Annotated in this window: 53 protein-coding genes, 1 tRNA gene and 1 pseudogene (1 of these 55 running past the window's edge); 24 read left to right on the top strand and 31 right to left on the bottom strand. The window is 36.2% G+C overall.

Annotated features, from left to right (window positions below; genetic code table 11):
* From fic to rsmH, 19 genes are all read right to left on the bottom strand, one after another.
* Positions 1–454 carry the 5' portion of a protein adenylyltransferase Fic gene (gene fic / locus M0Q20_RS03700; protein ID WP_295058816.1) on the bottom strand. 113 nt of this gene lie to the left of the window's left edge, so 454 of the gene's 567 nt are visible here — the first part of the coding sequence; the start codon lies at positions 452–454; the stop codon falls past the left edge of the window.
* Entirely contained in the window at positions 426–680 is a 255-nt protein-coding gene (locus M0Q20_RS03695; RefSeq protein WP_295058815.1) for a hypothetical protein, read from the bottom strand. Before M0Q20_RS03695 ends, fic begins: the two co-directional genes overlap by 29 nt.
* A gap of 324 nt (positions 681–1004) precedes the next feature.
* On the bottom strand, positions 1005–1331 hold the full coding sequence (locus tag M0Q20_RS03690) for a SoxR reducing system RseC family protein (RefSeq protein WP_295058814.1): 327 nt from the start codon (positions 1329–1331) through the stop codon (positions 1005–1007).
* A 452-nt stretch (positions 1332–1783) separates the two neighbouring features.
* Positions 1784–3328, bottom strand: coding sequence for a type IV secretion system DNA-binding domain-containing protein (locus tag M0Q20_RS03685; protein WP_295058813.1), 1545 nt, complete (start codon positions 3326–3328; stop codon positions 1784–1786).
* A gap of 15 nt (positions 3329–3343) precedes the next feature.
* Entirely contained in the window at positions 3344–6511 is a 3168-nt protein-coding gene (mobF, locus tag M0Q20_RS03680; RefSeq protein WP_295058812.1) for a MobF family relaxase, read from the bottom strand.
* 241 nt (positions 6512–6752) lie between these two features.
* Positions 6753–7043 (bottom strand): hypothetical protein, encoded by a 291-nt coding sequence (locus M0Q20_RS03675; RefSeq protein WP_295058811.1) that lies wholly within the window; start codon positions 7041–7043, stop codon positions 6753–6755.
* A 10-nt stretch (positions 7044–7053) separates the two neighbouring features.
* Positions 7054–7827 (bottom strand): AAA family ATPase, encoded by a 774-nt coding sequence (locus M0Q20_RS03670; RefSeq protein WP_295058810.1) that lies wholly within the window; start codon positions 7825–7827, stop codon positions 7054–7056.
* Complete coding sequence (locus M0Q20_RS03665) at positions 7824–8378, bottom strand: hypothetical protein (RefSeq protein WP_295058809.1); 555 nt, start codon at positions 8376–8378, stop codon at positions 7824–7826. The genes M0Q20_RS03670 and M0Q20_RS03665 overlap by 4 nt, the downstream gene beginning before the upstream one ends.
* Complete coding sequence (locus tag M0Q20_RS03660; protein WP_295058808.1) at positions 8372–8626, bottom strand: helix-turn-helix domain-containing protein; 255 nt, start codon at positions 8624–8626, stop codon at positions 8372–8374. The genes M0Q20_RS03665 and M0Q20_RS03660 overlap by 7 nt, the downstream gene beginning before the upstream one ends.
* Positions 8620–8817, bottom strand: coding sequence for a hypothetical protein (locus tag M0Q20_RS03655; protein ID WP_295058807.1), 198 nt, complete (start codon positions 8815–8817; stop codon positions 8620–8622). Before M0Q20_RS03655 ends, M0Q20_RS03660 begins: the two co-directional genes overlap by 7 nt.
* A 13-nt stretch (positions 8818–8830) precedes the next feature.
* Positions 8831–11176 carry a hypothetical protein gene (locus tag M0Q20_RS03650; RefSeq protein WP_295058806.1) on the bottom strand — a complete coding sequence of 782 codons (2346 nt, stop codon included), beginning with the start codon at positions 11174–11176 and terminating at the stop codon, positions 8831–8833.
* Positions 11139–11828: a hypothetical protein gene (locus M0Q20_RS03645; protein WP_295058805.1), complete on the bottom strand. Its 690-nt coding sequence runs from the start codon at positions 11826–11828 to the stop codon at positions 11139–11141. The genes M0Q20_RS03650 and M0Q20_RS03645 overlap by 38 nt, the downstream gene beginning before the upstream one ends.
* On the bottom strand, positions 11821–12045 hold the full coding sequence (locus M0Q20_RS03640; protein ID WP_295058804.1) for a hypothetical protein: 225 nt from the start codon (positions 12043–12045) through the stop codon (positions 11821–11823). The genes M0Q20_RS03645 and M0Q20_RS03640 overlap by 8 nt, the downstream gene beginning before the upstream one ends.
* A 290-nt stretch (positions 12046–12335) precedes the next feature.
* Positions 12336–13166 carry a DUF4373 domain-containing protein gene (locus M0Q20_RS03635; protein ID WP_295058803.1) on the bottom strand — a complete coding sequence of 277 codons (831 nt, stop codon included), beginning with the start codon at positions 13164–13166 and terminating at the stop codon, positions 12336–12338.
* A 140-nt stretch (positions 13167–13306) separates the two neighbouring features.
* The gene (locus M0Q20_RS03630; protein WP_295058802.1) at positions 13307–13525 is read right to left on the bottom strand and encodes a hypothetical protein; all 219 of its coding nucleotides are present in this window, start codon (positions 13523–13525) and stop codon (positions 13307–13309) included.
* A gap of 623 nt (positions 13526–14148) precedes the next feature.
* Positions 14149–14225, bottom strand: a tRNA-Ile gene (locus M0Q20_RS03625).
* Positions 14226–14275: 50 nt separating this feature from the next.
* Entirely contained in the window at positions 14276–17389 is a 3114-nt protein-coding gene (locus M0Q20_RS03620) for an efflux RND transporter permease subunit (RefSeq protein ID WP_295058801.1), read from the bottom strand.
* Between the two features lie 9 nt (positions 17390–17398).
* On the bottom strand, positions 17399–17677 hold the full coding sequence (locus M0Q20_RS03615) for a hypothetical protein (RefSeq protein ID WP_295058800.1): 279 nt from the start codon (positions 17675–17677) through the stop codon (positions 17399–17401).
* The gene (gene rsmH / locus M0Q20_RS03610) at positions 17667–18602 is read right to left on the bottom strand and encodes a 16S rRNA (cytosine(1402)-N(4))-methyltransferase RsmH (RefSeq protein ID WP_295058799.1); all 936 of its coding nucleotides are present in this window, start codon (positions 18600–18602) and stop codon (positions 17667–17669) included. Before rsmH ends, M0Q20_RS03615 begins: the two co-directional genes overlap by 11 nt.
* A gap of 91 nt (positions 18603–18693) precedes the next feature.
* Here rsmH and M0Q20_RS03605 point away from each other — a divergent pair, with 91 nt between their 5' ends.
* The gene (locus M0Q20_RS03605; RefSeq protein WP_295058798.1) at positions 18694–19791 is read left to right on the top strand and encodes a hybrid sensor histidine kinase/response regulator; all 1098 of its coding nucleotides are present in this window, start codon (positions 18694–18696) and stop codon (positions 19789–19791) included.
* Here the strand turns inward: M0Q20_RS03605 and M0Q20_RS03600 are convergent.
* The 4 genes from M0Q20_RS03600 to M0Q20_RS03585 all read right to left on the bottom strand — a co-directional run bounded on the left by M0Q20_RS03600 (position 19780) and on the right by M0Q20_RS03585 (position 23043).
* Positions 19780–20079 (bottom strand): metal-sulfur cluster assembly factor, encoded by a 300-nt coding sequence (locus tag M0Q20_RS03600; protein ID WP_295058823.1) that lies wholly within the window; start codon positions 20077–20079, stop codon positions 19780–19782. The genes M0Q20_RS03605 and M0Q20_RS03600 overlap by 12 nt on opposite strands.
* Positions 20080–20128: 49 nt before the next feature.
* A complete protein-coding gene (locus M0Q20_RS03595) occupies positions 20129–21379 on the bottom strand; it encodes a hypothetical protein (protein ID WP_295058797.1) in 1251 nt (416 codons plus the stop codon).
* A gap of 7 nt (positions 21380–21386) precedes the next feature.
* A complete protein-coding gene (locus tag M0Q20_RS03590; protein ID WP_295058796.1) occupies positions 21387–21725 on the bottom strand; it encodes a hypothetical protein in 339 nt (112 codons plus the stop codon).
* 85 nt (positions 21726–21810) lie between these two features.
* Positions 21811–23043: a glutamate-5-semialdehyde dehydrogenase gene (locus tag M0Q20_RS03585; RefSeq protein WP_295058795.1), complete on the bottom strand. Its 1233-nt coding sequence runs from the start codon at positions 23041–23043 to the stop codon at positions 21811–21813.
* A gap of 69 nt (positions 23044–23112) precedes the next feature.
* Between M0Q20_RS03585 and M0Q20_RS03580 the strand changes: the two genes are divergently transcribed.
* A complete protein-coding gene (locus M0Q20_RS03580; RefSeq protein WP_295058794.1) occupies positions 23113–23877 on the top strand; it encodes a pyrroline-5-carboxylate reductase in 765 nt (254 codons plus the stop codon).
* A 65-nt stretch (positions 23878–23942) separates the two neighbouring features.
* On the opposite strand, the gene M0Q20_RS03575 is transcribed toward M0Q20_RS03580, so the two are convergent.
* Genes M0Q20_RS03575 through M0Q20_RS03565 form a run of 3 tightly spaced genes read right to left on the bottom strand, consistent with a single transcriptional unit; the run spans position 23943 to position 27320 of the window.
* Positions 23943–25271, bottom strand: coding sequence for a sodium ion-translocating decarboxylase subunit beta (locus tag M0Q20_RS03575; RefSeq protein ID WP_295058793.1), 1329 nt, complete (start codon positions 25269–25271; stop codon positions 23943–23945).
* A 4-nt stretch (positions 25272–25275) separates the two neighbouring features.
* On the bottom strand, positions 25276–27078 hold the full coding sequence (locus M0Q20_RS03570) for a biotin/lipoyl-containing protein (protein WP_295058792.1): 1803 nt from the start codon (positions 27076–27078) through the stop codon (positions 25276–25278).
* 8 nt (positions 27079–27086) lie between these two features.
* Entirely contained in the window at positions 27087–27320 is a 234-nt protein-coding gene (locus tag M0Q20_RS03565) for an OadG family transporter subunit (protein WP_295058791.1), read from the bottom strand.
* A gap of 146 nt (positions 27321–27466) precedes the next feature.
* Between M0Q20_RS03565 and M0Q20_RS03560 the strand changes: the two genes are divergently transcribed.
* From M0Q20_RS03560 to M0Q20_RS03550, 3 genes are read left to right on the top strand one after another with little or no spacing between them, the layout of a single operon-like run.
* A complete protein-coding gene (locus tag M0Q20_RS03560; RefSeq protein WP_295058790.1) occupies positions 27467–27757 on the top strand; it encodes a DUF3817 domain-containing protein in 291 nt (96 codons plus the stop codon).
* Positions 27758–27808: 51 nt separating this feature from the next.
* Positions 27809–28117, top strand: a complete 309-nt coding sequence (locus M0Q20_RS03555) for a hypothetical protein (RefSeq protein ID WP_295058789.1) — start codon at positions 27809–27811, stop codon at positions 28115–28117.
* An 8-nt stretch (positions 28118–28125) separates the two neighbouring features.
* Entirely contained in the window at positions 28126–28293 is a 168-nt protein-coding gene (locus M0Q20_RS03550; RefSeq protein ID WP_295058788.1) for a hypothetical protein, read from the top strand.
* Positions 28294–28296: 3 nt separating this feature from the next.
* Here the strand turns inward: M0Q20_RS03550 and M0Q20_RS03545 are convergent, their stop codons facing one another.
* Together M0Q20_RS03545 and htpG are read right to left on the bottom strand one after the other, a co-directional pair.
* A complete protein-coding gene (locus M0Q20_RS03545) occupies positions 28297–28803 on the bottom strand; it encodes a hypothetical protein (RefSeq protein WP_295058787.1) in 507 nt (168 codons plus the stop codon).
* 100 nt (positions 28804–28903) lie between these two features.
* A complete protein-coding gene (gene htpG / locus M0Q20_RS03540) occupies positions 28904–30796 on the bottom strand; it encodes a molecular chaperone HtpG (RefSeq protein WP_295058786.1) in 1893 nt (630 codons plus the stop codon).
* A gap of 248 nt (positions 30797–31044) precedes the next feature.
* On the opposite strand from htpG, the gene M0Q20_RS03535 reads away from it, so the two are divergent.
* Positions 31045–31872, top strand: coding sequence for a universal stress protein (locus M0Q20_RS03535; protein ID WP_295058785.1), 828 nt, complete (start codon positions 31045–31047; stop codon positions 31870–31872).
* A gap of 8 nt (positions 31873–31880) precedes the next feature.
* The gene (locus M0Q20_RS03530) at positions 31881–32189 is read left to right on the top strand and encodes a hypothetical protein (RefSeq protein ID WP_295058784.1); all 309 of its coding nucleotides are present in this window, start codon (positions 31881–31883) and stop codon (positions 32187–32189) included.
* 15 nt (positions 32190–32204) lie between these two features.
* Here M0Q20_RS03530 and M0Q20_RS03525 read toward each other — a convergent pair whose 3' ends face one another.
* A complete protein-coding gene (locus M0Q20_RS03525) occupies positions 32205–33602 on the bottom strand; it encodes an MBL fold metallo-hydrolase (protein WP_295058783.1) in 1398 nt (465 codons plus the stop codon).
* 149 nt (positions 33603–33751) lie between these two features.
* Here M0Q20_RS03525 and abc-f point away from each other — a divergent pair, with 149 nt between their 5' ends.
* On the top strand, positions 33752–35692 hold the full coding sequence (gene abc-f / locus M0Q20_RS03520; protein WP_295058782.1) for a ribosomal protection-like ABC-F family protein: 1941 nt from the start codon (positions 33752–33754) through the stop codon (positions 35690–35692).
* Positions 35693–35707: 15 nt separating this feature from the next.
* Here abc-f and M0Q20_RS03515 read toward each other — a convergent pair whose 3' ends face one another.
* A complete protein-coding gene (locus M0Q20_RS03515; RefSeq protein WP_366933651.1) occupies positions 35708–37060 on the bottom strand; it encodes a class II 3-deoxy-7-phosphoheptulonate synthase in 1353 nt (450 codons plus the stop codon).
* A gap of 162 nt (positions 37061–37222) precedes the next feature.
* Between M0Q20_RS03515 and M0Q20_RS03510 the strand changes: the two genes are divergently transcribed.
* The 9 genes from M0Q20_RS03510 (at position 37223) to M0Q20_RS03470 (ending at position 45684) form a co-directional block, all read left to right on the top strand.
* On the top strand, positions 37223–38137 hold the full coding sequence (locus M0Q20_RS03510) for a GGDEF domain-containing protein (protein WP_295058780.1): 915 nt from the start codon (positions 37223–37225) through the stop codon (positions 38135–38137).
* Positions 38137–38787: a CvpA family protein gene (locus tag M0Q20_RS03505; RefSeq protein ID WP_295058779.1), complete on the top strand. Its 651-nt coding sequence runs from the start codon at positions 38137–38139 to the stop codon at positions 38785–38787. The genes M0Q20_RS03510 and M0Q20_RS03505 overlap by 1 nt, the downstream gene beginning before the upstream one ends.
* 1 nt (position 38788) lies before the next feature.
* A complete protein-coding gene (locus M0Q20_RS03500) occupies positions 38789–39265 on the top strand; it encodes a Fur family transcriptional regulator (protein ID WP_295058778.1) in 477 nt (158 codons plus the stop codon).
* A 46-nt stretch (positions 39266–39311) separates the two neighbouring features.
* Entirely contained in the window at positions 39312–40835 is a 1524-nt protein-coding gene (gene lysS, locus M0Q20_RS03495; protein ID WP_295058777.1) for a lysine--tRNA ligase, read from the top strand.
* A gap of 79 nt (positions 40836–40914) precedes the next feature.
* Positions 40915–42162 carry a serine hydroxymethyltransferase gene (locus tag M0Q20_RS03490; RefSeq protein ID WP_295058776.1) on the top strand — a complete coding sequence of 416 codons (1248 nt, stop codon included), beginning with the start codon at positions 40915–40917 and terminating at the stop codon, positions 42160–42162.
* Positions 42163–42174: 12 nt separating this feature from the next.
* A complete protein-coding gene (locus tag M0Q20_RS03485) occupies positions 42175–42717 on the top strand; it encodes a DUF1882 domain-containing protein (RefSeq protein ID WP_295058775.1) in 543 nt (180 codons plus the stop codon).
* An 86-nt stretch (positions 42718–42803) separates the two neighbouring features.
* Entirely contained in the window at positions 42804–43463 is a 660-nt protein-coding gene (locus M0Q20_RS03480) for an SPOR domain-containing protein (RefSeq protein WP_295058774.1), read from the top strand.
* A 17-nt stretch (positions 43464–43480) separates the two neighbouring features.
* Positions 43481–44884, top strand: a complete 1404-nt coding sequence (locus tag M0Q20_RS03475) for a chorismate-binding protein (RefSeq protein ID WP_295058773.1) — start codon at positions 43481–43483, stop codon at positions 44882–44884.
* A 5-nt stretch (positions 44885–44889) separates the two neighbouring features.
* Positions 44890–45684 carry a shikimate dehydrogenase gene (locus M0Q20_RS03470; RefSeq protein WP_295058772.1) on the top strand — a complete coding sequence of 265 codons (795 nt, stop codon included), beginning with the start codon at positions 44890–44892 and terminating at the stop codon, positions 45682–45684.
* Positions 45685–45698: 14 nt separating this feature from the next.
* Here the strand turns inward: M0Q20_RS03470 and M0Q20_RS03465 are convergent, their stop codons facing one another.
* Positions 45699–47621 carry an alpha-amylase/4-alpha-glucanotransferase domain-containing protein gene (locus M0Q20_RS03465; protein WP_295058771.1) on the bottom strand — a complete coding sequence of 641 codons (1923 nt, stop codon included), beginning with the start codon at positions 47619–47621 and terminating at the stop codon, positions 45699–45701.
* A 156-nt stretch (positions 47622–47777) separates the two neighbouring features.
* Between M0Q20_RS03465 and M0Q20_RS03460 the strand changes: the two genes are divergently transcribed.
* The 7 genes and pseudogenes from M0Q20_RS03460 to M0Q20_RS03430 all read left to right on the top strand — a co-directional run.
* Entirely contained in the window at positions 47778–50270 is a 2493-nt protein-coding gene (locus tag M0Q20_RS03460; RefSeq protein ID WP_295058770.1) for a sugar phosphate nucleotidyltransferase, read from the top strand.
* On the top strand, positions 50271–52889 hold the full coding sequence (gene galT / locus M0Q20_RS03455) for a galactose-1-phosphate uridylyltransferase (RefSeq protein WP_295058769.1): 2619 nt from the start codon (positions 50271–50273) through the stop codon (positions 52887–52889).
* Between the two features lie 11 nt (positions 52890–52900).
* Positions 52901–54319, top strand: a complete 1419-nt coding sequence (locus tag M0Q20_RS03450; protein ID WP_295058768.1) for a glycogen synthase — start codon at positions 52901–52903, stop codon at positions 54317–54319.
* On the top strand, positions 54316–55092 hold the full coding sequence (locus tag M0Q20_RS03445; protein WP_295058767.1) for an ROK family protein: 777 nt from the start codon (positions 54316–54318) through the stop codon (positions 55090–55092). The genes M0Q20_RS03450 and M0Q20_RS03445 overlap by 4 nt, the downstream gene beginning before the upstream one ends.
* A 2-nt stretch (positions 55093–55094) precedes the next feature.
* Positions 55095–56759 carry an alpha-glucan family phosphorylase gene (glgP, locus tag M0Q20_RS03440; protein WP_295058766.1) on the top strand — a complete coding sequence of 555 codons (1665 nt, stop codon included), beginning with the start codon at positions 55095–55097 and terminating at the stop codon, positions 56757–56759.
* On the top strand, positions 56756–57214 hold the full coding sequence (locus tag M0Q20_RS03435) for a DUF4912 domain-containing protein (protein ID WP_295058765.1): 459 nt from the start codon (positions 56756–56758) through the stop codon (positions 57212–57214). The genes glgP and M0Q20_RS03435 overlap by 4 nt, the downstream gene beginning before the upstream one ends.
* Positions 57215–57671: pseudogene (locus M0Q20_RS03430) on the top strand (DUF1957 domain-containing protein); the annotation flags it as partial.

Raw genomic sequence — 57671 nt, 5'->3', positions numbered from 1 at the left:
TAAGAAGAGTTCTAAGCTCTAAATCATTAATTGGGCTTCTCTCCATAGCTTGTAGATAAGCTTCTTTGCTTACAAACTGCCAATTAACAACTTTTTGAAGTCTCTCTTTTAAAAGCATATCAAGCCATATCCTCATGCTTCTGCCATTACCCTCTAAAAAAGGATGAGCAATATTCATCTCTACATACTTGGCTATTATCTCTTCAAAGCTATTTTCACTCATTGATTCTATTTGGGGCAAAATATCTTTAAGATAAAGACTGTTTGCAAACCTAAAATTACCTTTGGAGATATTAACCTCTCTTATCTGCCCTGCAAAATCGTAGAGCTTATCAAAGATATAAAGGTGTATCTTTTGAAGTCCTTTGATAGTTCCTACCTCTATGCTCTCAATATCGCCACTCTCAAACAAGCGATAAGCATTTTCAAGGCTCTGTTCGTCCATGGTTTTCATTGGTTGTCTCCATTTCAGCTCTTGCCAATGCTCTGCTTCTTTTTGAGGAGGAGATAAACAACATGATTGCAATAAAAAGCATCACTGCTGTAATAATTACAGTAATAGTCGTGCCATAATCATCAGTAAGTGGTTTATAAAATATCCATGGAAATAAAGCCAAAATTACCGCCAAAGTAGCCTTTATCATTCCTAAAAACCCGTCCTTATGGTATTTGTTTGCCATAAGTTTAGCTATAAGTATAGGGAAGAATATCAATAAGATTATTGATGCTCCCGTTACTTCTCCAGTTTTTTTGATACCCATCTCAAACTCCAATTACTATCAAATTTTAAAAATTATAACAAAAACAAATTTTTATTTGTACTTTTTAGCTGAAAACTTAATGTGGGTATTAAGTATTATTGAGTAGATTTTGTCTAAATCCTTAATGTGGGTATTAAGGATTATTGTTATTTCAATGTTTAATTTCTTAATGTGGGTATTAAGGATTTTAAACAACCCGTCATTTCTCTACATTGGGAGTGTAAAAAAATGCGGGAAGCGATATCAGAAGTTACGGCGAGCGTATGGGTGTTTATTGAATTTTTTATCATACGCCCTCGCAATAATGAAATACCAAATTAAGCCTGTAATAAATAGCAAAATACTTATATTTTCCGCTGTATCTTCTTGCATATTAAAAGCTCTAGTCAAAACAAAATAAGTAATGAACGGAACGGTAAACATATATACTGCCGTCCAAAACGCATGCCTTTCATATATACTTCTGTCCTTTACTTTCCCACAATGAAAACAAGCGGGTGCATCATCGTGTACCATATTGCCGCACTCACACTTTTCTAAAAGTACTTTTTCTTCTTTCTCTTTTGACATTTTTTCTCCTTGATTTGTTTTTTAAAAGAGCTTTTCACTTAGATTTTCTTTTGAGCCTTTTTTCTTTTTGCTCTTTGAAAATTTAGGATTTTTCACTCTTTAGGCTTTTTGTTCTGCCTTTTCCCTTGAGTTTCACTTCGTCGCCCTTTTTGTAAGTGTCAAATAGAAAGTTTTACTTGGAACGCAGCTTAATATTCAAAAAGAGAGGGATAACGCAACGCAGTGAGTATATGCTCGCTTTTTAAGAATTTTCAGCGCAGTTTCATTTAATAATTTTCTACACTTACAATTTAAAAAAGGGGATGGAGTGAAATTGGAAAAACGGCGGGCAAATTTCCTATTGGAAAAATGCCGTTAATAATTTTTGAAGAGCAAAAAGTTATCCGTCTCTTGATTGGTTGTCAATGGTTGAAACGGTATAATTCGCTAGTCAAACGGTATAATTCGCTAATTTAAGAGCTATATTTTTGCATTAAGTACATATCATACCCCGCGTCTATAAATTCGGGATGCTTTACTTCAAGATGAATCTTGTCCGTATAACCTTTATAGAGTATGTTTCTGCTTGGGATGTAGGTTATATGAGTATAATCACTTCCTAAGCTCTTCAATATATCATCGGTCAACAGGTCGCTCGTTTGGGTTGATTTGTTGAAGCCGTCTTTAGTCTCTGATATTGTCTGGTGTTCTTGCTTTCCCAAACTCTCTTTAATGAACTTGATAGTGTCCGTATCTGCCGTTTGAAACACAAAGAGATGGTCAACACTGTTGACAAGCTTTTGCATAAGCTCTTTAGAGTGAGCGGGTACATACTGAACCGCAGGCAATAGACAACCTCCTTTAGACCTGATTAATGTATGAAGTGTCGTAAGCGTTGCTTCATCGAGCATCGGTAGGAATGTCAAATACTCATCAAGTAAAAAGAGCGTATATTCATCGGTATTGTCTTTTGTGACATCCATGAAGATATTTGTATATGCAGCGATAAATCCTCCAAAGTAGGGATTTAAAAATGTTGCGTAGCTCTGTTTGTTTAATAAAAAGAGTTTTGCGTTTTTTCTTTTCATAAATGTACCAATCGTAAAAGTTTTTGCGTCCTCTTGAATACGATAGTTTTGATATTCAAAGAAGTCAAATATCAATTTCATAGTTGATACGACATCCATCTCGCTTTTTTGCGTTCCGCTCATCGCCGCTTCAAAATACTTTTTGCACGATTGCACGAACAGCTCCCATGATTCTTTTGTGTCAAGATTTTGTACTAAGACCTTGTTAAAGATAGCTATATATCTATCTGCAACACTTGCAGGGAAAAAGCCTTTGCCCTTTTCGTTTAAAACGCCGTTAAGCAGATTTATAAAGAAAGGTTTGATGATCTGCGGATATGTCCGCGCCTCTTCAAACAAATCCCATATACTGCCCTCTGCATCAAATGGGTTATTGATGATATCTTTTCGCGAATCATAATAGACCGACCTAAGGCTTCCTTTTGTGTCGTGGATGAGTGCTCTGCTCCACCATCGCTGATTTAGTATCGGCTCTAAAAAAACGGTCTTGCCGCTTCCTGGTTGTCCGATTAAAAGTGAGCCTCTAGTGAGTGCTTTTGGATTGACGGTTACATCTTTTTCAAGTGTGCTCTCTTGCCAACCTTGCAGAAGTGAGAATCTGTTTTTGACACTTTTGTCAAATCTGAATTTATCAATCAAAACGCCCTCTTCCTCACTCTTTACGCGTGCGGCTCTCGTCCACTTGATGCCGCCTGTTACATTGTCATAGTTTGGAAAACTGCCTGCCATTGATGGGTTTGCATAATAAACCCTGTTGTTTTTTATCTCTTTTTTAAAGAGTGTATATATGTACATAGCGATTATATACATCACAAGCAATAAGCCGAATGTTTCGCCAGAACTAAGCCCGATAGCTTTGTTTGCGAAAAACCCAAACCCCACAAAACCTAATACACTCAACCAGAACACACTTGATTCACTTTTGTTCATCTTCTTATATCTCCCTTACATCTCTTGCCCTATTTCAACAGAGTTATCTAACTGCTTGCTCTTGCCAGCGATACTTAAAGCGATTTCGGTCGCCTTGTCTAAATCTGGTATTTCGCCTCTTGCAATATCTAGCGCAACCTCTGCCGTATCTTGAACATTCTCTATAAACTCGAATGTTTTTTCTAGCGGAGATTGCTCCTCTTTTTTCTCTTGCTCTTGGCTCTTTGCCTCGACATCCTCTTGCTCTGCCTTTTGATTAGGTCTAGTGTTTTGGTTTTGTCTTAACATCTCTTCTTCCTCTGTTTGTATTTTTGTAAATTTGGTATCGATATAGTTCTCAACTTTATCAATACTCTTTTTCATGCTATTAAGCATCAACTCAACTTTTGTTCGATTTTTTGTAAGCTCTCCAATATCTCGTCTAGCGTCTGCGATAACTTGCTCTCGCCCTCTGGTTCTTTGGATAGAATCCCTAATATCTGATGTGATACCTCTAAGTTTGCTTGCTGCGCCTCTAACAATGTGGTTAATAATTTCTCTAGCTCTTCCATGTTGTTTTAACTCCTGATTTAATTTGATGTAGTCTAATGTTGTTCTCTTGCGCTGTCTTTGCGACACCGCATCTCTGAACTGCTCTTTGTCTTGTGTGAAGATGCTTATATGCGTTTTTGCTCTCGTTATAGCTACATAGAGAGCGTTTTGGTTTGATAGGCGGCTATCGCCTACAAATATAGCTCTTTCGCTTGTTTGCCCTTGGGCTTTGTGATTAGTGATTGCGTATGCGTGGTCAATATAGTTATACTCCTTTGTATTGATTTTTATCTCGCGTTTGCTGTTGACATCAACAGTTATAATCCCATCTTTTATATCTTTAACTGTTGCAATATCTCCGTTGTTTAACCCTAACGATTTATCTTTTTTGGTAAAGATTATCTTATCTCCATGCGAGAACTCTTTGTGTGCTTTTTTAAAGAGAGAGAGTTTGTCGCCATGCTCCGATAAGCTTATCTCTTTGCTCTTACCGTTTTTATCTTGAAGTGTGACACTGTTATTCTCTTCGTTGACAACTGTTATAACAGCTTCTGTTCCGCTCTTAAAGCCTCCTTTATACGATTCCATAATCTGCACACTATCGCCAACTATATAACTGCTGTGATAATGAGCTGATATGCTGTCTAACTGCTGTTTCTCTTGAATAACCATTGATGAGTGGTTTGATAGTTGATTCGATGCTTTAAGCTCTTCGCGTATAAGTTCGTTTAACTCTTTGCGGGTATCATTTTTCATAACCAAAAGCAGAGTATCATCCTTGTTTTCAAGGTACTCATTCACGACCTCTTTATAGCTGTTCTCTTCAATAGTTTTAAACTGCTCTTTTTTCTCTAAAATGTCTAAGACGGTATCGGTCTTTTGCTCTTTAGTAAGCTTATATAGCTCTCGCATCTCTTCGGTTTTAGCGCGCATGGATTCATCCATGATAGCTGTCTTTATTGCTCCTCGTGAGCTTAATTGCTCAAATATAGCTCCCGCGCCTATTGATGTAAATTGCTTAGTATCCCCCATTAATACAAGCTTAGAGTTTGTAACCGCCGCGATGGATACAAGCTGTTTCATCTTCCTGCTATCAAGCATTGAGGCTTCGTCCACTATGATGATTTGGTTTTGCAAGTGTTCTTTTTGAATAATGAAGCTATCAATGGTTTGTCCTTTGATACCGCTCTCTTTGCTTATCTCTCCCGCCGCCTTGTTCGTGGGTGCAAGTCCGATAAGGTTATCTTTGCCCTGCATATCTTGAAACTCTTTAACTGCTTTTAGCATATAGGTTTTACCTGTTCCCGCATCTCCAAAGATGCCGCTAACTCCATCTTGAGAAGTCAAGAGATGTGTAAAAGCCGCTTTTTGTCCTGCAGTCATGCCAGAGTATTTTTTATTTAAAAACTGCTCTGCCTGCTCTTTGGTAGTTTCAGCTTCTTTGGTGTTTTGGTTATCCTTTGCATAGCTTAGTAGTGACTGCTCTATATCTATCATTTCTTGAGTTGAATAGACATTTTTATCAATCTCTATGATTTCAGATTTTATCATAATCGCTACCTCAAGCTCCAATAAATCAAACGTATAACCTTGAATGGCATTAAGCTTGATTGCTTTTGAGAGTAGTTCTTCTTTCGTAAAAGTAGATTCCTGTTCTGTCACAATCGCGGCGGCTTTTTCAATAAGCTCTTTTATGTTTAAACTCTTTTGCTCTTCGCTCTTTGCATTTTGTAAAGATGCGATTGATTCTTGAGTGAATCCTGTCGCTTCTACAAGCTCTCTGTTTTTTTGCTCTATCTGCGAGAGTTCACTATAGCTATGAGTCTCTTTCTGGTTTCTGGTTTCAAGCGTTGCGATTTGGCGGAGCTGACTTTCGTTTGCGTTCGGATATTTTTCCATCAGTTCGGCTCTGTTTTCGACAAGCCACTCTTCAATCTGTAGCGTTCTTGTAGAGATAGCCTGTTTTGCTTCTTTCGATACACCCTTGATTTCAATGATGTCTTTTTGGATATCCAAAACCTCGCTCCCAAAACCTAGCTTTTGCAACTCTTGGAAGAGTACTTGATGATAGATTTGCGTGATAAGCTTTTGGTTATCGTAGAGCTGCTTATTGTCGATTGATACAAGTTCACCTTTTGAGTTAACGGTCTGATTTGCAATAAAACAGTGAGTATGTATTTTTACTTCTTCGTTGCGGTTGCTCAAGTGTTGAAACTTAGCGATTGCAAGTCCGTTGTTTTGAAAATGCTCTCTGCCGTTTTCAGTTCTCATTCTGTAGGTTATATATTGACTTGCTCTATTAAGTGCAACATTAACCGCTCTGTCTTGAGCTTTGAGAATATCTCTCTTCATATCCTCATCTGCCACCGTGTAGATTACATCGACGCTCTTGCTAGGCGAAAATGTAATATCAAACCCTGCTCTTTGTTCTCCTGTTGCATTGCCCTTGAGATTTTGATTGATAAGGTCTGAAAAATCTTGATAGCTATCTTTGGTTATAGCCGATTTATGTTCAATATTTAAATATCTCTCTGCCATTTCTCCATTGATGAACCATTCTCCAAGCTCTTGATTTTTTTGGTAATAGTCGAGGTCTTGTTGAAAGTAATTTTCTGCTTGACTTGCCGATTGCCATTTTGAAATTGACATCATGTTGATTTCCTCCTTTTTGATGATTTTTTAGAAAAACGATAGATGTTTTGATTGTTTTATTAACCCCGCTATCGAATGGGCGTGGGGTGTGGTAACTCTATTCATTGTATTTGTGCGTAAAGTAGTTGTATGAGAGTTGTAAAAGTGGTAAACGCGTTGTAAAATGCGTGAAGTAGTAGTAAACGTGGTAAAAGCGTTGTATATATGCGTATTTGTGTGTAAAGTAGTTGTAAACTACTTTTCACTTATACTTCGCAAAATAGTTGTCTAAATCACTATTTTTTGCTTTTTCTTCTACCACTTTGTGAGATTCTTTAACAACTTTCATCGGTTCTTTTTTCGGTTCTTTCAAAAATCTTGATAGATTTTGTTGTGTAGTTTCCGTCTGGCACACTTCTTTCAAATACTCTGCTATTTGGTTTTGAGTATAACCAAGCTCATTGAGCCTAGTTATCTCATTTTGGTATTCAAACAGATTACTTTTTCTCTTGAGTGGTTTATTTTTCTCAAGCCATTTTTCAAGTTTACCCATAACATACCCTTTACTTCAAAATTCTATCTCTTAGTTTTTCTATCTCTTTGCTCTCCAAATAATCTTTTGCATTGTCCGAGATTTTCCAACTACGATACATCTGTGTCATTTTTTCTTTATTCGCACCTGTTACCTCTTTGGCATATTCCAGCATCTCACTGCGGCTATAATCAAATGCTGTTTTCGCAAAATCATAAATGGTTTGTTTGTGTATGCTTGTAGCGAAAGAGAAAAGATTACTTCTCTTAACTATGAAGAATTTATCTTTGAAGACTTTTTCAATATTTGGAATATCGAACTCTTCGTTGCCTATTCTAAACATCTCATCCTCATTCTCGATACCGATATAGTTATTTAGCACCACAATAAAGTCAAAATCTTTGACAAGCTCAACCGTCTCAAAGAGGTTTTTTAACTGTGAAAAATCCGCGAGATATGGAATCACAAAAAGAGTATCTTCCGTCAAGTTTTGAGACAACATCGAGTTTAAAACCGCCCTGCTGTCGTTCCCTCCTCCGCTGTCAATAATAGTGATTTTATCCGCTTCAATCATGTTCTCAACAACCAATTCCTCTAGCTTCTCCGTACCCTTTGAGATGTTACAGGATACAACTTTGTTTCTCAAAAGTTCCGAGTTTCCAAATGCAAGAGATGTATTGTTGTTATCGTCTATTTCAACGATTTGAAAATCTCTATCTTGCAGTAAAAAAGGCATCAAGTGCCAACCAAGAGTCGTTTTTCCTACACCGCCTTTAGTATTGATTAATACGATATTCTTTTTCATTTTGAACCTTTCTGATTGTTTGTATTTTTGTCTATCTTGAAATAAGCATGATTCTTATCTTGCTTATGAAACATTGTGTTTGGTATGCCGATGATTTTTTGGTTTACATCTTCGTAGTATTGGATTACAAACGGTGTAAGGTTTTTTTCCATTTTAAAGAGGAAGTGCGACATATAACCAAAGGTCGCCGCGCCGCCTATCACTAGCCCGATAAAAAGCGTTTTAAATCCTCCGCTCTTCCTTGCCTTTTTCTGCTCCTCTGCCGCTTTTTGAAGGGCGGGTATTGTCTCGTCTGCAAGGTAATCAAGTGTTTTAACTGCCTGCAAAGAGATTTTTTCAAGCTCTGCGGTGTTTATCTGTTTCTTAAGCTCTGCCGCCGTCTCATTTTTGAGATTTTGAAGCTCTTTTCTAAATCCCATTAGCTCTTGTTGAGCTTTTGGAAGATACTCTAGCTTTTCGTTTACCTCTTGAAAAACTGCGGTCGATTTTTCGAGCATCGACACCGCGACCGTAATCTCTTCAAGAGCGGCTTTTGTTTCTTTATCTAACATGCCTTTCTTTCCTTTGTGTTTGCTTGAATAAATGCTCTGATACTAGAGGGTTTATATAAGATTTTGCCGTCCTCCTTGTAAAATTGAGGTTCTTCATTGTTGTGTCTCATAAGATTTAATTGTAAGACGCTTATACCTAGCATTTGAGCAACTTGATTAACTGTCAAGCCCTCTTTCTCTTGTGGTTGTATATGAGCGATTAGAACCGCTACCGCACCGCGTGTAATATCATTTACGTTGTTTAACATGTTTTTATTTCCTTTTTGGTAGTAGTTTGAAAAAAGCGAGAGAGCTTATTTATCATGCTCTCTAGCTCCTCTATCTGTTCTGCATCGCGGTAGGTTAAAACCGCTTTGCTCTCAAAACTGTCATACTTTTTAACCAGAGAGTTGAAATATCTCTCTAGTTTTTTACAATCTTTCATCTTGTATCTCTGCATCTTCTCGTTCCTTTTACGTAGAGTATTTAGAAGATTTGTTATCAATCTTGTCGCCAACGCTTGTCTGCACATCGACGCTCACATCTTTTAAGCCTATCAAATTTAATATCATGTCAGAGCCGTTAAAAACCAAATAAAACGCTAAGAACGCGATTACAATGCTGTTTACGATATGTAAGAACTCTTTTAAAATCATTAAGTACATCAACTCTGTATCAACCTTTGTGAAAAGGAATTTGAGATTGTCGAAGTTCCAATCAATGAGCAAGTTATTAAGATTTCCTAGAAATTCCGTTGCAAAAATTGCTATGACGATTGAAATAACGAGCATAAGAGGCTTAAAAGCAAGGAAAACGCCTGTTTTTAAAAACTTTTTAATAACCTCTCCCTGCTGTGAAGCCATCGCAAAAGCGACCAAAAACGGTGTAACCATGTAATAAAGAAGCACCGATATAGCCCAAAAACCGATAACTAGAAGTGAAGCTGTTAAAAGCATCACAAACGGGAACATCGCTACGCCGAATTTGATAATCGAGAGCGTCCAAAAATAAGCTACGATATCTAGTCCGAGGCTCTGAAATTTGGCAAAATTCTTAAAGAATCCACTATCTGGTAGAGATGGGATTTTTTGAAAGAATCCTGATATCTCGTTTTTGATTGAGCTGAATCCTGGAATCAGCACGTATGGAACGTTTTTCAGCAGGTCATCGTCGAGTGACGAGGGAATGTTTGCGTTACTCTCTGGCGTAGCTCCCGCGAGCTCTCTATCACGAGCGATAGCTTGTCTATTGAGCTTTTCAGCTTGATTGTTAATATGGTCAAGCTGTTTCATCACTGCGTCCGTAGTCGCTATCATAGGAGTTGCAATCCAACCGAGCTCTCCGAAATTCCTATATTGCATTTTCGCCAAATGCTCCATCTGTTCATTGATTGTTCTGTCATTCGTGGCGTCTGCGACCTCGTGCATCTTCATATCAATTTCTTTAAGAAGCTCTTTATTCTCTTTCTCGCGTTTATACATAACGGCGCATCCAGAAATTGAGACGGAGGGGTTTGAGGTTTTTAAGAAGTTTTCAGAATACCAATTTACGACTGAACCATCTTTCGACCTTATCGTCTCGCTGGGTGGAAACGGCAAATTCAGAGAAGTGTGAAAATTTACATAATTTCGCACTTCTTCCAAATTGTAAGAATCATAACACCCATTTTGCAAGCTAGCGGATAGGAATTTATTCTCCTCTTCTAGCATTTTCTTCTGAATCACGAGGTCTCGCTTTAAGTTTTCGCCTACAATTCCGACATCACGCGTTTTATAAAGAATAAAAGCATCAAGTGCCGCCTCTCCGACACTGTCTGCAAAGCCTGAACCGCTTCTTAATATTTCACGATACCAATTTTGGTAATTAACTTGATTAATAGTGCTTTCATCGTCAATTTTGACGGTATTCGTTGTAAAATAGAAACAGAATAAAGCAATGCCAGACACAACGGCTCTCTCCCATACATCCTCTTTATCCTGCACCTTTTTTGAGAGCTTTTTAGTAGCTTTGGAAGTGACTAGAAAAAGCGTGGTTACCGGGACTATTGTGAATAATAAGAAAGTTTTAATCTCCAACATTGTGGGGTTGTAGCGTTCGAGAAATTGAATGATGAAAATAATAATGTTTGTTAACATTTCCTTTGTCGATGAAAAAATGCTTACATCTTCCTCGGCGAGCTTTGTATAAACTTTTTCGCCAAACCCTGCATCCCAACCAACTAATCCCGCGAGCCCGTTTCCGATTCGATACATAGTACCCATGAACAAATTATGAGACTCGTTCTCTACATCATAGTTGATATAAGAGTTTGGATAGAGCGTATAGCCGCTCTGCAACTTAACGGTATTTGTCGAAACGGTCAAAGGGATGTCAATAACCTTGTTGTCAAGCGTTAGACCTGCGATAAGAAAACTAGGAAGATTGAGATATCCGCCCGAATCGCTCGTGTAGTTTTGTAGATAGTTTTCTCGGATATTTTTTATCGATTTATATCTATCCACGCCGTTGTCACGCGTTTTAGGGATGATTGCATCATCCTTTATTTTTTTCAAGCTCTCTTGCATTTTTCCCATAAGAAGCGGGTTTGCTCGCTGAACTTTATTGAGTAGACCTTTGTGGTCGTAGATTAGGCATGTTGTCGTTCCCGACCAGTAATCGACACTGTATATTCTCGTAGAGTAGCCCTCTTTTACCGCTGGACAAGTGAATTTTTGGGTGTACTCTGGTTGTTTATCTAATAGGTATTTGTGAGTTTTAGTAGTATTAGAATCTGCAAAAACACTAAATATCAGAGCCAAAACGCCAATTATTATCTTCATCTTCATCCTCCTTTTCTTCGACGATTATCTCATCATCAATCATTGCATAGAAGCCCGCGACACGGACTGTTTTGATATAATCAACGCCTGTCTTTATGTTTAAAAGCTCTTTATTTCCGATTTTTAAAAGCGGCTTTGACTTTCTCTCACTCTTTAGCGTAATGTCGCTCGATACATGCTTCAACATGTAGTATTTATCCCACTTGCCCGTCACTATTTCGTGAATCACAAAACCGAGGATAAGAGCCTCTGTCGCAAAGAGTAAAGTTCTATCAATCCAAAAACCAATCTCTTTGATTTCCGATTGCAATAGCAACCACAAGCCCCCAAAACAGAGGGCAACGACGTACAATTTAAACCAATCTGGCTTTTCAGTAAACACCCATATACTAAGATATGTTATAATGCCACCTAGCGCAAAAAGAGCCACTTCTAGCGCGTCTTGTGGGGCATTGCCCCCGATTAAGAGAAGTAAGAGCAAAGGTAAGTACTTCATTACAAAAACAAGCCACTTGTTGACTTTCACTATCTTGCTTTTTGTTCCAAAATCGTTATGAATCCAACCACGTTGCCAATCAACTTCCACGATTGTGGGGATATTGAACCATAGTAGATACGGCACACGATTGATTTTTGCTATATGTTTACTCATCTCTTACTCCTAATTTTTTGAGCTCTTCAAGTTTATTTATATCAAGCTCTATGATGTCCGAATCCTCGTATTTTAGAGGAGTCCACGCATTTACTTTTTTTTCTAAACCTGCCAATTTTTGCGAAAATGCGAGGTTTCCATCTCTCACGATATAGCCCAAACCAACTACAAGCAGCATATTTGCCACTACTAAGAAATATAAAATTACTGTTTTCATTTTTTGTTTTTCCTTTTTTAAAAAGTAACGATTGAAACCAATTAGTTAAAAATCGTCACGTAAAGGCACTTAAAACTCATCAAAACCCATCAAGCCATATCTGACCAAGGCAAAAGGAGAAAGTGCACTCCTGCCTTACCATTTTGATTATCATTGACATCAAAGACGCAATCCTGCGCGTTTGCGTTCTCCATAGTCGTGGAAGAGAACGGTTAAGTAAATTGAACACGAGGTTTTAAACCCTCGATAAAACTCTAAAAATAGGGCTTTATTGAAGATTTGAGGAGCGGTTAAGCTCCAAATTTTTTGATTTGTAGATTTTGAATTGGGTTTGTTTTTGCTCCATATTTTGCGACATGAAGCTCATGCAACTGTTCCCATATCTCATTCAAAGTACTGCTCACGAGCTGTTTATCACTTCGTGATTTGGTGTAGAGCCGACCTTGCTCATTTATGAACACATACTCTTTTTCGCCCTCTATTACCACTTCTGCGCATGTGCCTACATATTTGCTGTTGATGAGTTTTTGGCGAAACTCTGCGGCTCCATCACTTAGGTTGAGTTTTACTTTTGGTTTTGGTTTTTCAAATGAGCCCTGTTCCTGTTCCTCTTTCTTAGGTTTAGGGTTTAATTTAAAATTTTCTTTACTTTCCTTTTCTTTCTTTTCTTTTTCTTTTATTGCTTGAGGGTCGGTTAAGGGTCGGTTAATTGAGTCGTTATCACTCAACTCTAAAAGAAGTTGAGCTTGCTTTGCTTTTTTAGCCGCTACGCCTTTTTTACCTGCTTCAATTTGTTGTTGTTTTTTCTGCTCAAAAAAACTCATACGGCGATTAAGAGAGCCACTAAAAAAGAAGCTTTGCTCATCAATTTCAAACAAACCGTAAGCGTTAATTACGGTTTCCATTTTTGCTTGCGTAGTGTTGTATTTTCTTGCCAAACTCGGCACAAGCTGTAGCGGGTATTTGTAGTTTTTTTGCTCTCTCAAAGTCTCGATTAATATCCAAAATATGCCGTATCCCTCAAGCCCCATTTGGTCGATAAGGAGCATACATTTATAATCGTCTTTTGCGTTCGCGTCGTGCGAAAAATAACATGTGTCTTTTTGGAGTGTTGCACTCATTTTTATACCTCTAAGATTAGGCACTAAATAAGGGTAAAGAGGGTATATGCTATAATTGCAGATGCCGCTAATAACCTTTTATTAGTGTGTGTTCAAAGCCTTAAGTTCTCAAAATTTGGTCGTGGAGAGAACTAAGGCGACTATGATAAACTATTCACTTTTTTATTATTTACCCATTCCACCAGTTCGCTGGTCTGATAATAAACCCTGCCGAACATTTTGAAATATGGTATTTGTCTTTTGGTTCGCAGTTGCGCAAGTGTATTTTCCTGTAGCGGTGGTATTATTTCAACACCGTCGACAATTAAACCCTTTTCACAAAGCTCCTTTCCATCAACTTTTCTATCTATTTTTTCCATCTTTTTTCATCCTTTTTTTTCTTTTATCTTTTTCGTATAGGAACAGTATAATTATTATTTTTTTAAACTAAACTTAAAACAATATAGCCCTAAAACACGATGTTTCAAGGGGTTTTTATATTTTTATCAATAATCAAATATAATAATAAAAATATAATAAAATTATAATTTTATAGAAAAATATTTGAAAATTTGTTATTGTTTAATATTCTATTTCAATAAAAAAATTCTATAAACAACCTATTAAAATAACTTAAATAAAACTTAAATTAATTGTGTTTTTATGCAAAAATAGCCCAAAAAGTAATAAAAAATCCACTAAAAGAATTTATTTTTTTTCATTATTTGTTACAAATTGATACATTGAATATCTCTGATAAACAGATATATTCAATTTTTAATGTGTGATGAGGGGAAATCAAAGGCGGTCATAGGATGTTTTTTTAAAGTCTGTGAAGTGGCAGTAAAAACTTTTGCAGTTATTTTTTTGTTTTATTTTTTTGATGGTTGAATTAATGGGTTAATTATTGTAGTGGGGTAAAAAGTGGGGTAAGGTGTTTTTTGATTGTTTGATTTGTTTTTTAAAAAGTCTTTGAAAGTTCGTTGGTAAGGGAGTTTAACAGTGGTGGGTTCGCCGTGACTCGAACACGGGACCACTCCGTTATGAGCGGAGGGCTCTAACCAACTGAGCTACGAACCCACTAATATTAGGGCGCAATTATAGTGAAGATATCCTTATACTTTTCTGATTTATTCTTTATCTTTTATTTTAAAAACAACAGCATAAAGCAGTGGCAGATAAATAAGGTTTAATACGGTAGCCCAAGCTATTCCAAATCCTAAAGATACTGCCATTGGTTGAAGTATCATAGCCTGTCCGGAAGCAAAAAATATCAGAGTACAAAGTCCTAAAACAGTTGTCAAAGATGTTAGCAATATAGGTCTAAGTCTTGTCTGCGCATACTTCATAAGCTCCTCTGTATTTCTAGCTTTTTTTATAAAACTTACTACTATAAGACCATCATTAACAACAACACCTGATAATCCTACAACGCCTATCAATCCAGGCATAGTTAAGTTTATGCCCATTACCATATGACCGAAGAATACACCAAGCAGAACAAGAGGAATTGTACTTATAACAATCAAAGATTTTTTAATAGAGTCAAAAAGCCATACAAGCGTTATAAATATCAAAAATATTGCTATAAGTGCAGACTGCATCAGCTCTCTTTTATTTTTAGCGTTCTCTTTCTCCTCCCCCTTTATATCAATAATATATCCGTCATTTTTTAGTTTCAAAAAAGTCGTTTCAAGTTTTTCCATAACTTCTGCAGAGGTTACAACTTTTTTATCTATAGAAGCTACAACAGTTCTAATCCTTACTCCATTCTCTTTTTGAAGCGCTACAAACCCTTGAGTGACTATAAAATCACAAACATCACTTAACAGTATAAACTTCTCTGATGAGGGTATTTGAACCTCAATAGTGTCTATTGAGCTTATCTCTTCATTAATTCCACTCTCTATCTTTATACGTACAAGTCCGCTCTCATTAAACATTTTGCCATATTCACCTTTTAGGTAATATGCTCTAAGCTCTTTAGATATATACTCCTCACTAAATCCTAACTGCTGTCCATACTCATTAACACGGAGTTTTAGCTCCTTTTCACCAAGAGTTGCATCATTTGAGATGTTATTAACGCCCTCAATAGTTTTTAGTGCATCCTCTAGCTCTTTTATACCGCGTATTGTTTTTTGTTCACTGTTTGCACTTAAACTTATCTCTATATCTGAAGCAACAACACCGGCTCCGGGAACTTTAACAACAAGCTCTTCGTAAACTTCGCTCTTATATTCATCTTTAAGTTTTCTAAATGGCTCTACAACCTTCTCTACATCCTTGGCAATCTCTCTTGCATCTCTTTGTCGTTTTAAAATATCCTTATCATACTCAATAGATAGATATGGGCTTATGTACTTATCAAATAAGTTATCCGGTGCACGCTCTGTTAAATCAATAAATATATGAAAGAGGTGCTCTCCCGTCTCAACCATATTTTTAGCATCAAGCTTGAATCCTATAACAGATGTAATTGATGATATATCATCACCTTTTATATTCTTTAAAAGTTCTCTCTCAAGTTCTGTTACGATTGCTTCGGTATCTTCTAGCTCATTATTTACATTTACCTTCCCATAAACATAGACCTGTGTAGTGTCAAAGTCAGGAAAAAGTTGAAATTTTGAATTTTTAATCATAACGGTAGTTAAAGATAATATTGTTACGACTATAACTATAAGCGAGAGCCATCTCTTTTTAAAAACAAAATGCAAAATAGTGTTATGCCATGAAGAGAGTCTTTTCCAAACTTTCTTTGTAAAACTTTCATTATGGGAAACTTTTAGAAAATCGTGTGCATGTAGAGGCAAAAAGTAAAAAGCTTCAAATAAAGAGGAGAGAAGAAGCACTGTTATCATAATAGGGATTATTTTTATAAACATCCCCATCTCGCCACTAAGTAGTAGCATAGGTAAAAATGCAAAGATTGTTGTCAGTGTGGCTGTTAAAACTGCAGGAAACATCTCCTGCGCCCCAACAATAGCCGCTTCTCTTCTATCCATACCCTCTTCTAGATGTCTATATATATTCTCAGCTACAACAATTGCTTCATCAACTAACATTCCAAGAGCTATTAGTGCTCCAAGAAGAGAGAGCATATTTAAACTATCCCCCATAATCTCTGTAGCAATAAGCCCTATCATAAAACTCAGTGGAATTCCGATAGCAACAACCAAGGCAATACCGCGGTTTATAAATATAAGCATTGCCAAAAAGACAAGCATAAGCCCAAATGTTATATTTGCAAAAACAGTATTGAGACGATTTTTAATCCAAACAGAAGTATCTGCATAGATTTCATACTGAAGCTCCGGATGAAGTTTTTGCTTCTCTTTTAGAAGAGTTCTAACCTGTTTAACAAGCTCTATAGCATTTCCGTCTTTTGATTTTTCAATATTTATAGATATATTTCTTACGCCGTTATAGTGAGATAACTCTGTTTCATCACTAAGTCTAAATGACACCTCTGCAATATCGCCTATGCGAACTCTAAAACTGCCTATATTTATTACTGTATTTTCTATATCTCTCTTGTTTTTTTCGCCGTTATATGTTGAGATATAGAGATGAGAACCTCTATCTTTAATCGTTCCAATAGGAAAGACTGAGCTTATATTTCTAAGAGATTCAATTGCTAGTGCGGGTTGAAGTCCAAAAGCCAAAACCTTCTGTTCATCTATTTTAATAACCAGCTCTTCCTCAGCATCTCCTCGAATTGTAATATCGCTTAAATCTTTCAGCTTGCTAAGTTCACTCTTTAGCTCTTCTGCTCTTTGTAGCAGCTCCTCTTTGGGTCTGTCTCCTGCTAGGGCGATAAGAGCAAGAGGAAAATTCTGTAGCTGTATTTTTGCAATCGGCTCTGCCATGTCTGCCGGTAGATCTTTTTTTACACTGCTTACTATATCTTTTACATCATTTAAAACGTTTACATTATCAGATCCACTCTTTATATCTGCTACAATTGAAAACGAGCCGTTTTTAATAGTTGTCTTTATAACATCAAGCTCACTTATGTTTTGAAGGTCATCCTCTATAGTCTTGACAACCATCTTATCAAGCACGTCGGCAGAAGTTCCAACATATCCGCCGCTTATGGTGACTTTGTCCATATTCATAGGAGGAAAAATCTCTTTTGGAATATTTATATAGGCAAATATGGATAAAAGAAGAATAAATATAAGTAAAATATGATTTAATAAAGGCTTATCTATTGCAAACTCTAAAAAACGACGAATCATTAGACCTCTTTAAAATATTGTATCAAGTACTTGGTTTTTAAATCTAATAGACTCAACTGAGCTTTTAATTAACCTATTCTCTTCTTTTAGTATGTCATACTCACTTTTTAATTTTGACACATCCCTGCTTTTAAAATATATCTGTTGTTGTATGTATATCTTTGGAAAAAGTATAATAGAGACAAATATAATACTAAGTAGAACATACAAAAGGTGGTTTATATCTACACCCTTTTTTGGATTAAAGACTAAATCTATCTCATCTAGCAACTCTCTCTTATCGCTCATGTGGTAAATCCGTTTCAAATATTCTAAGCTTAGCACTTCTACTTCTAGGATTTTCCTTTAGCTCGCTATCTTCTGCCGTAATTGGTTTTTTTGTTAAAACTCTTCCCTGTGAATAATCCCTTGAACATACACATCTCATCGCATCTTTTGGACAGATACAGCTCTGCTTCCATTTAGAAAATCTGCTCTTTACAATCCTGTCTTCAAGTGAGTGAAAAGAGATTATTGCTATTTTTGCATTTGGGAATCTTATCTCTTGTATTGTATCTAAAAGCGAATTAAGTTCACCGAGTTCATCATTTACCTCTATACGGATAGCTTGCATCAGAAGTGTAGATGGATGAATCTTTTTTCCTTTTGGCATAAGGTGTTTTATAGCTTCACTAAGCTCTTTTGCCGATGAAAATGGACGATTTTGCACTATAAAAGATGCCATTTTTTTATAGTTTCTAAGCTCTCCATACTCCAGCAAAATTCTCTCTAAATCACTACTTGAGTACTCATTTACAACTGTTGCAGCACTCAGAGGAGCATCTCTATCCATTCTCATGTCAAGATTTTCACTATTAAAAGAGAAACCCCTATCTTTTTGATCCAGTTGAAGCGATGAGACTCCAATATCTGCTAAAATGCCTTTTATATCTTTTTTATCATACTCTTTTAAAATATCTTTTATAACGGATGAAAAACGCCCCTTCTTAATCTCTACTCTATTTTCATAAGGTTTAAGCCTAGAGGTTGAAAAATCAATTGCACTCTGGTCTTGGTCTATTGCGATTAGCTTAATATTTGGGTTTGCTTCTAAAATCATAGATGAGTGACCGCCGTACCCCATTGTACAATCTATAATTATTCCATCTTTTATATCACTGAATGTCTCTAGCACTTGCGCGTATAGAACCGGAATGTGTGGAACAATTTGCATTTAAGTCCTATATTATTTTTCTTATAATTATACATTAACTTTGTAAAATTTAATTTTTATTACTGTATGATAAAGAAAAAAGAGCGTGAATATGCAAACAATAATAAGTGAATATTATGTAGAATTAGTCGGGCTAGTCGTTTTGGCAACTCTTTTAATTATATTTATTCTCTTAAAAAACTCTAAAGCAAAAGAGGCTAGCACTACCCAAAAAGAGGAAGATAGACTCAAGAGTAGTGCCAAAGAAGATCAAAAGCAGACTTTAGAGATTAAACAAGAAGAAAAACTAAAGAAAAAAGAGGAGGTTGAGCTTAAAGATGAGGCTATAGCGCTTAAAGAAGAGCTTCAAAAACCGACTTCTTTAGAACCAATAAACAGAAAAAAACGTGAACTTGTTCCACATGAAAAAATCACAAAAGATGATTTTAACACTTTTAATGGTACCAAGATATTAATTGCCGAAGATAATATAATAAATCAAAAAGTTATCATAGGACTCTTATCTACATCAGGAATAGAGATAACTATTGCCAACGACGGCAAAGAAGCACTTGATATTTTAGAAGATGATAGAGATTTTGCTGTTATCTTTATGGACGCACATATGCCAAATATAGATGGATTTCAAGCAACAAGACTTATTAGAAAAAACCCCGACTATAACCATATTCCAATTGTAGCTCTTAGCGGTGACACTGCAGCAGATGATGTTAGAAATATGTTAAATGTCGGAATGGAAGCGCACCTTGAGAAACCTCTTAAAATGGATGCTCTATATGATATTTTATACATATATACTACAGGTCAAGAGTCACAACAATCATCTTATGTAAATCAGCAAAATAGTGTTTTGGAGTTTGATATTGAAAAAGGTTTAGATATATGCGGAGGTGATAAAGAGTTTTACTTAGAGATATTAAATGATTTTTTATCAAAATACTCCGACTCTGCGAGCAGACTCCAAGAGCATATAAACGGAACAAACGGTGTAGATGCCGATAAAATGCTCCTTGATATATCCGGTGTAGCAGCAAGTATAGGTGCAGATGAGCTGCATAATATCGCTATTGAGCTAAAGAGTAGTATCGCTAATCCATCAGATTTAACTTATATAAGCAATCTAAAAAAATATAAAAGAGCTCTTAATAGAGTGTGCGAGGCTATAAGAGGGTATATATCAGCCTCCTAATGCCTTTTTAACATGCTCATCAGCCATGGTTACGTTCCACTCCGGCTCCCATACTAAATCAATCTCTACGCTGGTAATCCCTGCCATCTTCTGCACTGCCTCTTTTACCCACTGCTGAATAAGCTGATGCATAGGGCACGCTTTTGTAGAGAGTGTCATCTTTACATAGGCATTTCCTTCATCATCGCATGAAGCGTCATAAATAAGTCCCATCTCAACAAGGTTAAAACCAACCTCTGGGTCTATAACTGTTGAAATCGCTAAAAATAGTTCCTCTTTTGTGTACATCATTGTAAATCCTTATTAAATTTAATTTTTATAACTTATATATCTCTTTTTACTGAGATATTCCTTCTCTGTAATTTATCATATAAAACACACTTTTTACAAAAGCCAAAGCACCCATCAATAAAAATGAGGCTCCGGCTTTAAGAATAGTTCCATCTTCTAAAAGCAGGGCAACTGCTACGACAACAACACCCAAAGCACCAAATATAAACTGGGCAGAAGAGCTTTTAGCAGGAAGCATATCAGCTAACATAGGCACTTTTTGTTTTCCTACAAGAGGAGAAAATCTCTCAAACCAGACAAGAAACGGAATTATTTTGTATATATGCCCCGTTATCACAAATGCAAAAAAACCAAAAAATATCATCCATGCAGACGCTAAAAGCAGTGGCTCATATCCTACAGCTAAGTAGATTAAACCAAACGCAAGGGATATTATTAAAGAGGAGTATGCAAATATAAGCGATTTTGCATAAATATCTATCTCTTTTCTAGCTCTAGTTTTATGTATTGTATATATAAAATAGAAGTATATTAACAATCCTACCGCCGCAACTCCATAACCCACATACGCTAAAAATGCTACCCCCGTAAGTGATGAAAGCACAACCGCTAAAACTGACAAGCTTACTGATGCTATTGCTATCTCTAAAGGTTTTTTACTAAAGCCATGAGAGAGTCCAAACATTGGAAGCAAAACAACAGATAGCCCCATAATTGTCACTACTATATAACCAACGACAACTAAAAATACATGCCCTTTTAACAAAGCATTAATATCAACTGCCACCATACCTGCATATCCAAGAGCCATAACAAGACCAAAAATAATTCCAAAGAAAAGAAATATATTTGATATTAGCAAGCTGCTTATTACAAGGTTAAACTTCTTGACTTTTTTTATGGTTAGAAATATCTCCATCACAAAAATCATCATAGCAATCAGCACAACAACTCCACCAAAAGGCAAAAGCATTGGATAACTTAAAAATCCAAATGCCATCATGATAGTACCTATCGATAAAAGCGGCCATATAGCATAAAATAGTTCAACACCAAAGTGCCCTACTTCTAAAACTACAGGCACTAGTTGCGCCATTGCACCAAAAATAATCATCATGGCAAAGCCAAGCAAAAAAAGATGAACAAAACTTAGAATTTTCGTATCTAACATTGATAAATTATCTGTTGATATAAAAAAGATAAATACAACAGAGAGAAGATAAAATATTGCACCCAATATAAAAAATGGAGATATTAGTTTAAAAGGAGGTGCAAAATCTTGCGATACAGAAAACATATAGTTGCTAGTGACTTATGTTTTCAAGATCTGTAGTAGATGATGAACCATTATCTGAGAAAATTATTTTTACCAATCCGCCTTCTAGCATCTCAGTCTCATAAGAGATATCATCGCCTAACTTTGAAAAAAGACCTCCAGGCGCTTTATGATTAATCATTACCAGTTTATCATCTGTCCCTTTTATAAGCTTCAATCCAGATACAGCATTTACCATAGGATCTGGGGGACCACATTTTGAAGTATCAAAATAGTAACTACTCTGACCATCTTTTTCTAATTTAAAAAAATCTACTGTTGCGCCTACAACATCTATTTTCAAGGCTTCTTTTGGAATAAATGACATTCTGAACTCCTATAAATTTATATAGTTAAATTATATTTAATATATAGATTTATAGCGTTGATTTGTATCAACAATGAGGATAAAATTATCTTATTTGCCCGCTTCCGTATATTTTGAACTTATATGTTGTCAGACCTTCTATACCCATCGGACCACGAGCATGAAGTTTATTTGTACTTATCCCCACTTCTGCTCCAAATCCAAAAGCTCCGCCATCTGTAAATCTTGTTGAGGCATTAAGATAAACAACAGCAGCATCTATAGCATTTAAAAATTTCTCTGCTGATGTGACATTTTCAGTGATAATAGCCTCTGAGTGACCTGAACTAAACCTTACAATATGTTCTATTGCGCCATCTACACCATCAACAACTTTAATATTTAGTATATTTGCAAGATATTCAGTATCATAATCTTCATCAGTAGCATTCTCAACTTTAATAATAGCTTGAGTCTCTAAACACCCTTTAAGCTCCGTGTGTGCCTTGTCAAACTCAGACTTTAATTTAGGGAGTGCATCTCGGGCAATAGATTTATCAACCAACAGAGTCTCCATCGCATTACAAACACCGGGTCTTTGAACCTTTGCGTTTATTGCTATTTTAATAGCATCATCAAGTTTTGCGTCCTTATCAATATAGGTATGGCACTGTCCTTTATCATGTTTTACCACGCTAACAGTGGCATTGTCACTTACATATTTTATAAGCCCTGCCCCGCCTCTTGGAATAATCAAATCAACATATCTATCCATCTTAATAAGCTTAGCAACTCCCTCTCTTGATGAATCTGGGATTAAAGATACTAACGATTTTGGCAAGCTATTTTTCTCTAAGACTGCTTGAAGTACTTTTGCTATTGCCTTATTTGAATTTTCAGCCTCTTTACCACCCTTTAAAACACACACATTTGAACTCTTAAAGCAAAGAGCCGCGGTATCACTTGTTACATTCGGACGAGACTCATATATTATGCCTATAACTCCGATAGGGATAGAGACTTTTTCTATCTTAAGTCCATCTTCTGTCACCCACCCATCAATGATTCTTCCAACCGGCTCTTTTAGTGCTGCTATCTCTTCAATAGCTACTGCCATAGCATCAATACGCTTCTCATCTAAAAAAAGTCTATCCATTAAAGCGGATGAGAGATTATTCTTTTTTCCATCAGACATGTCAAGAGCATTTGCTTCAAGCAAATCCATAGTGTTGCTTCTTAGAGCTTCTGCCATCTCTCTTAAAATTCTATTTTTATCTGCTCCGCTAAGTGTGCTAAGTACCCTGCTTGCTTCTTTTGCCTCTTGTAAAAATTGTTCCATCATCTTTGCCTTTTATTTTTAAATTTCATATGTTAATGCTATACTACCATAAAAAAATAAAGGCACTTTATGAAAACCATCACTTTTATCGGCAACGGAAATATGGCTCTAAGCATAGCTAAAGGATTAAAACAGAGCTATAAACTCGAAGTTATCGGCAGAGATTTAGAAAAATTAAATAAGTTTGAAGATGAATTGGGTGTTAAAATAGAAAAAGAGCTGATGGATGAGTGTAATATAGAAGGCAAAACAGTAATACTATGCGTAAAACCCGCAAATGTTGAAGAGATAGCCGCTAGAGTAGAAGGTAGAGCAAAAGTTATCTACTCTGTTCTTGCAGGAACAACGGTGCAAAAGATTAAACAGAATTTAAATCCATATGCAGTTGTTAGAAGTATGCCAAATCTTGCTGCAAGTGTTGGAAAATCTATGACTACGCTTACAGGAGATGAAGCCTACAAGGAGGAGGCAAAAGAGCTGCTTGGGGCTATAGGTGCGACTCTTTGGTTAGCGAGCGAGAAAGAGCTTGATATTGCAACAGGCTTAGCAGGAAGCGGACCTGCTTATTTGACACTAATTGCCGAAGCATTGACTGATGGAGCAGTAAAACAGGGGATGAGAAGAGCCGATGCTATGGCAACTATGCGCGGTCTTTTTGCCGGATTTGGTGAGCTTATACAAGATACTCATCCCGCTTTATTAAAAGATGGTGTTATGAGTCCGGGTGGAACAACTGCCGCAGGCTACGGTGCACTTGAGGATGGAAATGTCAGAGCTTCATGTATAAACGCAATTGAGCAAGCTTATAAAAAAGCAGTTGAATTATCAAAATAGACGAAGTAGTTTTAAGCAAAATCAGAAGCTTCTAAAGTAGTTAGAAGCTCTGAAAGGCAAGTAGATTAACTAAAAAGTGATAAAAGGATACCTGCAGCAACAGCTGAACCGATAACACCTGCAACATTTGGACCCATAGCATGCATTAGAAGCATATTTGAGCGGTCATACTCCATACCGACTTTATTAGATACACGAGCAGCCATAGGAACGGCAGAAACACCTGCAGAACCGATAAGCGGATTTACTTTATTTCCAGGAAATAGATTCATAATCTTAGCCATGATTACACCGGCAGCAGTACCTGCAGAGAATGCCACAACACCAAGTGCTAGAATTGCCAAAGTATCTGCAACCAAGAACTGATCTGCCGCAAGTTTAGAACCTACAGCCAATCCCAAGAAGATAGTTACAATATTTATCAAAGCATTTTGCATAGTATCAGATAATCTATCTACAACACCACTCTCTTTCAAGAAGTTACCAAACATAAACGCACCGATAAGAGGCGTAGCATCCGGAAGCACTAAAATAGCTAATACTAAAACCATAATCGGGAAAACTAACTTCTCTAAGCGAGAGACATGACGAAGTGTACTCATCTTAATTTTTCTCTCAGCATCTGTTGTAAGTGCTTTCATAATAGGAGGTTGAATTATAGGAACCATAGCCATATATGAGTAAGAAGCAACTGCAATAGCTCCTAAAAGCTCAGGAGCAAGTTTTGATGCTATAAAGATTGAAGTCGGTCCATCAGCCCCACCGATAATTGAAATAGCTGAAGCTTGTTGAAGAGTAAATTCAAAAATAGGCGTATATTGTGCAAGTGCAACTGCTCCAACTAGTGTTCCAAAAATTCCAAATTGTGCCGCGCCGCCTAAGAGCGCAGTTTTTGGATTTGAGAGTAGAGGACCAAAATCAGTCATAGCGCCAACACCCATAAATATAAGAATAGGAAAAAACTGATTTGCCAAGCCCATCTCATACATTATTCCTAAAAACCCATCAGGTCCCGCAATTCCTGCAATAGGAATATTTGCCAAAAGCCCGCCAAATCCTATAGGTAAAAGAAGCAGAGGCTCAAAGCCCTTTGCAATTGCAAGATAGAAAAGCGCAAAAGCGACAAGTATCATAATGACCCTACCCCAAGATTTGTGAAAATCACTCATTTTATCGCCATGAGAACTTAGTTCATTGGGGTCTGGGCTTAAAAAGGCTTTAATTCCCGTAGAGCTGAGAAAACCGCCTACCATTTCAGAAAATGACTGCGCCTGATACGTTTCAACTTTTTTAGTAGCCGCTTCATGTAAAGTAGTCTCAGCAACTGAGGCATAAAGAGAACTAAAGCTAAGAAGTACCAAAAACATAAAAGTTTTTATAACATTTTTTTTCATCTAATTATCCTAGAACTGCTACGACTTGACCTTCAACTACTTTATCGTTTGTAGCAACATTAATAGATTTTATAACACCGCCTTTTGGTGCTACTATGTCTATCTCCATCTTCATAGACTCTAAAATCATAATTACATCGCCTTCATTAACGCTTTGACCAGGATTAGCAACTATTTTCCAAACATTTCCAGGTAAAAGTGCTTTTATATCTAAAAGAGTTCCGGAGCCTGCTTCCTTCTTAGGTGCAGAAGCAGCCTCTGCCGTGCTCTCCCCGTTTACCTCAGTAACTTGAATATTAACATCTCCTTCTGCAACCTGAACACTAAATTTTTGACCATCTACAACTACAGTATAGTTTCCATTACCCATATTTTTGCTTCCTTCTTCTTTTTTCATTTCTGATATTTTACGAACATTTAACTCGCCTTGACCTTTAAGAAAAGCGATACCTTTCTCATGACAAGCTGCTGCTATGAAGATATTCTCTTCGGTAATCTCAATATCCTCTTCTTTAAGCTTCTTAATCCATGTGTTTAATGATTTGCTCTCATCTGCATTTGCCAAATCAAGAGCTTTTTCTGTTGTAGGCTCTAACCCTAACTTCTCAGAAGCAATTTTAACAATCTCAGGATCCGGTGCAACCGGAGTTTTACCAAAATATCCAAGCACCATTTTTCCATAGCCGGGAGCTATTGCGTTCCAAGGTCCCTGCATAACATTGTTAAGTGCTTGTTGAAAATAAAATTGTGAAACAGGAGTAACTGATGTTCCGTAACCACCCTTCTCTACAACCTCAGTCATAGCGGCAATAACTTCAGGAAATTTATCTAAAATGCCGTTATCGCGCATCATCTGTGTATTTGCAGTAAGTGCGCCGCCGGGCATTGGTGAGAATGGTATTATCGGGGATACCATTGTTGCTTCAGGAGGCATAAAGTAGTCCGATAGGCAGTTTTGTAACTCTTTTTCATATGTTAGAATTTTATTTATCTCTAACCCGCCCAGGTCATAATCCATCCCTTTTGTTGCATGAAGCATAGTTAAGATATCCGGTTGGCTTGTTCCGCCGCTAACTGGAGCAGCAGCCATATCGATACCATCTACACCTGCTTCAAGAGCTGCCATATATGCAGCAACGGAAACACCTGCCGTCTCATGCGTATGAAGTCTTAGATGTGTTCCTTCCGGTATTAGACGTCTAGCCATCTCAATAGTTTCAAACACTTTTTGCGGATTTGATGTGCCGGATGCATCTTTAAAACAGATGCTATTGTAAGGAATACCGCTGTCTAATATCTCTCGCAATGTTTTTTCGTAAAACTCAACCGTATGAGCACCGTAACATCCGGGAGGAAGATCCATCATTGTCACAACAACCTCATGTTTAAGTCCATGATGTACGATTCTCTCACCTGAATATTTTAAGTTTTCTACGTCATTAAGCGCGTCAAAATTTCTAATTGTTGTGGTACCATGTTTTTTAAACATTTTAGCATGCAAATCAATTAGCTCTTTAGAACCCGTGTCTAGCATTACGGTATTTACACCACGAGCTAAAGTTTGAAGGTTTGCATCAGGTCCAACTATTTCACGAAACCTATCCATCATCTCAAATGCATCTTCTCTTAAATAAAAATACAGAGATTGAAATCTGGCACCGCCAGCAAACTCAAAGTGAGTTATTCCTGCAGTTTTTGCCGCTTCCACTGCAGGAAAAAAATCGTTCATTAAAACACGACCGCCAAAAACGGACTGAAAACCGTCTCTAAAAGTCGTATCCATTATATCTATATATTTTTTAGCCATACTAATCCTTAACTTTCTCTATGAAATTTAATTGCCGCCGTTATAGCTGCAGCTACCTTTTTTTGATTGCTCTGAGTGTTTGATGATGAAGAGCTCGTACTCGGTTGAACTTCAGGAAAAAATTTATGTACAATTTTTGACATCATCCCCATTAGAAAAATCAAAGTTGTAAGAAACAAGAACACTGCTCCCATTCCTAGTCCCATAAACTTTAATCCCTCTACTACAAGATTAGTATCCATATCAATATACCTCTTTTTTTATTTAGCGTGTAATTGTATTATATTAATATTTAAAAAGCCTTATTACTATTTCTTTATTTTTAATATAGAGCCAAATTGTTACCTTTTGATTATATAATTCATAAAAAAATAGTATAGGTGTAAATATGAAAAATGAAAATGTCGTCAAATTTGGACATATAAATACAATAGAAGGGTACTCATATTTAGCACTTGTTTTTATTGCAATGCCGATGAAATATCTTTTAGACATACCGCTAGCTGTAAAAGTAGTAGGAATGATTCATGGAATACTTTTTATTCTTTTTTGCCTGCTTTTAGTTAAAGCTTGGCATGAGGCAAAGTGGTCTTTTAAAGAAAATACGCTGTTTTTTATCGCTTCTCTTATCCCTTTTGGAACCTTTTTTACTAAAGCTAAAATAAAAACTTATGAATAAAAAAGTTTTCTTTAGTTAAAATAACTCTACTATTAATTAAGGAATATATTTATGATTGCCGGAATAAATGAGCAAGACTTTATTGCATATCTTATCTTTGGTCTTATATTAAACTTCCTCTTCTCGATAATGTTTGGGGTTTACTTAAGCAAAAACATAGGAATGCAAGAGATGATTAAATCAAAGGGAGATAAGGAGCAGTCACTACTTGTAAGCTTCAGTCTTTTCATACCGTATGCAAAAATGTTAATTACTCTATATAGAGTTGCTATTTTGCAACTATTCTTTTTAAACAAAGGGTATTCACACAAAGAGTTCTGGATTTATATGACGACAAACAGACTAAATAAACTGGATTAAACTAAGAGATGAATGATTTCAAACTAAAAATAGCACTTAGCGTACTGACTGCTATTATTTTTTCGTTTGTTTTTATTATACTCGCCTTCATCTTGCCGACGCAAAAAGATGAACCAAAAATTATTAAAAAACCAAGTAATATACTAGAAGAGGTTTCAAAATCTCTTAGAAAGTAGAATCTACAGAGAGTTTTTAACCTCAATTAGCTTTAGCGTTTCATATGCACAAAGCGGATTTAGCTTAGTGGCTGTTACCTCTAACGCTTTTACATACAGCCTCAGATAGTTTAAATCTTCCTCATACATTATTGCTTTTAATAACTTCTCAGCATCTTTAATTCTTAAGTTTCTAACAACACCTAGATTTTTATGAGCTAAGTTTCTAATATTTGTATAGTCTAATGCTCTATTTTCAAGCTCATCTTTTTTTAGCTCATGTATATATTCATAAAATACTATTTTTGATTTCAGTATCTGGATAATATAGTCCTCTACAAGTTGATAAACTATATCTTCTTCCAAAGAGAGTTCTTCTACAGCCTCCCCTATTTCATAGCGGTAATCAAGCATATCTAGCTCTTGGAAATTCTGTTTCATAAACAGACTTCCCTCTTTTAGCAATATGTCTATTTCACGGCGAAGTGCGGCATTCTCAGGCCGCCTTCTTTCTTTTGGATTATTGTTCATAGGCGTAAAATATCATAATTTTGCTTTTATTATAGCAATTAAAATATATTAAAAGAGATTTATAAACTCCAAACGCTGTAAATGCGCTTAGAGTTTATAGCTATATTGCTTTTGAGATAATTCTATTTAGCCTTAAAATAAATCCGGCAGTATCCTCTAGTTCTACGCCTTCAAAAAGTTTTGCTTGATCTAGCAAAACATGTGCAGCATCACTAATTAGATTTTGATCAGCTGATGCTTTTAGCTTAGCTATAAGCTCATGATTAGGGTTAATTTGAAGTATAGGAGCCGGAGCCGGCGCATCTGTGTTTTGCCCCATCTGCTTCATCATCTGAGCCATCATATAAGCAGGGTCCTCTTTATCCTCTTTTAATTTAACCGGAGAGTCTACTAAGTCAAATGTAACCTCAACAGACTTAACACTCTCACCAAGAGAATCTTTAATCTCTTTAACTAATCCTTCAAACTCTTTAGCTCTCTCTTGTTCTGCCTTCTTCTCCTCTTCACTCTCTGTGAATTTGGCATCACTTACATGAACAAACTTATACTCCTTATACTCTGTCACCATTGGAAAGACTATAGTGTCTATCTCTTCGTTTAATACTAAAACATCAATATTTCGACTCTTAAATCTCTCTAATGCAGGTGAGCTTTTCAGCATTGAGAGTGAAGTTTTACCGGTAATATAATAGATCTCTTTTTTATCTTCATCCACATTTTTAACAAAATCTTCAAACATTACCATCTCAGCAGAATTCAAGGTATTAAACTTCATTAACTCCAGAATCTTTTCACGATTACCGTAGTCACTATATAACCCCTCTTTTAAAACATTTCCAAACTCTTTGAAAAATTTACTATATTTCTCTTTATCATTTTTAGAAATTTTAGTAAGTTCTGAGAGTACTTTTTTAACTGAAGCATTTCTGATTTTTGCCATTACCGCATTTGATTGTAAAATCTCGCGAGAGACGTTAAGAGGCAGATCTTTAGAGTCAATTACACCGCGCAGAAATCTCATATATGTAGGCATAAGCTCTTTTTCATCATCAGTAATAAAGACACGGTTAATGTAGAGTTTAATTCCGGTTTGATAATCAACCCTATACATATCCATAGGAGCTTTACTAGGTATGTAAAATAGCGTTGTGTACTCTATTGCACCTTCTGCTTTATTATGCATCCAAGAGAGCGGCTCTTCAGAAGAGTGTGCGATTGAGCTATAGAAATCTTTATACTCCTCATCTTTTATCTCGTTTTTTGATATTGTCCAAAGTGCATTTGCGCGATTTATCTGAACATTTTCTATCTCATTTCTTGAAGGCTCTATCTCCTTGCCGTCATCATCCGTAACAGCAGGAATATACTTCTCTTTATCCATAAATATCGGAAATGGAATATGATTTGAATATTTTTTGATAATTGTCTCGACTCTATGAGATTCTAAAAACTCATCTTCATCATCATTTAAGTGCATTACAATTGTAGTTCCATGGGAATCTCTGGTTGTTTTTTCTATCTCAAATTCGCCGTCACCCTTGCTTTTCCATATGTAAGCCTGCTTCGATGCCGCCTTTTTTGTAATAACTTCAACACTATGTGCAACCATAAAACATGAGTAAAAACCTACACCAAACTGTCCTATTAGGTTGGAATCCTTTTTTTGGTCACCTGTTAAATTTTCTAAAAATGCTTTTGTTCCCGATTTTGCAATAGTACCGAGGTTGTTCATCAAATCCTCTTCGTCCATACCGATACCGGAATCTTTTATCGTTAAAGTTTTTGCCTCTTTATCGGCAATGATATCTACTCTTGGTGCAAACGTTACATCTTTATAACTCTCATCTGTTAAGACCAGCATGTTTAACTTATCAAGCGCATCCGATGCATTTGAAACTAACTCACGAATAAATATCTCTTTATTTGAATATAGTGAATGTATCATGAGATTAAGTATTTGATTTGCTTCTGTTTGAAACTGATGTTTTGCCATCTTTTGAATCCTTTTAAGTTAAAATTTCTATATAATAGTAGCAAAAAAAGTTAATAAATACAAATTATATCAACTATATTGAGTTAATAGGACTAAGGTATATTTACTCTAAGTACCTAAAATATTAAAATATGGCAAAAAGAAAACTTATTTTCATTTTTGTTTTATTTTTCTTTTTTAATGGCAAAACTCTTAAATTAATTTGGATATAATAAGACCATAAATATTATTTTAGATTTGGAGTAAGTATGAAAAAATTTACAACACTCGTTGCGATAGATTTCTCAAGAAGTAGTTATGTAGTTTTAGAAAAGGCACTTGAATTTACAAAAAAGATGGATGGGGAACTTCATGTTGTCCACGTAGTTGAGAGTTCGTTCTTTTCAAGAAACAGAAATCTAGACTCAATTAAAGCAAACGGCTTTAATGAACTTAAGAAAAATTTTAGCTCAATCAAAGAAGAGAACTATCACTGTGTTAGCGGTAAAGTAAAAGTAGAGGTATCAAATACGGCAAAAACTCTAAATGCAGATGTAATCATCATGGGAAATAGCGGTGAAACACACTTTTTAAGTGAGCTTCTTATGGGGTCTCATACTAAAGAGATAATAAAATATGCACAAACCCCTGTTCTTGTTATAAAAATCGACCATGAGATAGAGTATAAAAACATTTTAGTTCTTTCTGATTTATCTCAAGAGTCTGCCCAAGCAATTAAAAAAATTGCAAAAATTTTTCCAAAATCAAATATAACGCTTATAAATCTATACTATCTTCCGGTTGAAAATATGTTAATTACATATGGAGTTGACCAGCAAAGCATTCAAGAGTATCAAGACTCTTTAAGAGAAGAGAGCGAACAGAGTGTTGATTTATTTTTAAAATCTTTAGCTCTACCAAAAGAGATTAAAATTACTGCCTCTGCTCTACAGAGCTCTCTAAATCCTAAAGAGTTTAAAAATGAGGTTGCCGATATAAACTATGACCTACTAGCAATCCATGCAACACAAAACGTAAGCTTCTTTGCTTTTGATATTTTGGAGCAATCCGCTGTTGATGTTTTTGTTTTAAAATAGCTTTAGTTATGGTAGAAGAGTTTGTAGAGCCAAGAGAACCAACGCCTAAGCTCTACTCAAGGGGATGCAAAACAGTCTCGCTCTTTTTGAGACTCATATTGCAATACGGAGCTGTTACAACTACTCTTGTTGTATGGTATATGTATGATTTTTTTATTGCTCTGTTGACTTTAGTGCTAGTTTTTATAATTATGGGAATTATTCGCTCAAAACTTCGCAATAGTGTTATCCCTCTATCTCAAAGAGAGTTTCACTATAGTGACAAAGAGATAGCCGACTGGTATGCGGCAAAGATGATATGCCATGAAGTTGAGTAAGCCGGCATCGACACTTTAAAGTGTTATAGAGTTTCCATGTTCTACAATATGGCTCTCATGTCCGAGTCTATTTTTTATTGCAGTTGCAAATATCTCCATTTTATCTCTCTCTCCATGAATTAGATAGAGTTTTTTCAAATTATTTGCAGTTCCTATCCAATCAATTAAATCTTTTTGATCTGCATGAGCAGAAAAGCCGTTAATTGTGTACGCTTTAGCTTTAACGATTATATCCTCTCCATATATTTTAACGCTTTTTTGACCATCAACGATGCTTCTTCCCAGTGTTCCTTCTACTTGAAATCCAACAAATATAACTGCATTTCTGGCATTCCAAAGTTTGTGTTTTAAGTGGTGCATAATACGTCCACCGTTACACATACCGCTACCTGCAATTATAATAGAGCGCTCCTTTACTCTATTTATCGCCATGGATTGATTTCTTGTAGTAGTTGTTTCAAGCCAAGCAAAAGAGAATGGGTCTTTCCCTCTTCCTGATAGATACTCTAGTTTATCACTTAGGTGAACGGGGTATTTATTGTAAAGCTTTGTTGCTTTAATAGCAAGCGGACTATCTAAAAAAATACGACATTTGGGCAATTCGCCACTTCCGTGCATCTCATGAAGCAGCCAAAGTATCTCTTGTGTTCTCTCTAGCGCAAAAGAGGGTATTAAAATCGTACCTTTATCTTTAAGTGTCGAAATAACCGCCTCTTTAAACTCCTCTATACTCTGTTCTAAGGACTTATGCAGACGATCCCCATAGGTTGACTCTATAAAAAGAGCATCTGCTCTATCAAGTTTATCATGCTCATCAATTATGAGCCTTTGCTTAGGACCTAGGTCTCCAGAAAAGACAATGCGTTTATGTTCGTTTTGCTCTTGATAATCAATCATAACAAAAGCACTTCCCATAATATGACCTGCGTTGCCAAAAGATACGGTTATGTGCTGTTTTAGCTTATGCTCCTCATAATATTGTAGCGTTTTCCACTTTTTAGCAAAAACTTTTTTTACATCCTCTTTTGTATAGAGTGGTTCTAGTATGCTATCCTCCTCCCCACGTCTTCGTGCTTTTTTACTTATTGTCTTATACTCTTCTTGTAAAATCCCCGCACCGTCTAAAAGCATAATCTTAGCTATATCAAATGTAGCTTCCGTTGCAATAATTTTACCTTTAAACCCCTCTTTTATGAGCTTTGGAACTCTTCCAATATGATCAAGATGCGCATGTGTTAAAATAAGATAGTGCACATCTGAGGGCTCAAAACCAAAGGGTTCATAGTTTTTTTTGCTTCCGCCGTCGCCTTGAAACATACCGCAATCAATCAGTATCTTAATTGAGCCTATCTTAAGTAGATGACATGAACCCGTTACCGTCTGTGCCGCACCATATGATGTTACCTTAACCATTTTTATCCTTTTGTAACTACACTCTTAATTATTATATTTAAATATCTATATTTTAGTATTAATGACATTAACTAAAGCATACAAAACCTATCTCTTATATATTTTATAATATAATCCATATATTAAAGAAATAATAAGTAGAAGAGTAAATGGCACTAATAGATCTATTAAACATATCCAAACATTATGAAGCGCAAAAGATTCTAACAGATGTTAATTTTCATGTTGATGAAGGTGAGAGAATCGTCATTATAGGAAAAAACGGCAGCGGCAAATCAACTCTTATGAAAATTATAAACGGAACTCTTGAACAAGATAGTGGAGAGAGAATTCTTAGGCAAAACCTTGAAGTTAAAATGTTAGAGCAAAAGCCAAATTTTAATGAGAGCCATACTGTTCGTGAAGCTGTAGAGGCTGGGCTAAAGGAGCTAAATTTAGCAAAAGCAAGATACAGCGAACTCTCGCTTAAGCTTGCAGATGATTTTGAGAACAAGACACTACTAGATGAGCATGAGAGACTCTCCCGCTATATTGAACATCATAACGCTTGGAATCTTGATGACAAGATTGAGAGAATCATGCAGCACTTTGACCTTAAACAGTATGAAAATAGTCTTGTAGTTATGCTTAGCGGTGGGGAACAAAGACGTGTTGCTCTTGCATCACTCCTTCTTCAAAAACCCGATATTCTACTTCTAGATGAACCTACAAATCATCTAGATGTTTACATGGTTGAGTTTTTGGAGGAGCTACTTCTGCGAGAGAAGTTTACTCTTGTTTTTATTTCACACGACAGATACTTCATAGATAGAGTAGCAACAAAAAGTGTCGAAGTTGAAGATTGCTCACTTAGAGAGTATCGCGGAGGCTATAGCAGCTATCTTACTCAAAAAGAGGAGTATATGCGAACTCTAAAAAAACAGCATGAGAACCTTCTTGATTTATTAAAAAGAGAAAATGAGTGGTTCTCAAGAGGCGTAAAAGCAAGGCTTAAAAGAAATGAGGGGCGAAAAGAGCGTCTAATGGCTCTAAGGGAAGAGGCTAAAACAAACCCCTCTAAAATAAAAAAAATGTCGCTTGAGCTTGAGCGCGAAGCCAAACACTTCAACCGTGATAAAAGCATTAATAAGCAAAAAATGCTCTTTGAAGTAGAAAATTTGGGACTAAAAGTTGGTAACAAAGAACTTTTAAAAGATTTTAACACCAGAATTCTGCAAAAAGATGTTATTGCAATAGTAGGACCAAACGGTAGCGGAAAGTCAACTCTGCTAAAGGCTCTTTTAGGACGCATTGAACCTACAAGCGGAGTTATTAAAAGAGGCGAGTTTAAGATAGGGTACTTTGACCAGCACAGAGAGATGCTCGATGATGATAAAAACCTTATAGAGACGTTCTGTCCGCATGGTGGAGATAGAGTAAGTGTTCGTGGACGAGATATGCATGTTTACGGATACCTAAAAAACTTTCTTTTTCCAAGAGAGTTTCTGGACAAAAAAATCGGGGTACTCAGCGGTGGGGAGAAAAATCGTATCGCGCTTGCTCTGCTGTTTACAAAAGATGTTGATATTTTAATTCTAGATGAGCCTACAAATGATCTGGATATTCCGACAATTAATATTTTAGAAGAGCAGTTAATAAACTTTAGCGGGGCGGTTATTATTGTCAGTCATGATAGATATTTTGTAGATAAAATAGCAAAGAAACTCTTTATTTTTAAAGAGGATAAGCGCATAGAGGAGAGCTATCAAAGCTACTCTGAATATTTAGAACTTGAAAAAGAGTTAAAAGAACTAAGCGACATGGAGCAAGAGAGCAAAAAAATAGAGCCTAAGATAAAACCAAGCAAGCAAAAAGAGCTAAAACTAACCTATAAAGAGAAAATTGCATTAGAGAAGCTTCCTCAAGAGATAGATGAGCTTGAAGCTCAAATTGATGAGAAGAACAGCTCTTTAGCAGATCCGGCATGTTATGAAAAGATAGGTATATCACAACTAGCTCGTGAGCTTGAAGAGCTTAAAAATATATATGAACAGAAAGTTGAGGAACTTTTAAATATTCAGGAGAAAGAAGAGGAGATAAATAGGAGCTAGCACGAAATGTGCTAACTATTTTTTAACCTCTTTTAGAGTATCTGCTATTAAAAATGCCAGCTCTAAAGCTTGATCGGCATTTAAGCGTGGATCGCAGTGAGTATGGTAGCGGGAGCTTAAATCTTCCTCTGTTACTATAAAAGAGCCGCCAATACACTCTGTTACATTTCTACCTGTCATCTCTAAGTGAACACCGCCGGCATATGTGCCTTCAGCTCTATGAACTTGAAAAAATTGCTTCATCTCTGTAAGAATTGCATCCACCGGACGAGTCTTAAAGTTGTTTGATGATTTAATAGTGTTGCCATGCATTGGGTCACAACTCCAGACAACTTTTTTGCCTTCACGCTCAACCGCGCGAATGAGTTTTGGCATACCGTCACCCACTTTATTTGCGCCCATTCTTACAATAATATTTAGACGACCTGCTTCATTTTCAGGGTTTAAAATATCGCATAGTTTTATTAAATCCTCCGGATCCATCGATGGTCCGGCTTTAACACCTATAGGGTTATTAATGCCTCTCATATACTCAACATGAGCACCGTCAATTTGACGGGTTCTATCCCCTATCCAAAGCATATGCGCAGATGTATCATACCAATCACCGGTAGTAGAATCTTTTCTAGTAAACGCCTCTTCATATGGCAGTAATAGCGCTTCATGCGAGGTATAAAAATCCGTCTCACGGAGAGTTCTATGTGTTTTAGAGGTAATTCCGCATGCTTGCATAAACTTCAAAGATTTTTCAATCTCCTCTGCTAAATCTTCATACTTTTTACTGATTTCACTCTGATGCGTAAAATCCAAATTCCACTGATGTACTTTATGCAGATCCGCAAAACCGCCTGTTGCAAAAGCACGAACAAGGTTTAGCGTAGCTGCTGATTGATTGTACGCTTTTATCATCCTTTGTGGGTCCGGAGTACGTGATTTAGAGGTGAACTCAACACCATTAATAATATCGCCACGGTAAGCATCAAGTGTTACGCCATCTATCGTCTCAGTATCACTTGAACGAGGCTTTGCAAATTGTCCGCCAAGACGCCCTACTTTTACTACGGGAAGCCCGCCTGCATATGTCATAACAACAGCCATCTGAAGAATAGCTTTAAACGTATCACGAATATTTGTGGCATGAAACTCGCTAAAACTCTCAGCACAATCCCCACCTTGAAGTAAAAAAGCCTTGCCCTCGGAAACATTTGCCAACTGGCTCTTAAGCGAGCGAGCCTCACCTGCAAAAACGAGCGGCGGATACTCTTTTAATTCTGCTAAAACTCTATTTAATTCTTCTACATCTGTATATGTCGGTTGCTGCACAATAGGCTTTTGCCTCCAACTAGAAGGTGTCCAGATACTCATTATTAAACCTTTATTTAATATATACCAAATATTTTTTGTAATTTTACATTATAGTACCTAAAATACCTCTTATTACTCTATTTAATCGCAATTCAAAGAAGATGAAAGCTTTTTTTTATGCTTAAAAATGTATAATGCACTATATTTTTTAATGGATGCACATTTATGGAAAAAAACGATTTAAAAGCATTAATAGAAGAGATTTATCAAAATCTGCTTGAACGAGTCAACTCGCAAGAGGAGGCTACTAAAGGGCAGGTTATTTGCTATTTAAGAGATGCTATTGAAGTTGTTTCCAACATAAATGACAAAGATATAGACTCTATAGAGCATGCCAGAGAAGCCTTTAGCAACTCATATAAAGAGCTTGTAAAACAGAGTTTATCCTCTTATAAAAACAGTAATGAAATATTTGGCGAACTTTCACAACTAAACAAAGAGACGATAAATCAATATAGTGAAAAGCATATTGACCTTCAAACTTTAACAGAAAAATTTGATGAGATTCAATCTCACATGACAAAAGAGGTTAGCAAAGCAAATGAAGTGATTTCAGAGCTTACAAGCAAAGTAAAAGTGCTAGAAGAGACCTCTAATCTAGATCCGCTTACAAAAGTTTTTAACAGAAGAGCGCTAATCTCATACTTAAGGGAAGTGTGTGCAAACAAAGATATACCATATCATCTGCATATACTTATGATTGACATTGACAACTTTAAATCCATAAATGATAACTACGGTCACATTACCGGGGATAAAATTCTTATTTTTATCTCAAATATTCTCAGAAAAGCATTGAGAGACGGAGATAAAATTTTTAGATTTGGCGGCGAGGAGTTTACAATCATCTTAAGCCGCAATAGCGATGAAGAGTCTGAATCTATAGCAAAGAGACTATTAAAACTAATCAGCTCAAACAACCTCATATATATGGGTCAAAAAATATCTATAACCGCTAGTATCGGGCTTACAAAATATTTAAAAGATGATACTCCCGACTCTCTTATGGCTAGAGCAGATAAAGCTCTATACACTTCTAAAAACAACGGAAAAAATATGGTCTCAAAGGTATATGAATAATGAGTTTTAGTTATTTTGATATTATAATATCTATTATAGTGCTCTTTTTAGGGCTAAAGGGAATAATAAACGGTTTTTTCAAGGAACTTTTTGGTCTCTTAGGCATTATTGGCGGTATTTTTGTAGCTTCTCGCGTTGGAGATGATGTCGGCATAGTTATTAGCGATACTATTTTTAAATTTGAGAGTAGCGCCGCTACTGACTTTACAGGCTTCTTAGTAACACTTATACTTTTTTGGCTTCTAATGGTTGGAGTCGGTCTAATCTTCAAAAAACTCAGCTCACTTAGTGGACTTGGCATATTTGACAAGATACTCGGTTTCATCTTTAGCGCAGGTAAATTCTTTCTTATTGCTGCAGTTATTGCACATGCCGCTTATAATATTAAAGCCATGAGAGCAAACGTAGATTCAATTATGCAAAACAGCTTTCTATTTCCTGCCTTGGTAAAAACGGGAGGCGTGATTATGAAACTAGACCCTATTGAAATTTCAAACGATATAAACGAAACTATTCAAAAAAGCACACAAGCAATCGGAAACAGCATAGATGAGAGCATCAAAGATTCAGCAGTAAAAATCATAGATGACACAAAACAAGAAGTAAGTGAGATTATAGAGCAAAATTTATCTACAAAGGAGGGTCAATAATATGTCTAAAATTACAACCGACTTCAATGATAAAACAGTTGCCTACAAGCAGTTGCTTGAAAACTTCAAAAGTTTACTGAAAAAAAATAGTCTAAAATTTACAATTCAAAGAGAAGTTATCCTAGAGACTCTCTATAACTCTGATGAACACTTAACGCCTGAGTCTCTTCATAATCTTATTCAAGAGAAATTTCCTGATTTAAAAACAGGAATTGCTACTGTATATAGAACACTATCTCTTTTAGAAGAGTCCGATATGGTCACATCACTATCTTTTGGAGCACAGGGGAAAAAGTACGAACTTGGCGCAAAACATCATCATGACCATTTTATATGTACATCATGCGGTACTATAATAGAGTTTGTTGACGAGCAGATAGAAGAGAGACAACATAAAATTGCCGAGGAGCTCGGTTTTGATATGAAAGATCACTCCATGCAGATTTATGGAATCTGCAAAGAGTGTAGAGCAAAATAGATACGCTTAATAAAATTAGCACTTACGCAAAAATAAAGGAAAACTATTGGTTTTTGATAACAAATTTATACAACTAAGAGTTGAAAAAGCAGAACTTTTAAAAAAAGAGGGATTTAACCCCTACTCTAACGATTCAAAAAGAAATACGACGATTGAAAAGTATTTAAATGTAAACTCCGACATAGAGTTTAAAGAGAACAAAAGAGATGAAAAACGTCACTATATTTTATCGGGTCGTATAAAACTCTTTAGAATTATGGGTAAAGCGAGTTTTATTCAAATTGAGGATGAGAGCGGAGTGCTCCAAGTTTATGTAGCAAGAGATAATCTTCCTGAAGGTTTTTACAACAATATTTTTAAAAAACTTATAGAGGTCGGAGATATTGTTGAAGTAGCCGGCTACCCTTTTGTAACAGGACAAGGCGAGCTCTCTCTTCATGCAGATGAGTTAAGACTGCTTACAAAAGCAATTTCACCTCTTCCGGAGAAATTTCATGGTGTGACGGACAAGGAGATTAGATACAGAAAAAGATATCTTGATCTCATTATGAACGCTGATGTTCGTAAAACATTTAAGATACGCTCAAAAGTAATCTCCTTAACTCGCCGTTTCTTTGAAGAGAAAGGCTTTTTAGAAGTTGAAACTCCGATGATGCACCCAATTGCAGGTGGAGCAAATGCAAAACCTTTTGTTACTCATCATAATGCTCTCGGTATCGACAGATACCTTAGAATTGCACCTGAACTCTATCTAAAGAGATTAATTATTGGTGGATTTGAAGCGGTTTTTGAGATAAATAGAAATTTTAGAAACGAGGGAATGGATGCTACGCACAATCCGGAGTTTACCTCTATTGAGTTCTACTGGGCATATAAGACCTATAAAGATCTCATAGAGATAACAAAAGAGTATTTTAAATACCTCTTTGAACATCTAAATCTTCCTGTGCTTCTTCCTTATGGCGATTTAGAAATTAATTTTGAAAAATTTAGTGAGATACCTCTAATAGAGTCCCTACATACTATAGGTAAAGTACCCAAAGAGATAGTAAATGACAGAGATAAAATAGTAGAGTTTTTAAAGAGCAAAAACATTCAAGTAAAAAGCGATCTCTCTTTAGGTCAACTTCAAGGCGAACTGTTTGATGAGTTTGTCGAAGAGAGGCTTATTAACCCGACATTTATAACTGAATATCCGGTTGATATCTCTCCTCTTGCAAGAAGAAGTGATGAAAATCCAAAAATCACTGAACGTTTTGAGCTTTTTATTGCAGGACGTGAGATTGCAAATGCATTTAGCGAGCTTAACGATCCGGTAGATCAACTTGGTCGCTTTGAAGCTCAATGTGCAGCAAAAGAGTGTGGCGATGATGAAGCACATGATATGGATATAGATTTTGTAGAAGCCCTAAGCTATGGTATGGCACCGACTGCCGGACAAGGTATAGGTATAGATAGACTGGTAATGCTTTTAACAAATGAGCACTCAATAAGAGATGTACTTCTGTTTCCGGCAATGAAACCGATACACACAGAAGATAAGCGTGACGAATCCCACACTGATATATAGCTTTAGTGCCATAGCGGCAAGCGTAGCTAAAAGAGTTGACTTTTTTAGCCTTTAAATTAATAAGAGGAATTACAATACAATGAGTTTTTTACAAGAGTATGATAAAGAGATATTTGATTTATGCGAAAAAGAGCTAGAGCGTCAAACTAACCACTTAGAGATGATTGCATCTGAAAACTTTACACTTCCGGCTGTAATGGAAGCTATGGGAAGTGTATTTACAAACAAGTATGCTGAGGGTTACCCAGGTAAGCGCTACTATGGCGGATGTGAATATGCTGATGGCGTTGAGCAGTTAGCAATTGATAGGGCATGTGAACTTTTTGGATGTAACTACGCAAATGTTCAACCACACTCGGGGAGCCAAGCAAATGCCGCTGTTTATGCCGGTCTATTAAAAGCCGGAGATAAGCTTTTAGGTATGGATTTAAGCCATGGTGGACACTTGACACATGGCTCAAAACCGAGTTTTTCAGGTCAAAACTACTCTAGTTTTACATATGGTGTAGAGCTTGATGGTCGTATGAATTATGAGAAGATTATGGAGATTGCTAAAGCAGTTAAGCCAAAAATCATAGTTTGTGGTGCATCCGCATATGCCAGAGAGATAGATTTTGCAAAATTTCGTGAAATTGCTGATGAGGTTGGAGCTATAATGTTTGCAGATATTGCGCATGTTGCAGGTCTTGTTGCAGCCGGTGAGCACCCTAGCCCGTTTCCTCATGCTCATGTTGTAACAACAACAACTCATAAGACTCTTGCAGGTCCAAGAGGCGGTATGATAATGACAAATGATGAGGAGATTGCTAAGAAGATGAACTCTGCAATCTTCCCTGCTCTTCAAGGTGGACCATTAGTACATGTGATTGCAGCAAAAGCAGTAGGGTTTAAGTACAATCTATCTCCTGAATGGAAAGATTATGCAAAACAAGTAAAAGCAAATTCCAAAATTCTAGGTGAAGTTCTTGTAAAAAGAGGTTATGACTTAGTAAGTGGTGGAACAGACAACCACTTAGTTCTACTCTCCTTTTTAAATCGTGAATTCTCAGGAAAGGATGCGGATATAGCTCTTGGAAATGCAGGCATTACCGTAAATAAAAACACTGTTCCGGGAGAGACAAGAAGTCCGTTTGTAACTTCCGGTATCCGCATAGGAAGCCCTGCCCTTACGTCAAGAGGCATGAAAGAGAAAGAGTTTGAGTTCATAGCGAATAAAATTGCGGATGTTCTTGATGATATCAACAATACAGAGCTGCAAGCAAACGTGAAAAAAGAGCTTCAAGAGTTGGCTCAAAATTTTGTAATATATAATCAATCAACATATTAGAGGAAGTAGGAGATGATAGCATCAGATCTAAATCTTATCAAAATGGTAAAAGACCACTACTGGATCAAAAGAGATGAAGTAGTTGAGAAGATTTTATTTAAGGGGCGTACTTTTTACAATAAGTTTGAAAAAGTAGATGCTACGCTCTCTCAAGCTGTCATAAACCAACACATTAAAGGCGAAGAGATTATAGCCCACTCTCTAATAAACAAACGCAACAGAGTCGAAAATATAGTAATAGACTATAACGGGAGAGACCCTGAGCGTTTTTATCATAAGACGCAGCTTCTTCTTCGTGAAGAGGGTTTTATAAACTTTACGGCATACAAAACAAAAACAGAAGGTCACCTCCACGTCTATATCCATAAAGGACACACTACGCTTCAAGAGGCGATACAGCTTGGAAAAACAATTAGCATGAAATTAGCCGCAAAGCAGCCAAAACAGTGGCGAATGTTTCCCTCTTCTGATCTGCCTGATGAGTACAACATCCTAACACTACCCTATGAGGTTTATGCAAAAGAGCGTGGAGCATCATGGTCAAAGCATATGTAATGCTTCTCTTAAGAAAACATATATAAAAAAGTGAGAATAAACAACTTTTGGGTATCATTATAAATGAGAATTATGAAGGAGATGTGATGGAAGAAAAAAATGAATTAAATGATATTATTTTAAATAAAAGTGGCTCATCTGCCGGGAATAAAAAAATTATTTTAGCAGTAGCAACTCTTGGTGTTATTTTAATAGTCGTTGTTATGTTAATGAACACTTTAGCTTCAAACGGTACGGATAATCTGCCACAAGCTGTTCTTCCTCCAGAGCCACAAAAGCAGAGTGTTACTCAAAGTGATGAGCCGCTTTTTGAAGATGTAGATGTTATTCAAGAGTCTGCTCAAGAAAACAGATCCTTAGATGAGATAGCTCAAAAATTAAAAGAAGAGAGCACAAAGGAGAGCATTAAAGAGGTAGAGCAAGAGGTTGTCGCTACTCCGCAGTCTGCACCAAAAGCAGTAGAAACTAAAAAGAAAGCTACCGCACAACCAAAAACAACTGCTTCTTCAACTACCGGCGAATTTTATGTTCAAGTCGGCTCTTTTGCAAAATATGAACCAAATAAAAAGTTTTTAGACTCTATTTTAAGCTTGGGTTATAAATATAAATTTCATAAAGTAACTGTTAATTCCAAAACATTAAATAAAGTTTTAGTTGGTCCTTTTCACAGTGAAGCAGAAGCAAGAAAAGCGTTAATACCTATCAGAAATTCTGTTGAAGCAGGTGCTTTTTTAACTAAAATATAGCCAAATAAGGTTTTTTTTTGATTTACTCTAAACAATTTATTCAAGATCAACTTGCTCCTATTGCCGTTTATGCAAAACTAAAGACAATTTTCAGAGACGAAATCTCCTATCTTTTTGAGAGTGCGGGGCAAAGCGAGGGAAATTACAGCTTCATCTGTATAGGTGCTAGAGAAAGAGTGCAGTATATAAACAATCAGACAATATATACGAATAGAGATGGCAAACCGTCAGTTAAAGATGAATCTCCTTTTACCTTTTTAAAAAACTACTATAACAATATAGATACTACAATCTATAAAAAAGCCACGTCAGAGCTTAAGGTAGGTTATGTGGATGGTTTTATAGGCTACGTCGGTTATGATATGGTAAAAGTATTTGAACCGAGGCTCCATGCAACAATGGACGGCTTAACTGATGAGCTTAATACTCCGGATTTAGATCTTATTCTTCCTAAAATAATCCTTGTTTACTCTCATAAAAATCATCAACTCACTTTAATTAGCACCCTTAAAGAGATGAGCGAAAAATTTGAGATGATTGAGAGTGAGCTTAAAGGGTCATATGAGTATATTCATATGAAGAGAAATCTCGGAGATGACAAAGGGAGCTTTGCACATACAAAAGAGCAATTTTTTAAGATGGTTGATGACTCTAAAGAGATGATAAGAAGCGGAGATGTTTTTCAGATTCTTATGACTAACCGCTTTACAAGGCAGATTAAAGTTGACCCGTTTAGCTTTTACAGAATTTTAAGGACAAAAAATCCATCGCCTTACATGTTTTTGATGGAGTATGAAGATTTTAATATTGTAGGAAGCTCGCCTGAAGTTATGGTTAGACTTACAAATGGCGAGCTTCTTCTCCGCCCTATCGCAGGAACTCGCAAAAGAGGAGATACAAAAGAGAGAGATAAAGAGCTAGAAGAAGAACTACTAGCAGACCCTAAAGAGCTCTCTGAACATCTCATGCTTATAGATTTGGGCAGAAATGATGTCAGCCGTGTTGCAAAGACCGGAAGCGTAAAAGTTGAAGATATGATGCACATTGAACGCTTTTCTCATGTTATGCATATAGTCTCAGATGTTACGGCTAAACTTGCAGATGATAAAGATATGTTTGATCTCTTCATGGCAACTTTTACGGCAGGAACCATGACAGGGGCTCCAAAGATTAGAGCTATGGAGTTAATCGCAGAGTTTGAAGGGCTTAAACGCGGTTTTTATAGTGGAAGCGTAGGCTACTTTGGATTTGATGGAAATATGGATAGTGCTATAACCATCAGAACTGCTCTTGTAAAAGAGAACAAAGTTGTTCTGCAAGCAGGTGCGGGTATCGTAGCCGATAGTCAAAATGAACTTGAGTATCTTGAAGTAGAGAACAAACTCGGTGCATTAGTACACTCGCTAGAAGATTTAGACTAAAGAGTATGAAAAAACTTTTTGCTATCTTTGGTGACCCCGTTACACACTCCCGCTCTCCTCTTATGCACAACAGCGTATTTAAAAATCTAAACTACAAAGCTTGCTATACAAGAGTTCATCTCACAGACGGCTCAAAACTAAAAGAGACTTTTTTAGCCCTAAAACTAAAAGGCGCAAATGTAACGGTTCCACATAAAGAGGCAGCGTATGAGGCTTGTGATGAAGTCAGAGGTTTTGCAAAAACCGTAGGCGTTGTAAACACTATCATAAATGAAAACGGTCGCCTTATAGGCTATAACACTGATGCGGACGGCTTCATGTATGCCATAAAAGAGTTTGGTAAAATCAGAGATATTCTTATTATCGGTGCAGGCGGAACAGCAAAAGCATTAGCCTCAAGATTTATAGAAGATGGTATAAAAGTAAGAGTTTTAAATAGAAGCCAAAATAGACTTGAGTATTTTAAAGAGATTGGGTGTGACTCTTTTACATGGGATAGTTTTAAAATAGAAAAATATGACTTAGTAGTAAATACTACAAGTGCGGGGCTAAAAGATGAGGAACTGCCGGCTCCTTTAGCGTTAATAGAGAAAATCTTAGAGAACACCTCTTTTGCAGCAGACGCAATATACGGAAAAGTAACACCATTTTTAAAGTTGGCAAAAAGTAAAAATATTAGATGTAAAGATGGCGCGGATATGCTGCTTGGACAAGGTGTTTTAGCAAATGAGCTTTTTACAAATAATGAGTTAAAAACTGATGACATCACAACCTATATGTCAAAAAGCTTTGAGCTTTAAAGCAGCAAAGCCCCCTACCCCACACTCAAACAAAAACTAAATTTTAAATCTTTTGTAAAATTTTTCATAAACATTAAAGAGAGGTGCTGAAGCGTATAGTCAACTCCCGATTCACTCTGGCTTACAGTGTGATTTTTACAGATAAAAATCTTAACTTCCTCTTCAAAAGAGAATTTTACTGTTTTTTTCAGATACGCATCAAAAATACTCAAAGTTTTTACATGGAGAGTCATATCATCTTCTAGTGGCAGGGAGTTTATTTTTAACACATCATAGATAGCAAAGTGTAGATTCCACTCATTTGCATAGAGTAGATTTTGCTCACTGTTGCTCTTTATCTCAACATCGCATAAAAGAGTGTTTTTATCTAGCTTGTATCTTTTAACAAGCTCCGCTTTAGTCTCAAAAATCTTACCCTTACACTTAAAAGCACTCCCCTCTTCATCTATGCTCTCATACGGCGAGCCGATAAAAGTGCCATGTTGTAAAAATCTATTTGTTTTAAAACTCTCTATATTTAAAGAGCCGTCACTTATATGGTCAAGATTGGAGTATTTTTGATATCTGTCTATATATATCTCCCTATCATCTTGCGTTACAAAAAGATTATCATGAATAGTTTTTATCTGGGAACCATCCTCTTTAGGATGCTCACTCTGTGCAAGAGAGTGATACTTTTCAGCTCTTCTTGTTAAAGTATTTAGGAGATTGAATTTTTTATCTCTTAAGTCAAGTTCAACCACGCCCGCTCCGTAGTTTGGCTTAACTATTACCAAAAGCTCACTGCTACTTAACTTATACTCTTCATATCCATCAAAATCTATATCAACTATCTCTATATCTTTGCTTTTTAAAATATTTTCGCACTCTATAATATACCTATATGCCGTATCTCTAAGACTTGGCAGATAAATTCCGCCAAAGACTCCATGCCACAACACATCATTGCACTGTGCTTTGTATAGTGATTCTAAATAGTTCTCATCATCTATCTGTTTTCTTGAGAGTTCTAACGCTCTTTTATGTATCCAGTTGCTTTGTGGGTACTTAAGAAAAAAGTTTTTCCATATTCCGCCTCGCAAACTCTCTTCTTCATCAAGAGCAGACCACTCGCCCATCTCCTCATAAGAGAGAGTTGGAAGATAGACAAGTCCTAAAGCTTTGTTCGCTTCAAAAAACTCTCTATAGGTTTGAGTCTCTATCGTAGTGTTTATGGTGCAGAGTTCAAAAAAACTCTTTAGCCATCCATTTGTATAGCACAGCTCATAAGTTTGTGGCCATATACCAAACTTCTCGCCATCATCAAAGATAATAGCTCCATTGCTGCCATCTTTTGTTGTTGCCATTGATGAGAGTTGCTTCTGTATAAAGTCTATATCTTTAAAAGGAATAGAGTATCTCAAAGGCTTACTTATAGGAAATATCGCTATCTTATGAGCATTGTTTTCTGTAAAATAGTATCCTTGAAGATTTTGCGTAGTGCCGTTTGCTATGAGATGATAATCATCGACAATTACATATTTTATGCCACATTCGCACAAATCAGAGATTACAGAGTCATCCCAAACTCTCTCGGTAAGCCACAAGCCTGTTGGAGTTTGATTGAAATTTTTCTCTATAAAAAGATTCAATTTTTTAATTTGAGCTACTCTGTCACTAGAGGGTATAGAGGCTAAGATAGGCTCGTAAAAGCCGCCGCTAAAGAACTCTATCTGATTTGAGAGATTTTGCATAAGCAAAAAAAATTCATTATCATTTTTTTTGATAAACTCAAGTAGCCAACCGCTAAAATGCACAGAGCATTTAAAATCAGGAAAGAGTTTTAATGTTTGAAAAAAAGGCTTATACGCTTTAGCTATAGCACCAAAGAGCACTTCATCAAAGTTGTCAACCGGCTGATGTGAATGAACACCAAAAAGGAGTTTTGTTTTTTTCATTATATAATCCTTAATTATATTTGGCAATTTTACCCTATTCTAGTTACAATACAAACAGACGGTAATAAATAAAAGAAATTAAATAAGGTTATATAGTTTATTTCACAATTGCTTCACACTTTCTAGATACTATTGTTACTTTGAAGGATTTAAATCATGAAAGCGATCGTTTTAGCAGGAGGCTTTGGGACAAGAATCCAGCCTCTTACAAATACTATTCCAAAACCCATGTTGCCAATTCTAAATGCTCCTATGATGGAGCATATTATCATAAAACTTAGAGATGATTTAAGCATAAAAGATATAGCGGTTTTGCTCTACTTTATGCCTGATGTTATAAAGGAGCACTTTAAAGATGGCAAAAGCTTAGGAGTGAATATAACCTACTTTTTGCCGGATAATGACTATGGAACTGCAGGTGCTGTCGGCTTTGCTAGAGATTTTCTAGATGAGACCTTTATAGTTGTCAGCGGGGATTTGGTAACTGATTTTAAATTTAGTAAAATATATGAGTTTCACAAACAAAAAAAATCAAAACTAACCATCGCTTTAACTCCCGTGAAAAACCCTTTAGAGTTCGGTGTAGTCATAGCAAACAAACAGGGTAAAATTGAGAAATTTTTAGAAAAGCCTAGCTGGGGTGAAGTTTTTAGCGACACAATAAACACCGGCATATACATCATTGAACCAGAAATATTGGATTTTATACCCAGAGGAGAAAGCTATGATTTTGCAAAAGACCTATTTCCTAACCTCATGTCAAACAATATTACGCTCTGGGGGTGCTATATAGAGGGCTACTGGAGAGATGTAGGAAATCCAAATAGTTACCGCGAAGTCTATCAAGATATATTTAAGGGCAAAATAGCACTTCCAATAAAGGGTAAAAAGACAATATACCCAAAAGGAGTTCTTTACCTTGAAAAAGGTGCATCTGTAGATAAAAGCGTTCGTATAAAAGGGTTAGTAGTTCTTGGCAAAAAAAGTAAAGTAGAGGGTTTAAGCAAGCTTCACAACTCTGTTTTAGGTGAAAACTCTATTCTAGGCCAAGAGGTTAAACTAAGTAATACTATCTTTTGGCAAGAGTGCAGTGTCGGCTCAAAAACAAAAATACACAACGGTATAATTTGCAATGATGTGAAAATAGATAAAAGAGTAAAAGCAAAACATGGTGTCATAATAGCCCAAAACTGTACCGTTTATAGAAATGTGTCATTTCAAAAAGATGTGATGGTGTGGCCAAATAAGATAATTGAGAAAAACTCTATAATAAACAACAATGTTATCTGGATGGATAAGTATAAATCTTCGATATTTGCATCCGGTAGTGTTGCGGGTAGAGCAAATATAGAGCTCTCCTGTGAACTCTCTATCAAACTAGCTGAAGCACTAGGTACTATCTTACCTGCAGGCAGCAGAGTATATATGTCCCGAGATTATCATAAGGGCTCAAGAATGCTTAAGCGCGCTTTTTTAAGCGGGCTACTCTCAAGCGGGATAGATGTAGTAGATGCATCAATAGTACCCTCTGTTGTTATGAGATATAATCTCTCAACTCAAGATAACATAATCGCCGGTGTTCATTTTAGGCAATCGGCAAAAAATCAAGAGGAGATTGAAATTCTATTTTACACCGATGAAGGTTTCTATATAGATACAAATCTATCAAAAAATATAGAGAGAATATTTTTTAGAGAAAACTTTAGAAGAGTTAATTCCGCTCAAATCGGTGAGATTTACAAAGATGCCGATACAAACACAAGATACATAAATGCTATTAAAGAAAAAATTGATACCAATCTATTTAAAAACAGAGATATCAAAATAGTTACTAATCTAATGTTTGGCTCAACCTCAAATATCTATCCAAATATTTTAAACAATCTTGACATAGAGTTCATACTCTTGGACGCTTACAGAGATGATAAACAGTTACAAATACTGCCATCAGTCATCAAAAGAGCACACTGTGAAGTTGGTAAAATCGTAAAATCACTAAAGTTTGACTGCGGTATTTTGATATATCCAAATGGACACAAGCTTCAATTTGTAAGCGAAGATGGAACTCTGGTAAAAGATTATATAGCACTATTAGTTCTGCTTAATATGCTCGATTTTAGTAGCACTTCTATTAAAAAAGTTTTACTACCGGCATGGGCACCTGATTTTATAACTTATAAACATCTTGAGATTACAAGAAGCAAAGTTTGCGGATTAAAAGCAAAGGAGTTAAAAGAGTATGATCTCATAGCAAACACCGATGGACATTTTGCATTTAGCGAGTTTTCCCTAAATACCGATGCAGTTTTTTCAAGTTTTAAATTTTTGGAGCTTCTAATAAAAAACAAAACAACTCTTAACACTGTTATAAAAACAGTGCCAAACTTTGCCTACAGAGGCGAAAATATAGCATGTCCAAACGCTCTTAAGGGTAAAATGATGAGAAAGTTTTTAGAGGAGTCTAAAGATAAAAAGAGCTCACATGAAGATGGTGTTAAGATATGGGTTAGTAAAGATGAGTGGATTTTAATGGTTCCGGATGCCCATCAAGAGTTTTTAAATATCTACATTCAGGCAAAAGATGATAAAAATGCAGAGAAAATCTTTAGCCAATACAGAAGAAAAATTGATTTATGGATGGAGAAATAGATGGTTTACTTAAATTTTATCTGGCACATGCATCAACCCTACTACAGAGATGATATATCCGGTAAAACAGAGATGCCTTGGGTCTTTTTACATGCTATAAAAAACTACTACGACATGCCCTACATGCTAAGTCTACATCCAAACATAAAAGCGACATTTAATCTAGTTCCATCTCTCATAGAGCAGATAAACAACTATATAGACGGCAGTGCCAATGACGAGCTTTTAGAGATTTTAAAGCTAGATGCAACTACGCTGGGTGATGAAGAGAAAGATATTTTAAACAGGTATCTCTTCCTCTCAAATGAAAAAAATATGATTGATTCTTCTTGGAGATATAGAGAGTTAAATCAAAAATTTAAAAGCTCAAAAAGTGGGATGAAAACATTTAGCAAAAATGAGATTGAAGATACCCAAATTCTCTTTTTACTCTCTTGGTGTGGAAATTATCTGAAAAAAAACAACACAACGGTAAAAAATCTCATAACTCAAGGAGCAAATTTTACGCATATACAGAAGTTAGAGTTGATAGATGAGCTTATAAAGTTTTTACCAAATATCTTAAAACTCTATAAACAACTCTTTTTGCAAGGTCAAGTAGAGCTCTCAACTTCGCCCTACTATCATCCTATCTTACCTCTACTTCTAGATATAAATAGTGCAAAAGATGCAAACAGCAACATTAACCTGCCAAACATCCCAAGCGACTCATTTAGAGAGTTTAGCGAAGTGCAAATCACAAAAGCGGTAGAGTTTTTTGAGCAAACTTTTGGCACAAAACCAAATGGCTTCTGGCCATCGGAGGGCTCGATTAGTGAGGAGACAGTTGAGCTTGTTGCAAAACATGGCATGAGCTGGACTGCAACAGATGAAGAGGTTTTATACAAAAGTATAAAAAACTACACTAAAGAGAGGCTCTATAATCTCTACCGTCATGAAAAATTTAAAACTCTTATTTTTTTTAGAGACAGACATATAAGTGATTTAATCGGATTTGAGTACTCTAAGATTGCTCCCCAGATTGCTATACTTGATTTTTTAGATAAAATAAAAAGGATTCACTCCTACAGTAGCAGAGACTATCTTGTCTCTATTATCTTAGATGGCGAAAATGCTTGGGAGTTTTATCCAAACAATGGCGAAGAGTTTTTTGACCAACTATATAAAGCACTGCAAGATAACGACTCGTTTATACAGACTATACTTCCTAGCGAAGCCATAAACCTAAAACTCGAGGAACTTCCGCTTGAGCACATACAAGCCGGCAGCTGGGTAGATGCAAACTTTAATATCTGGATAGGAAAACCGCAAAAAAACAGAGCATGGGAGCTTCTTGCCTCTACAAAAGAGGCTTATCTAAAAAACAGAACCTCTTTAGATGAGCAAACGAATCAAAAAGTCTTAAATGAGTTCGCTATTGCCCTTGGAAGTGACTGGTTTTGGTGGTATGACGATGACCACTTTACAACACTAAAACCACTCTTTGATGAACTCTTTAGAGTTCATTTACAAAACATATATACTCTAATGGGGCTAAATATCCCACAAATAGTAACACGCTCCATAGTTCCTAAAGATGAGATAATTCTCTCAACACAAGGTGCTATGCATCAGTCAAGTGGTTTTACCTCAAGAGAGTCGGAGTTTAGGTACTGCAAACTTACCAAAAGGTGGGTACTCTTTGCTCCAAGAAGAGCAGATAGACCAAACAACTTTATTATAAAAGAGATTCCACTAGAGGAGTGTGTCTGTCCTTTTGACGCAGGAAATGAGCATCTTACGCCAAAAGAGATTACAAGGATTGGCGATGGCAAAGAGTGGAGAGCAAGAGTAGTGCCAAATCTCTATAATATCTTATCAACAGATATATTGCCTATCGGAAAAAAGGATGACTATTTTGATGTATTTAGCGGATTTGGAGCACATGAAATTATCATAGAGACACCAAAACATGACCTTGAAATATTTGACTACTCACTACAAGAGTTTATCGACTACCTGCAAATATCAAAAGAGAGGATTACAAGTTTAAGATATGACACACGGCTTGCCTACTCTATATTCTTTAAAAATCATGGACAACTCTCCAGTGCCTCTCTTAGCCATAGCCACTCCCAGATTATTGCTATGCCTTTTTTGCCGACTGAGACTGCCGAGGAGATAGAGTATAAAAAAGAGTATCATAAGAGATTCAAACGAGCACTCTTAGATGATTTGGCATATGAAGAGAGGCAGTATGAGCAAAATCTTATATTTGAAAATGAGTCGTTTATCTGTTATGCGCCGTACGCTTCAAGGTTTGCGTATGAAGTCAAGATTGTTGCAAAGGCTAAATACTCCTCTATGACGGAGTTTGATGAAAAAACGCTTTTAAATCTTGCGATATCGTTGGAGCTAATTTTTAAAAAGTACAAAAATGTTCTTGACTATTTTTCATTTAACATGGTTTTTAAAAATCATCCATACGAAGGGTATAACGAGAACTCAAAAGATTACTATCGGTTTTGTGTAAATATCTTTCCTAGACTTAGCGGAATCGTAGGGTTTGAGATAGATTCAAAAATACATCTAAATAGTGTCCTGCCAAATATTGCGGCCGGCAAACTAAGAGAGGTTTAAAGGAGTTTTTTATGAATATACTATTTGCTTCAAGTGAAATTTTTCCATACGCAAAAAGCGGAGGACTTGGCGATGTCGCACAGAGCCTTCCCGCTGAGCTTAGAGCAAGCGCAAAAGTTTATACTATTATGCCCCTTTACGCTTCTGTTGATAGAGAGAGATATGATATCTGCTCCGCCGATTTTTCATTTGACATTCTCTTAGGCGGAGTCAATCACCAAATTGATCTATACAAAAGGGCAGATAGTGATTATGAGCTTTTTTTATATAATCCAGTTTTATGCGATAGAGGCAGCCTGTATCATGATAAAGATGGCGAGTTTGGCGATAATCATCTAAGATTTGGTATTTTTTCTTACGCTATCATAGAGACCATGCTAAGAGTTAAACTCAAAATAGATGTCATACATCTAAATGACTGGCAGAGTGCCTTAGTCGCACTCTTAGCAAAAACAAAATATGCTCTTAGGCAAAAAATAGTTTTTACCATTCATAACCTCGCCTATCAGGGGATATTTCACAAAGGTGCTATAGATGAACTGGAATTAAGCTGGGAAGAGAGTTTTAAAAGCGACAGATTTGAGTATTTTGACCAAGTAAACTTCCTAAAAGCCGGTATATTTTATAGTGATGTTATCACAACGGTAAGTCCAACTTATGTACTAGAGATACAGACACCCTCCTATGGCAACACTCTAGATAAGATGCTAATTGCTAACAACCATAAACTCCATGGAATCATAAACGGCATAAGCTATGAGGTATTTAATCCCCAAACCGATAAAGATATCTATAAAAATTTTGACAGACATAGTTACGATTTAAAACTCAAAAACAAAACAAAACTCTCAAAAGAGTTAGATTTACCTGAGCCGCATCGCCCTCTGTTTATCTTTGTCGGCAGATTTACGCCTCAAAAAGGGGTAGATATGATTTTACAAAGCTTGCATCTCTTAAAAGATCTTGAGATAAATATTGCCATTTTAGGAGATGGAGACAACTACTACAACTCTGTTTTTGCAAAACTGACAAACAAGTATCCAAATATTCACATTACGGTCGGATATGATGAAGGGTATGCAAGAAAACTCTATGCGGCAGCTGATTTTTTGCTTATGCCCTCCACATTTGAGCCTTGCGGGCTAAATCAGATGATTATCATGAGATATGGAGGAGTTCCTATTGTAGCTAAGACAGGAGGACTTAAAGATAGTGTAATCGACTATACGGACATAGAGCATCATACAAAAAAGGTCGGGATTGGGATTACATTTCAAGAGTACAATCTGTTTTGGTACATGCACGCTATCACAAAGGCTATCTCTTTGTATGCAAACCAAAAAAAGTACCAAAAATTTGCAAAACACAACATGGGCGTAGATAACTCTTGGAAACGTTCCGCTAAAGAGTACATGAGGATTTACAGATGAATCTCTACATAGATTACGGTGGGACAAATTTTAGATACTCTTTTGATGAGGGCGAACTCTTTAGCATAAAAAGCGATAGTGTAGAGTTGGTTGACTTTTTAGAGACCGAGATAGAGTTTCAAAAAGATATTAGAAAAATATTTATCTCTTTTGCAGGGCAGGTAAAAGATGGCAAAATATTATCAGCTCCAAATATTAAGATAAAAAACCTTGATTTGGGGCAATATTTTTACGATAACTATGGTGTTGAAGTCATATTAAAAAATGATATAAGCTGTGCCGCAATTTATGAGCACTCAAGATACAAAGATGCAGAAATTATGGCTCTTTTTTATATAGGCACAGGATTTGGAAGTGCTTTTGTCGTGGATGGTAAAGTATTAGGCGGTAAAGACTCTATAGCCGGCGAAATAGGTCACATACCCTTTAAAAAAAAGAGTTTTTCATGTGGCTGCGGCAGAGATGATTGTCTAGAACTTAGTGTAAGCGGCAAAGTTTTTAAAGATGGTACATTTAATGATGCAAGTGAAAATGTAAAAAAAGAGTTTTTAGAGGGCTTGGCTTTTGCATTTCACACTGTACTTAATCTCTTTGATCCGGACGTTTTTGTTTTAGGCGGAGGTGTTGTAAAGAACAATCCATCTCTTTTGGATTTTCTAAAAGAGGAGTACAAAAGTAGCTCTTTTAAAACAATCCGAAGTGAGTTGAAAATATCTATCTCAGATATTGACGATGCAAATATAGAAGGTTTAAAAATACTCTCAAAGGATTAGAGATGTCAAAATTTACATCATATAACATAAATGAAAAATATAGCACAAGCGTAGCATACTTTTCTATGGAGTTTGCAATACATCAGTCACTTAAAGTTTATGGTGGAGGACTTGGTTTTTTAGCCGGCTCGCACATGAGAAGTGCTTACGATTTAGGGCAGAACATGATAGGCATCGGGATACTCTGGAGCTATGGATACTATGATCAAACTAGAGATAAAGATAGAAATATAAAAGTAGATTTTGTAAGAAAAAAGTATTACTTTCTCAAAGATTTAAACCTTAGTGTTGATGTGACTGTTAACGCCCATACTGTTAAGGTAAAAGCCTATTTGCTAGAGAGTGAAATATTTAACACCGCTCCCGTCATACTGCTTACAACAGATATAGAAGAAAACGACTATCTAAGTAGAACAATAACTCATCAACTCTACGATACTAATCAAGAGACAAGAATAGCACAAGAGATAGTTCTTGGCAATGGAGGAGTAAAAGTGCTTGAAGCACTTCATCTCAATCCAGAGATTTATCATCTAAACGAGGGGCATGCTCTTCCTGCGGTTTTTGAGTTATATAAAAAATACAAAACTCTTGAGGAGTTAAGGCAAAAAGTAGTCTTTACAACACATACCCCGGAAGCTGCAGGAAACGAAGAGCACGGCCTTGAACTACTTCACAAAATGGGATTTTTTGCAGAGTTGCCCATAGAGGAGACTCATCAGTTTATGGAGCGCAAAGATGGTATTTTTAATCTAACAGTCGGTGCTCTAAAAGCATCAAAAATTACAAACGGAGTATCAAAGCTTCATGCAAAAGTAGCAAACAAAATGTGGTCACATGTACAAAACAGATGTGAAATCATCCACATAACAAATGCCCAAAACAGAAGATATTGGGCTGATAAAGGACTTTTAAAGGCTCTTGATGAGTATGAAGATTATGAGCTTGAGTCCAGGAAAAAACATCTAAAAAAGATACTTTTTGATGAAGTTGCAGACCAAACAGGTAAGATGTTTGACCCAAATGTTTTAACTATTGTCTGGGCAAGAAGATTTACAGAGTACAAACGCCCCGGACTACTAAAGTATGATTTTGAAAAGTTTTTAAAACTAGTAAACAGTCATGAGATGCCGGTTCAACTTATCTGGGCAGGAAAACCTTATCCATTTGATTATGGTGCTATAGATACTTTTAACGAAATAAATCACATGAGTGACAACTTTAAAAATATAGCCGTTTTAATGGGTTACGAGCTTGACTTGTCCATGATGCTAAAAAAAGGAGCTGATGTCTGGTTAAATACGCCTAGAATCACAAATGAAGCAAGCGGAACTAGCGGTATGAGTGCCGGAATGAACGGTGCTATAAATCTCTCAACATACGATGGGTGGCACCCTGAGTTTGAAAAACATGGCATAAACTGCTTCACAATTAAGCCAACTGATCACACATTGGCGTTTGAAGTACAGGACTCTATAGACAATAAAAATCTTATGGATATTTTATTTAATGAGGTAGTTCCTCTCTACTATAAAGATAGAAAAAAATGGATAACTATTATGAAAAACTCGATGGATGACACCATGTTTGCTTTTGACTCAGGAAGAATGGCACATGAGTACTATGTCTATATGTATGATAAAAATAATCACAAGGAGTTGAGATGAATTTTACGGATGAGTTAATTGCGCAGGGTTTGTCTCATGTTTGCAAAAGTTCCAATGCAAATGTTAGAGATATAAAAGATGAGCACAAAGAGCCTCCTAAAAAGTACAACAAAGATAAACTTGTACTGCTACCTATAAATCCAAATAGCTCCTTTGTCTATTGGGAGGTTACGGATAAGAGACTCGAAAAATTCGGCATCGATTTAAAAAATGTAGAGCTCTCATTTAAACTCCTTGATGTAAATCATCTAGAGATTTTAGAGTTTAGCTCTAATTTTGCCATAGGCAGTTACTATCTAAACCATAAAAATAGCCACAAAGCGATATATGTAAAACTATATTTAAAAGTCGGCGAGAGGCTTGAGTATATTTTGAGCTCAAATATTGTAGGAGCATCAGATAAAGGCATAAACAATAACTCAATCTACTCTTCGATTAATCTTGGAGGCAATTAGATGATAAAAGGATATTGGATTCCCATTCTTCACTCGCATTTACCGTTTGTAAAGCACCCCCAACATGAGAACTTTTTAGAAGAGAGTTGGTTGTTTGAGGCTATCACGGAGTGCTATATACCGCTTTTGCAGAGACTAAAAAGACTCGAAGATGAAGAGATAGAGTTTGCCCTAACCGTCTCTGTAACTCCAACTTTAGCAGAGATGCTCGATGATGAACATCTTATGCAAAAGTATGAGAAGTATCTTCAAACTCTTATAGAGCTAGGAGAAAAGGAGCTTGAGAGAACCAAAAACAGCGATTATTACAATGTTGCAAAATTTTATCTCGATTTTTTCACTCAAACTAAAGAGTTTTTTAGTGGGTTCTTGGAGAAAAAAGTCTTAAACGGCTACAGATATTTTTATGATAAAGATAGCTTAGAGATTATCACATGCGGTGCAACACATGGGTTTT

Source organism: Sulfurimonas sp. (assembly GCF_023229025.1).
Lineage (GTDB): Bacteria > Campylobacterota > Campylobacteria > Campylobacterales > Sulfurimonadaceae > Sulfurimonas.
Note: the sequence above shows the minus strand (reverse complement) of the source record. Positions and strands in the feature narration are given on the sequence as shown.

Bases quoted from the DNA above. Each gene is read 5' to 3' on its own strand.
- M0Q20_RS03460 (WP_295058770.1), top strand. From the start codon at position 47,778: ATGAAAGCGATCGTTTTAGCAGGAGGCTTTGGGACAAGAATCCAGCCT.
- M0Q20_RS03650 (WP_295058806.1), bottom strand. From the start codon at position 11,176: ATGAAGATAATAATTGGCGTTTTGGCTCTGATATTTAGTGTTTTTGCA.
- M0Q20_RS03660 (WP_295058808.1), bottom strand. From the start codon at position 8,626: ATGTTAAACAACGTAAATGATATTACACGCGGTGCGGTAGCGGTTCTA.
- M0Q20_RS03615 (WP_295058800.1), bottom strand. From the start codon at position 17,677: ATGAGCGATAAGAGAGAGTTGCTAGATGAGATAGATTTAGTCTTTAAT.
- M0Q20_RS03690 (WP_295058814.1), bottom strand. From the start codon at position 1,331: ATGTCAAAAGAGAAAGAAGAAAAAGTACTTTTAGAAAAGTGTGAGTGC.
- M0Q20_RS03590 (WP_295058796.1), bottom strand. From the start codon at position 21,725: ATGTCATTTATTCCAAAAGAAGCCTTGAAAATAGATGTTGTAGGCGCA.
- rsmH (WP_295058799.1), bottom strand. From the start codon at position 18,602: ATGCAAATTGTTCCACACATTCCGGTTCTATACGCGCAAGTGCTAGAG.
- M0Q20_RS03600 (WP_295058823.1), bottom strand. From the start codon at position 20,079: ATGTACACAAAAGAGGAACTATTTTTAGCGATTTCAACAGTTATAGAC.
- M0Q20_RS03485 (WP_295058775.1), top strand. From the start codon at position 42,175: ATGATAGCATCAGATCTAAATCTTATCAAAATGGTAAAAGACCACTAC.
- M0Q20_RS03445 (WP_295058767.1), top strand. From the start codon at position 54,316: ATGAATCTCTACATAGATTACGGTGGGACAAATTTTAGATACTCTTTT.
- M0Q20_RS03555 (WP_295058789.1), top strand. From the start codon at position 27,809: ATGATTGCCGGAATAAATGAGCAAGACTTTATTGCATATCTTATCTTT.
- M0Q20_RS03465 (WP_295058771.1), bottom strand. From the start codon at position 47,621: ATGAAAAAAACAAAACTCCTTTTTGGTGTTCATTCACATCAGCCGGTT.
- M0Q20_RS03670 (WP_295058810.1), bottom strand. From the start codon at position 7,827: ATGAAAAAGAATATCGTATTAATCAATACTAAAGGCGGTGTAGGAAAA.
- M0Q20_RS03525 (WP_295058783.1), bottom strand. From the start codon at position 33,602: ATGGTTAAGGTAACATCATATGGTGCGGCACAGACGGTAACGGGTTCA.
- M0Q20_RS03570 (WP_295058792.1), bottom strand. From the start codon at position 27,078: ATGGCTAAAAAATATATAGATATAATGGATACGACTTTTAGAGACGGT.
- M0Q20_RS03595 (WP_295058797.1), bottom strand. From the start codon at position 21,379: ATGTTTTCTGTATCGCAAGATTTTGCACCTCCTTTTAAACTAATATCT.
- mobF (WP_295058812.1), bottom strand. From the start codon at position 6,511: ATGATGTCAATTTCAAAATGGCAATCGGCAAGTCAAGCAGAAAATTAC.
- M0Q20_RS03535 (WP_295058785.1), top strand. From the start codon at position 31,045: ATGAAAAAATTTACAACACTCGTTGCGATAGATTTCTCAAGAAGTAGT.
- M0Q20_RS03480 (WP_295058774.1), top strand. From the start codon at position 42,804: ATGGAAGAAAAAAATGAATTAAATGATATTATTTTAAATAAAAGTGGC.
- M0Q20_RS03550 (WP_295058788.1), top strand. From the start codon at position 28,126: ATGAATGATTTCAAACTAAAAATAGCACTTAGCGTACTGACTGCTATT.
- M0Q20_RS03580 (WP_295058794.1), top strand. From the start codon at position 23,113: ATGAAAACCATCACTTTTATCGGCAACGGAAATATGGCTCTAAGCATA.
- M0Q20_RS03500 (WP_295058778.1), top strand. From the start codon at position 38,789: ATGTCTAAAATTACAACCGACTTCAATGATAAAACAGTTGCCTACAAG.
- M0Q20_RS03510 (WP_295058780.1), top strand. From the start codon at position 37,223: ATGGAAAAAAACGATTTAAAAGCATTAATAGAAGAGATTTATCAAAAT.
- M0Q20_RS03630 (WP_295058802.1), bottom strand. From the start codon at position 13,525: ATGGAAAAAATAGATAGAAAAGTTGATGGAAAGGAGCTTTGTGAAAAG.
- M0Q20_RS03645 (WP_295058805.1), bottom strand. From the start codon at position 11,828: ATGAGTAAACATATAGCAAAAATCAATCGTGTGCCGTATCTACTATGG.
- M0Q20_RS03505 (WP_295058779.1), top strand. From the start codon at position 38,137: ATGAGTTTTAGTTATTTTGATATTATAATATCTATTATAGTGCTCTTT.
- abc-f (WP_295058782.1), top strand. From the start codon at position 33,752: ATGGCACTAATAGATCTATTAAACATATCCAAACATTATGAAGCGCAA.
- M0Q20_RS03620 (WP_295058801.1), bottom strand. From the start codon at position 17,389: ATGATTCGTCGTTTTTTAGAGTTTGCAATAGATAAGCCTTTATTAAAT.
- M0Q20_RS03565 (WP_295058791.1), bottom strand. From the start codon at position 27,320: ATGGATACTAATCTTGTAGTAGAGGGATTAAAGTTTATGGGACTAGGA.
- galT (WP_295058769.1), top strand. From the start codon at position 50,271: ATGGTTTACTTAAATTTTATCTGGCACATGCATCAACCCTACTACAGA.
- M0Q20_RS03450 (WP_295058768.1), top strand. From the start codon at position 52,901: ATGAATATACTATTTGCTTCAAGTGAAATTTTTCCATACGCAAAAAGC.
- M0Q20_RS03585 (WP_295058795.1), bottom strand. From the start codon at position 23,043: ATGGAACAATTTTTACAAGAGGCAAAAGAAGCAAGCAGGGTACTTAGC.
- M0Q20_RS03470 (WP_295058772.1), top strand. From the start codon at position 44,890: ATGAAAAAACTTTTTGCTATCTTTGGTGACCCCGTTACACACTCCCGC.
- M0Q20_RS03685 (WP_295058813.1), bottom strand. From the start codon at position 3,328: ATGAACAAAAGTGAATCAAGTGTGTTCTGGTTGAGTGTATTAGGTTTT.
- M0Q20_RS03435 (WP_295058765.1), top strand. From the start codon at position 56,756: ATGAATTTTACGGATGAGTTAATTGCGCAGGGTTTGTCTCATGTTTGC.
- M0Q20_RS03695 (WP_295058815.1), bottom strand. From the start codon at position 680: ATGGCAAACAAATACCATAAGGACGGGTTTTTAGGAATGATAAAGGCT.
- M0Q20_RS03655 (WP_295058807.1), bottom strand. From the start codon at position 8,817: ATGCAGAGATACAAGATGAAAGATTGTAAAAAACTAGAGAGATATTTC.
- M0Q20_RS03605 (WP_295058798.1), top strand. From the start codon at position 18,694: ATGCAAACAATAATAAGTGAATATTATGTAGAATTAGTCGGGCTAGTC.
- M0Q20_RS03665 (WP_295058809.1), bottom strand. From the start codon at position 8,378: ATGTTAGATAAAGAAACAAAAGCCGCTCTTGAAGAGATTACGGTCGCG.
- M0Q20_RS03575 (WP_295058793.1), bottom strand. From the start codon at position 25,271: ATGAAAAAAAATGTTATAAAAACTTTTATGTTTTTGGTACTTCTTAGC.
- M0Q20_RS03490 (WP_295058776.1), top strand. From the start codon at position 40,915: ATGAGTTTTTTACAAGAGTATGATAAAGAGATATTTGATTTATGCGAA.
- M0Q20_RS03530 (WP_295058784.1), top strand. From the start codon at position 31,881: ATGGTAGAAGAGTTTGTAGAGCCAAGAGAACCAACGCCTAAGCTCTAC.
- M0Q20_RS03675 (WP_295058811.1), bottom strand. From the start codon at position 7,043: ATGGGTAAACTTGAAAAATGGCTTGAGAAAAATAAACCACTCAAGAGA.
- M0Q20_RS03560 (WP_295058790.1), top strand. From the start codon at position 27,467: ATGAAAAATGAAAATGTCGTCAAATTTGGACATATAAATACAATAGAA.
- M0Q20_RS03640 (WP_295058804.1), bottom strand. From the start codon at position 12,045: ATGAAAACAGTAATTTTATATTTCTTAGTAGTGGCAAATATGCTGCTT.
- glgP (WP_295058766.1), top strand. From the start codon at position 55,095: ATGTCAAAATTTACATCATATAACATAAATGAAAAATATAGCACAAGC.
- M0Q20_RS03635 (WP_295058803.1), bottom strand. From the start codon at position 13,166: ATGAGTGCAACACTCCAAAAAGACACATGTTATTTTTCGCACGACGCG.
- htpG (WP_295058786.1), bottom strand. From the start codon at position 30,796: ATGGCAAAACATCAGTTTCAAACAGAAGCAAATCAAATACTTAATCTC.
- M0Q20_RS03545 (WP_295058787.1), bottom strand. From the start codon at position 28,803: ATGAACAATAATCCAAAAGAAAGAAGGCGGCCTGAGAATGCCGCACTT.